The following is a 56,523-nucleotide window of genomic DNA, read 5'->3' as shown; positions in this document are numbered from 1 at the left end:
TGGCCGCGGCACGGGAGTGGGTGGCGTCCCGGTGAGGCTCGTGCTGTTCGACCTCGACGGCACGCTGGTGGACTCCTCGCCCGGCATCCACGCCAGCATCCGGGTCGCCGCCGCCGGACTCGGCCTGCCCGAGCCGACCGCCGACCAGCTCACCGCGATGGTCGGCCCGCCCCTGCAGGACGGCTTCGCCGCCGTCTTCGGGCTCACCGGCACCGACGTCGACCGCGCGGTGGAGGCCTACCGGGCGCACTACACGGCCGGGGCGATGCTCGAGGCCCCGGTCTACCCGGGGATCGCCGAGCTGCTCGGGTCGCTGGGCGACGCCGTCCTCGCCGTCGCCACCAGCAAGCCCGAGGCCTTCGCCCGGCGGATCCTGGACCACGTCGGGCTCGCCGACGCCTTCGCCGGCGTGCACGGGGCGACCATGGACGGCCGGGTCCGGCACAAGCAGCAGGTCGTCGGCCTCGCCCTGGCCGCCCACCCCGAGGGGGAGCGGCCGGTGCTCGTCGGCGACCGCGCGCAGGACGTCGTCGGCGCCCGGGTGCACGGCCTGCCCTGCATCGGCGCCGGCTGGGGACCCGCTCGTCCGGGCGAGCTCGTCCAGGCCGGCGCGGCCGTCGTCTGCGCCACCCCGGCCGACGTCCCGGCGGCGCTGGCCGGGCTCTGACCCCGAGGCTGTGACCCCCCTGGGTGATCACCCGTCCGGCGACTGTTCCCGGCCCCCTCCGACGCCGATGACCTGACCAGCGGGACGACACGTTCCGGAATGGGTCAGGAGGTGTGCGCGTGCTGTCAGGTGCCGACCTGCCGATGCCGGGGACGTCGGTCGACGTCGTCGTCGACGGACGGGTCGTGACCGGCCGGGTGGAGCAGCTGCGTCCCACCGGCCTGGTCGTCGAACTGGCTGCCGACCTGCCCGGCGACGGCTCCGTCGAGCTGTCCTGGCCCGAACCGGCCGGGTTGCGCGTCGTGCGGGCCCGGCGGGGCGTGCGCTGGGCGACCCGCACCGGCGTCCGGTGGCAGCTGGTGCCCGACGGCCCCTCCCGGCCCGTGGAGGGCGGTGACGCCGTCCGCGCGCCCCTGCGGCTGCGGGTCCGGGTCACCGACCGGGACACCGGCGCCGCCACCAGCGGCCGGACGACGGACCTCAGCGAGACCGGCCTGCGCTGCCTGCTCGCCCCGGCCGACCGGGCACCCCGCGCCGGTGCCGCCGTCGACGTGGGGCTCACCCTGCGCGGCACCGTCTTCCCGCTCCCGGGGCGGCTGCACCGGGTGCTGCCCGCCGAGGGCGGGTGGGACGTCGTCGTCGCCTTCGACGAGCTGTGCCCCAGCCTGGCGGAGCTGCTCCGCGCCCAGGTGTCCGCTGCCCTGCGCGAGCAGTGGCGGCTCAGCCTGCCGTGACGCGCTCGGGCACCGGCACGGCCACCGGTGCCGACCGGCTGTGCAGCACCAGCCCGACGACCGCGCTGAGCGCCAGCACGATCACCGCCGCGCCGTAGACCTGCGCCGTCGTCGTCAGGCCGACGTGGGTGGCGGCCACGCCCGCGACGATGGCCGGGATGCTGAAGGCCAGGTAGCTGACCGTGAACACCGCCGACAGGAGGCCGGCGCGCTGGGCCGGGGCGACACCGCGGGTCACGGTGGCCATGGCGCCCAGGAAGGCCGACCCGAAGCCGAACCCGGAGACCACCGCGGCGACGAAGAACGCGGCCAGCGACCCGGTGGCCAGGGCCGCCACCGTGCCGGCGACCCCGACGGCGAAGACCAGCGCCCCCGAGACCATCCCGCGGGTGGGCTCCAGGCGCTGGGTGGCCAGCGACCCCACCAGACCGGTGCCGTTGAGCGCCAGGATCACCAGGCTGCCCACGACGTGGTCCTCCACCCCGTAGACCCCGGCGACCAGCGACGGGCCCAGCGAGGCGTAGAGCCCGCCGAGCGCCCAGGTCGCGGCCAGGCAGGGAAGCACCACGGCGAACGCCCGCCGGTTCTCCCGCGGCACGTGCACGCTGGGGCGCAGCGACGCCCAGGCCCCCGGGGCCCGCGGCGAGGACTCCGGCAGCGCCACCCACACCGCCACCGCGGCCACCAGGAAGAGCACCGCCAGGACGCCGAACACCCACTCGGTGGGCGAGGCCAGGAACTGCACGGCCACCCCGGCCCCGACCGCGCCCGCCGACAACCCGAAGCCCGGGGACGCCGAGTTCACCAGCGGGCCCAGCGGCCGCTCGGGGCGCTGCAGGTCCAGCAGCGCCGCGCCGAACGCGCCGGTCATCGCCCCGGTGGCCAGGCCCTGCACCACCCGGGCGGCCAGCAGCCAGCCCACGCCGTCCGCGGCGAGGAACAGCCCCATCGCCGCCGCCTCCAGCACCAGCGCTGCGGCCAGCACCGGCCGCCGTCCGACGTGGTCGCTGAGCGCGCCCACCGTCAGCAGCGCCACGAGCAGTGCGAACGCGTACACGCCGAACACCACGGTGATCACGCCGGAGGAGAACCCGAACTCCTCGGCGTACACCCGGTAGAGCGGCGAGGGCACCCCGGAGGCCGCGAGCACCAGGACCAGCAGCACCGCCACCGACCAGAACGCCGCAGGGCGGGAGAGCTGCTGGTTGCGCACAGCAAGCACCAAGCGGGGGTGGGGGCGATGTGTTCCCGCCGTCGACGGGTCAGTCGGGGTAGTGGCGGCTGGTGTAGACCTGGCCGCTGGCGGTCACCCTGGTCTGGGTGCTGCCGATCATGACCAGGCAGCGCATGTCGACGGTGCCGGGGTCCAGGGCGCCCAGGGTGGTCACGGTCAGGGACTCCTCGGGGCCGCCGACGTCGCGGCCGACGACGACCACGGTGTCGGGGGAGCGGACCTCCAGCAGGGCCTCGCGGGCGTCGAAGAGCTGCTGCGGGCGGGCCTTGGAGCGCGGGTTGTACAGCGCGATGACCAGGTCGGCCTGGGCCGCGTGGCGCAGCCGGTCCAGCACGACGTCCCAGGGCTTGAGGACGTCGGACAGCGACAGGACGCAGAAGTCGTGCCCGAGCGGGGCGCCCACGCGGGAGGCGACGGCCTGGGCGGCGGTGATGCCGGGCAGCACCCGCACCGGGACGTCGGGGAAGTCCGCGGCGGCCACCTCGAGCACCGCGGCGGCCATCGCGAACACGCCGGGGTCACCGGAGGAGACCACGGCCACCCGGCGGCCGGAGCGCGCCATGGCCAGTGCGGCGGCGGCGCGCTCGGCCTCGACCCGGTTGTCGCTGGGGTGCTTGACCTGCCGCGGGTTGGCCGCCACCCGGTCCAGGTAGGGGCCGTAGCCGACCAGGTCGTCGGCCTCGGCGAGCGCGGCGGCGGCCTCGGGCGTGAGCCAGTACCGGGCCCCGGGGCCGAGCCCGACGACGGTCAGCGCCCCGCCCCCCGCCGGCGGCGACGGGAGCTCGACGTCCCGGTCGGCGACCAGGGGGAGGGCCTCCACCGCGGGGACGGCGTCGTTGCCCGGGCCGAGCAGCTCCGAGGGCAGCAGCGCCAGGGAGAAGTAGGGCACCGTGTCCGGGTCGACGTCGGCCAGCGGCAGCACGCGCTGCCGGTCGGTGGTGGCCCGCTCGACGTAGAAGGCCCGGTCCAGCACGCCGGCGGCCTCGAAGGCCTCCCGGACGGCGGGGAAGGTGCGGCCCAGCTTCATCACCGCGGCGGAGTCGGTGGTGGCCAGCCACTCGGCCAGCTCGTCGGCGGGCAGCGTGCCGGGCAGCACGGTGAGCACCTCGTCACGCTCGACCAGCGGCCGGCCCAGCACCGCGGAGGCGCCGCTGACGCTGGTCACCCCGGGCACCACCTCGGTCGGGTACCGGTGCGCGAGGCGCTTGTGCATGTGCATGTAGGAGCCGTAGAAGAACGGGTCGCCCTCGGCGAGGACGACGACGTCGCGGCCGGCGTCCAGGTGGGCGGCCAGCCGGGCGGCGGCGGTCTCGTAGAACTCGTCGATCGCGCCCTGGTAGCCGCCGGGGTGGTCGGTGGTCTCGGTGGTGACCGGGTAGACCAGCAGCTCCTCGATCTGGCCCTCGCGCAGGTGGGGCTCGGCCAGCCCGCGGGCCACCGAGCGGCCGTGCCGCGCGGAGTGGAAGGCGACGACGTCGGCGGCACCGATCAGCCGGGCCGCCTTGACGGTGACCAGTTCGGGGTCGCCGGGGCCCAGGCCGACGCCGTAGAGGCGGCCGGTCATTCGGCGGTGCTCGCCAGCGCGTTGACCGCGGCGGCGGTCATCGCCGAGCCACCACGCCGGCCGCGGACGACGAGGAAGTCCAGGTCGGAGGCGGCGAGGGCCTCCTTGCTCTCCACGGCGCCGATGAAGCCGACCGGGATGCCGACGACGGCGGCCGGGCGGGGGCCGCCGGCGGCGACCATCTCCAGCAGGTGGAACAGCGCGGTGGGGGCGTTGCCGATGGCGACGACGGCGCCCTCGAGCTTCTCGCCCCACAGGTGCAGGGCCGCGGCGGTCCGGGTGGTGCCCATCTCGCGGGCCAGGTCCGGGGTGCGCGGGTCGTTGAGGGTGCAGACGACCTCGTTGAAGGCCGGCAGCCGTTTGCGGGTCACCCCGGCGGCCACCATCTGGGCGTCGCACAGCACCGGTGCGCCCAGGTCCAGGGCGGCCCGGGCCTTGCCCACGACGCCCTCGGACCAGGCGACGTCGGAGACCAGGTCGACCTGCCCGCAGGCGTGGATCATCCGCACCGTCACCTGGGCGACGTCGGCCGGCAGCGAGGCCAGGTCGGCCTCGGCCCGGATGGTCGCGAAGGACTGCCGGTAGATCTCGGCGCCGTCGTGCTCGTACTCGTACTGCTGGGTCACACCGCTCCGATCGTGTAGCCGTCACCGGTGGCGACCACGTCCAGCGCGCCGGCCGGTCGTCCGCAGCGACGCTCGCAGCCGGCCCAGTGCTGGCGCGCACCGTCTCCCGGCAGTGTGCCCGCAGCGACCGCGGCCGCCGCATCCGCCCGGACGTCGGCCCTCGACTTCGCGCACCCCGGCCGCCCGGCGCAGGCGGTGACCTGCAGCCACGGGCTGTCGGCGTCGAAGACGAAGCCGGTGCGGTACAGGTCGACCGCGGCGTCGTCGACGGCGTCCTCGGCCAGGTCGGGGACGACGACGCTGCGCCACGGGGTCAGCTGGACCTCCTCGGCCAGCCGGGCCAGCAGGTCGGCCTGGCCCGCGCCCATCAGGCCCAGGGGCAGGACGCCGATGAGCGCCGTCCGGCCGTCGGGCTGGGTGGCGGCGCCGACCGGACCGACCAGCGGCGCCCCGGGCACCGCGACCACGGGGCCGGGGGTGCCGACCCGGGCGGCGACCCGGGACGGGCCGTCGGCGAGCTCGGTGATCCGCCAGGCCTGCCCGCCCTGGGCGGCCAGCTCGGCGAGCAGGGCGTGGGCGGCGGCCAGCAGCAGGGCGACGGCGTCGGCGGGGGTGGCGCGCAGGCCGGAGTCGGCGCCGGCCAGGGTGAGGGCGACGTCGTCGGGGGACAGGGCGAGGAGGCCGACGTCCCCACCGAGGCCGACGACGTCGCCGCGGCCGTCGTCCAGGGTGACCAGGAAGCGGCCGGGCAGGTCGGCCAGCGCGGGGGCGCCGAGCAGCCCGGAGTCGAGCTCGCGGACCCACGGCCGGGCGTCGAGGTGGCCCCCGGGGGAGCGGCCGGTGACCGCGCTGGCGAGCACGTTGCGGACCCGCTCGTGCGTGGTGGAGGGCAGCAGCCCGACGGCGGCCAGCCGGTCGCCGAGGTCGGTGTCGACGGCGAGGCCGCGCAGCTGCAGGTTGCCGCGGCTGGTCATCTCCAGGTGACCGTCGCCCAGCTCGCGGGCGGCGGCGGCCAGCGCGCGCAGCTGGGGGGCGGACAGCAGCCCGCCGGGGACCCGGACCCGGGCCAGCTCGCCGTCGGCGGCGGTGTGGGTCTGCAGGGCGCCGGGGCAGGCGTCGGGACGGTCGCGGTGCGGGGTGCTCATGACCCCCGCCAGGCTACGTGCGGGGGCGGCGGGCCAGCAGCACGACCACCGGCACCAGCAGCACCGCGGCCGCCCCGGCGACGGAGACGAAGCCACCGGCGGACAGCACCGGCCCGGCCAGTGCACCGGCACCGGCGCCGGCCAGGCCCATGACCAGGTCCGACGTGCCCTGCACCGACGTCCGCACGTCGGCCGGCACCGACTCCGACAGCAGCGTCGAGCCGGCGACCAGCGCGGCCGACCAGCCCAGCCCCAGCAGCAGCATCGAGACGGTGACCCAGCCGCGGGCGGCGGCGTCGGCCAGCCCGCCGACCAGCAGCGCTGCGGCCAGCAGGCCCACCCCGAGGGAGATGGTCGCGACCCGGCCGGCCCGGTCGGCCAGCCAGCCCATCAGCGGGGAGGCGGCGTACATGCCGGCGATGTGCACGCTGATCACCAGCCCGACGACCTGCAGCGAGGCGCCGCCGTGGCCCAGGTGCACCGGCGTCATCACCATGACGCCGACCATCACCGCGTGCCCGGTGGCGACGGCGGCGAGCCCGAGCCGGGCCCGGGGGACGGCGAGCACCACCCGCAGCGTGGCCAGCACCGACGTCCGGGCCGGTGCGGGTGCGCCGGGTCCCGCGACGACGAGCGGGTCCGGGCGCAGCAGCAGCCACACGACCAGGGCGCCGGCGGCGAAGGACACGGCCGAGAACAGGTAGGGCCCGGCCAGGGCGGGCAGCCCGAGGGTGGTGCCGACCCGGCCGCCCAGCCCGGACAGGTTGGGGCCGAGTACCGCGCCGGCCGTCGTCGCCCAGACCACGACCGACAGCGCGCGGCCACGGGTCTGCGCGGTGGCCGCGTCGGTGGCGGCGTAGCGGGCCTGCAGGCCCGAGGCGGTCGCCCCGCCGAAGAGCAGCAGCCCGGTGACCAGCAGCACGAACGAGCCGATCACCGCGGCCAGCACCACCAGCCCGGCCCCGGCCAGGCCCAGGCCGTAGCCGGCGGCCAGCGCGGGACGCCGGCCGCGGGCGGCCGCGAGCCGAGCCATCGGCACCGCGAGCCCGGCCGCACCCAGGACCGTGGCGGTCTGCGCCAGCCCGGACAGCGCGGTCGACCCGGACACCTGCTCGGCCAGCAGGCCGCCCACGGCGATGCCGCTGGCCACCCCCACGCCGCCCAGCACCTGGCTGCCCACGAGCACCGGCACGGCACGCCGCCGGGCCCGTTCGCGCTCGGTGGGCGGGGTCTCGACGGTGCGGGTCACGAGGGGGATCCTGCTCCTGAGCGGCCGGGAATGCGGCGGGCGTCGTCGTGTTGCACCGACCGCCTGAGAGGAGGCCACCGATGACCACCATCGACCTGCACTCCGAGTACCTCCGCGCCGAGCTGTTCCTGACCAGCGGCCAGCCCACCGAGGCGGTGGCCATCCTGGCCCCGGTCGTGGCCGAGTACCCCGAGGACGTCGCCGTCCTCGAGCTCCTCGGGCGGTCCTGCTTCGAGTCCGCCCAGCTGGCCCGCGCCGAGCAGGCCTTCGGGCAGCTCGTCGAGCTGGCCCCGGCCGACGGCTGGGCCCGCCGCGCGCTGGCCCGCACCCTGGAGCGCCAGCACCGGGGCGCCGAGGCGGCCACCCACCACCGGGTCGCCGACGCCCTGGGCGCCGCGAGCTGAGGTCAGGCCCGGCGTCCCAGCCGGGCCAGCACCCGGGTCTGCCGGTCGGCGTCCGCGTCGGCCGGCAGGGCCGGTGCGCAGATGCCGTCCATGTGCAGGGCCTCGCCGAAGGAGTCCGCGCCGCTCTCGGTGCGGTCCAGCTCGGCCTCGGTGAGCGCGTCGTCCCCACCGGTGGCGCGGGCGACGTCCCAGCGGTGCACGACCATGTCCCACACGTAGAACTGCTCCAGCGTGGCGCCGACCGTGGTGGGGCCGAAGAACCCGTCGTAGCCCCGGCCCACCAGCTCGTCGGTGAGCAGCTCCCGCACGCGGCCGGAGTGGGCGCGGAAGGCCGCGGCCGGGTCGTCGGCAGCAGGTGCCGGCCCCACGTCGGCGCCGTGCGTGGTCAGGAGCTCGCGCTGGGTGTCCACCACGTGGGCGACGACGTCGCGGGCGGTCCAGCCCTCGCACGGTGAGGGCCGCGACCAGGCATCGGCGGGGACGGCGTCCAGGACGGCGGACAGGGCGCGGGCGGTGGCCTCGTAGGAGGCGGCGGTGTCGGTCACGTGACCACCCTGGCCGACTGCGGCAGGCTGGGTCTTGATGGAACCCGACAGGTCGCCCGACGCGATCGAGCGGGCGCACCTGCGCGCGCCCGACGACCGCTCGCACGCGATGTACCGCTACGCCCCCGACGCCGGCCTGGCGCCGCTGGTGCAGCGGTTCTGGGTGCCGGTCTGGTCGGTCCCGGCCGGTGCGGAGTCCGTCCAGCAGGTGCTGCAGTACCCGGTCGGGCTGCTCGTCGTGGCGCCGGACTACGCGCGGTTCTACGGCGTGGTCACCGGCCTGTCGACGACGACGCTCACCGGCGACGGGTGGGCGGTCGGGGTGATGCTGACGCCGGCCGCGGGCGCCCTGGTCGCCGGCGGCCCGATGCACGGGCACACGGATCGACGTGTCGACATGTCGACGGTGCTGGGTGGTGCGGGCACCGAGCTGACCGCGCGGGTCCGGGCCGCGATGGCGCCCGACCCGCACGCCGAGGGCGCGCACCGGACCGCGATGGCGGCCTTCGGCGACGTGCTGCGCCCACTGCTGCCGGTCGACGCCGAGGGGGAGCTGGTCGACCGGGTCGTCGCCCTGGTGGAGAGCCGCCCGGACCTGCTGCGGGTCGCCCAGCTGTGCGAGGAGACGGGGCTGTCCGAGCGGGCCCTGCAGCGGCTGCTGCACCGCCGGCTGGGCCTGACCCCGAAGTGGCTGGTGCAGCGCCGCCGGCTGCAGGAGGCCGCCGAGCGGCTGCGCTCCGGGGACGCCCCGCTGGCCGAGACCGCGGCGGTGCTCGGGTACGCCGACCAGGCCCACTTCGTGCGGGACTTCTCCCGGGTCACCGGCACCACGCCCGGCCGCTTCGCCGCCCGCTACCGCTGACCGCCCCGGCATGGGATCCCCCGCATACGGCGTGAGCCCTCTGCCGTATGCCGGGGATCCCATGCCATCAAGCGGTGAGGCGCACCGGCAGCGACTCCCAGGCGCGCAGCGTGTTGTTCAGGTGCCGCACCGGGGCGCCGGTGAGCTTCAGCCGGGTCACCCGGGCCAGCAGCGCGGTCAGCAGCGACTCGGCCTCCAGCCGGGCCACGTGCTGCCCCACGCACTGGTGGATCCCCATCCCGAAGCCGACGTGCCCGGAGGGGTCCCGGGTGAGGTCGAAGCGGTCCGGGTCGGCCCAGTGCCGGGGGTCCCGGTTGGCCGCGGCGAAGAACACCAGCACCTTCTCCCCGGCCGGGACGACGCCGTCCCCGACCGGCACGTCGCGCACCGCCGTCCGGAAGAACGCCTGCACGGGGGACTCCCAGCGGACCGCCTCGTCGAAGGCGACCCGGACCAGCTCGGGCCGGGCGCGCAGCGCCTCCCAGGCGCCGGGGGTGACGGCCAGGGCGTGCAGCAGCGCCCCGATGCCGTGCACGGTGGTGTCCACGCCGGCCGTCAGCAGCGACCGGACGACGAGCGGGGCCTGGGCGTGGGTGAGGTCGCCGCGGTCCGCGGCGGCCCAGACGTCGGCGCCGAACCCGACCGGGGACAGGTTCTCGCGCAGGCACTGCTGCCCGACCCAGCCGGCGTGCTCGGCCATCCGTTCGTTGCCGGCCAGCACCCGTGGGTTGTCCGTGGGGCCGAAGGCGTTGAAGGCGTGGTCGCCGTAGGGCAGCAGGTGCTCCCGGCCCTCCCGGCCCAGCCCCACGGCGTCGGGGAAGACCCGCAGCGGGAAGGCCTCGGCCAGCGTGGGGACGGCGTCGACCTCGACGCTGCCCCCGGCGAGCAGGTCCTCGACCAGCCGGTCGGCGTCGGCGGCCCAGTCCGCGCGCAGCCGGCGCAGGGCGCGCGGGCCCAGGATCCCGGCCAGGACGGTGCGCGGGGCGTCGTGCGCGGGCGGGTCGGCCTCCAGCAGCAGGGACGGCGGGCGCCACGGCGTCTCCCGCCGGAAGTTGGTCAGCCCCACCCCGGCGGCGGACTCGAAGGACTGCCAGTCCGACAGCAGCGCCCGGACGTCGGCGTACCGGGCCACGGCGAAGGTGTCGTACCGCGGCAGCCGGACCAGCGCCCCGGCGTCCCGGAGTGCGGCGTGCGCCGGCAGCGGGTCGCGCAGCACGTCGTCGGCGAAGGGGTCCAGGTCGAGCTCGGGCGGGGTCGCGACGGCGGTCACGGCGGGTCCTCTCACAGGTCCAGCACCAGGCGGTCCCCGCGGGAGCGGGAGACGCAGACGTACATGCAGTCCCCGGCGGCCCGGTCGGCGTCGTCGAGGAGGGAGTCGCGGTGGTCGGGCTCGCCGGCCAGGACGGCGGTCTCGCAGGTCCCGCAGGTGCCCTCCCGGCAGGAGGACAGCACGTCGACGCCGACCGACCGCACCGCCTCCAGCACGCTCACCCCCGGCGTCACGACGACCTCGGTGCCGGTGCGGTCCAGGACCACGGTGAACGGGGTGTCCCGCACGGGGGCGCCCTGCTCCCGGGCCACGAAGCGCTCGGTGCGCAGCACGTGCGGCGGGAGGCCGCACCCGGCCAGTGCGTCCAGCAGCGGCGGGGGGCCGCAGGCGTAGACCCGGGTGTCGGGGTGGAGCCCGTCGACCAGGTCGCGCAGGGGGAGCAGGCCGACCTCGTCCTGGGGGAGCACCGAGACCCGGTCGCCGTACCGGGCCAGCTCGTCGAGGAACGCCATGGAGGCCCGGGTGCGGCCGCCGTAGACCAGCTGCCAGTCGATGCCCTGTGCTCCGGCGGCCGCGACCATCGTCAGCAGCGGGGTGATGCCGATGCCGCCGGCCACGAAGAGGTAGCGCTGCGCGGGGCGCAGCGGGAAGGCGTTGCGCGGACCGCCGACGCCGACCAGGTCGCCGACGGCCAGCTCGTCGTGCACCCAGGCCGACCCGCCGCGGCCGGCCGGCTCGCGGAGCACGCCCACCCGGTGGTGGTGGGCGTCCCGGCGGTCCCCGCACAGCGAGTACTGCCGGGTGTCCCCGGTGGGCAGCACCAGGTCCACGTGGGATCCCGGCGTCCAGTCCGGGAGCCGGCCGCCGTCGGGGTGCGCCAGGGTCAGCGTCACGACGCCGTCGGCGACGACGGTCTTGTCGGCGACCCGCAGGGCCACCGCGTGCCGGTCGGCGGTGCGGGCGGGGGCGGGGGCGGTCATGGGGGGGAGCATGACCGGGATCACGTGACCGCGGACATGCCGTTCTCGCTCAGCGAGAGGGCAGCTGTCGCCCGATGCCGCGGGCGGCGGCCCGCAGCGCGGGCACCTGGGTCCGCGCCTCGGCGTCGTTGGGCACCACCACCGCGAGGGCGGCCACGACCGCCCCGGACGGCGACCGCACGGGGACGGCGATCCCGCAGGCGTCGCGGTGGATGTGCCCGGGGCAGGACACCACGCCCTCACGGCGCACCTGATCCAGGGTCGCGCGCAGCCGCGCCGCGGTGGTGATCGTCTCCCGGGTGAACGCGCGCAGCGGTCCGGCCAGGGTGCGTTCCTGCAGCTCGGCCGAGGCGTGGGCGAGCAGCACCAGGCCCGAGGAGGAGGCGTGCAGCGGCAGCCGGCCGGCGATCCGGGTGTGGTTGACCACCGCGCCCGGCGCGGACAGCCGCTCCAGGAAGAGCACCTCGGCGCCGTCCAGCACGCCGAGCTGGGTGTGCTGGCCGACGACGGCGTGCAGGTCCTCCATCAGCGGCATGGCCACCTCGCGCAGCGACAGCGCCGGCGAGGCCCGGGCGCCCAGCTCCCACAACCGCAGACCCAGCCCGACCCGCCGGTCGGTGTCCCGGCGCAGCAGCCCCAGCTCGACCAGCTCGGCGACCAGCCGGGACGCCGTGGCCACGTGCAGCCCGGCCCGCCGGGCGATCTCGGAGACCCCCAGCGTCGTCTCCCCGGGCCGGAAGGCGTCCACCACCCGCACCGCGCGGCTGACGACGGACTCGCCGGTCACGAGCTGAGGAGGTCCGCGCCCTCGCGGGACACGGCGCCCAGGGCACCGTCGGCGGCGAACCCGGTCAGCGCCTCGGCGTCGGCGATGACGTAGCCCCAGCCCCGGGTCAGCCCGACGTCGACCGTGGCCCCGCCTGCGGCGGGCGACAGCTGCACGGCGACGCCCGGCGGTGCGGCCACCAGCACGGTGACCCCGAACGTCGACCCGTCGCCGGCGTAGGCCGAGCACCGGGCGGCGACGGTCAGCGTCGCCGGGTCGGTGCCCGGCGGGTGGCCGGTGCTGCCGCAGCGGCCCGTGCTGATCGACCCGGCCCCGAAGGTCGCCCAGGCCGTCGTCGTCACGACGGCACCGCCGGGCAGCACAGCGGCGAGGGTGACCGCGTCGGCCGTCGTGCCGCCGGCCTGCGGGTAGGTGCCGGCGCCGAGCACGGTGACGGCGAGCTCGGTGGGGAGCCAGCCGGTGGCGGCGGTGACCGGGTCCAGGGCCAGGTCGACCTCGACCGCGGAGACCGCGGGGTCCCCGGACCGGGAGTCCGGGCCGTCGGGCGGGGCGGTCTCGGCGCCGTCGACCGCGTTGAGCTCGACGAGCGGCCCGCCGTTCGCGACGGGCGGCGCGGTCCGCAGGACCTCGTTGTCGCGCACCACCCGGACCCGGGCCGCCCGGGCGTCGGACCGGACCGGGACGACGCCGACGCCCTCCTCGTCCAGCTCGACGGGGGTGAACGTGCGCGCCGCGGTCCCGTCGGGGAGCACGTCCAGGCCGGGGGAGACCTCGATCTCGTCGCCGGGGGTGGTGAGCACCAGGACGGTGTCGGCCGGGCCGGTCGGGTCCGCGGTGAGGCCGACGGCGATGACGGCCGGGACGCCGGAGTCCGCCGACGTCGTGGTGGCGAGCTGCTGGACGGGGGTCCCGGCCGGGCCGGTGCGCACGATGACGGCGGCTCCGCCGTCGCCCTGCTGGAGCAGCACGACCGCCCGGACGCCGTCGACGTCCCCGGCGTAGACCACCTCGGGAGGGGCGGGGTCCCGGCCCAGGTCGACCGAGGGCGGACCGGTGTCCTCCAGCGCGGCGGCGAGGAGGTCGGCGTCCCCGGCGAGCGAGCCGCGCACGGTGGTCGTCAGCCCGGCCGCCGGCTCCGGGGCGGGCGCGGGGTCCGGGAGGACGTCGGGCAGCACGACGGTGCCCACCGCCAGGGCCGCGGCGACCGCGACCGCCAGTCCGGCCCGCCGCCACCGCCGGGAGCGCACCCCGGCCACCTCGAGCGCCGCGGTCCCGTCGGTCAGCACCGAGGTGTCGCACTGGCCGGCCAGCACGTCGAGCCGGGCCGGCAGGTCCCCGCCCAGCCCGGCCTCCGCGGCGTCGGGGTCGACGCCCGGGACCAGCGCGGTGACCCGGTCGGCGGGCAGCCCCTCGTGCCGGCGCAGCACGACCGCCGTGCGCTCCGCCGGAGTGAGCCGGTCCAGCGCCGCTGCCGTCGCGCGGGCGGACTCGACGTCGGCGGGTGAGGACCACCAGGGCGTGGCCGACGTGCCGGTGACGGTGCCCTCGCCGCGCACCCTCCGGCGCAGGTGCGCCCGGACGAGCCCGGCCACCGCGCGGGAGCGGTCGTCCTCGCCGGGCCCGGGTCGGGCCAGCCCGCGGGCCAGCAGCTCACGGGCGGCGCCGTCGGACCCGGTCAGCAGGTAGGCGGTCGGGAGGAGGGCGCGCCACTGCTCGACGACGAACCGGTCCGGGCTGGGCACGCGCACAGTGAACCCCCGCCGCGGGGTGCCGGCGAGGCACCGACGCGTGCGAGGGTGCGCGGGTGCCTTCCTCCGAGGCCGGGACGACCGAGGTCGACGCCTGGCTGGCCGCCCTGGACGACCCCTTCCGGGACGCCGTGGTGGCCTTCCGTGCGGAGTTCCTGGCCGCCGTGCCGGGCCTCACCGAGCGGATGGCCTGGAACGCGCCGAGCTTCGCCCGGGACGGCGTGGACCGGGTGACGTTCCGGCTGCACCCCCGCCAGGTCTGCCAGCTCGTGCTGCACTGCGGGGTCCGGCCGCGCGAGCAGGCCCCGCCGGTGGTCGCCGACCCGCTGGGGCTGCTGGTCATGCGCACCCCCGACCGCGGCGTCATCGGCTTCCCGACCCCCGCGGACCTGACCGCGCGGCAGCACGACGTCGTCGCGCTCGCGGCGGCCTGGACGGCGGGGTGAGCGGGGACCACGCGGGGCCGGTCGACGCCGTGGACGAGGCGGTGGACGAGGCGGTGGACGAGGCGGTGGACGCGGCGGTGGTGGCCCGGTTGCGCGCCGCCGGCTGCGTCTTCGCCGAGGACGAGGCGGCGCTGCTGACCGGCGCGGCGCGGGGGCCCGAGCTGGCGGAGCTGGTGGCCCGCCGGGTGGCTGGTGAGCCCCTGGAGCAGCTGCTGGGCTGGGTGGCGTTCTGCGGCCTGCGGGTCCGGCAGGACCCCGGGGTGTTCGTGCCCCGCCAGCGCACCGCCCTGTTGGTGGAGCTGGCGGTGGCCCGCGGCCGGGCCGGGGCGGTCGTGGTGGACCTGTGCTGTGGCTCGGGCGCGGTGGGGTTGGCGGTGGCCGCCGGGCTGCCCGGGGCCCGGCTCACCGCCGCCGACCTGGACCCCGCCGCGGTGGCCTGTGCCCGGCGCAACGTCGAGCCCGCCGGCGGGCGGGTGGTCGCCGGCGACCTGTTCGACGCGTTGCCGGCCGACCTGCGCGGCCGGGTCGACCTGCTCTGCGTCAACGCGCCCTACGTGCCCACGGCCGCCATCGCCGGCATGCCCCCCGAGGCCCGCGACCACGAGCCCCCGGTCGCCCTGGACGGCGGTCCCGACGGCCTGGACCTGCACCGCCGGGTCGCCGCCGGCGCTGCGGCCTGGGTCGCCCCCGGGGGGCGCCTGCTGCTGGAGACCAGCGACCGGCAGGCCGCCGGGACGGCGGCCGCGGTCGCCGCAGGCGGGTTCGCCGTCGAGGTGGTGGCCGACGACGAGCGGGGCGCCACGGTCGTCGTGGGGACCCGACCGCCGGGCTGACGACACCAGGGTCGACGGGTGTGTTTGGCGGCGCGTCCGGCGGTGTACACCTCTCCCATCAGCGCGGCTTACACCGTAGGGCGCGTTGTACGGGATGCGGTGGCGCACGGCCCATCCGTTCGCGGCCGTCGTGTCGAACGTCGTCCGACCCCGGGTGCCCCGTGCCCCCACGACCCCAGGAGCAGCAGTGTCCGTCCGCCCCGAGGAACGCGACCCGGCCCGGCTCACCACCCCGGTGACCGGCGAGACGGTCTTCGGCACCTCGGTGCCGCAGGGGTCCATCACGGTGGAGGACGGCGTCCTGGTGCTGGTCGGGGACGTCGACACCCAGCTGTGCCAGGTGTGGGCCGCCCAGCGCCCGGCCGGCCTCGAGGTGCAGGCCGTGGACGCCCGCCGGGTCACCTTCCTGGGCAGTCCGGGCCTGTCGCTGCTGGCCGGTCTGGCCCAGGGGCGCTCCGAACGGCTCCCGCTGTGGACCACCAGCCGCGTGGTCCTCCGTCCGCTGCAGATCACCGGCCTGCTGGCCCTGTTCGACGTGCACGAGGACGACCCGGCCGGCTGACCGGCCCCGCCCGGCCGCGGGGTCAGGCTCCGGTGGCCACCGCTGCGGCGTCGTTGACCGCACCGCAGGCGACGCACCGGAGCAGGGGGGCGTCGGCGGCCATCGGGCGCCGGGCGTGCGCGAGCTCGGCCCCGCAGGACCCGCACAGCAGCCGGTGGCCCGCGTCGCGGCCGCGGGGGAGCGAGGTCAGCACCGTCCGCGACGGGTCGAGGGCGGTGACGACGGGCAGCCGGTGGTCGGCGGACACGGGGACTCCAGGTCTGGGAGCTGTGGGTCCGGCCGGTCGACCGATCTCCCGCTGATCCTCCCCCGCGGGCGGGCGGGGTGCCCGGTCAGGCGGCCCGCGCCGCCCGCGCGGCCTCGACGGCCAGCCGGGTGTCCTCCCCGATCAGGTCGGCGTTGACCTGGGCGCCGGCCCACAGCCCCGCGGCCATCGAGGTGACCACCTGGGCGTTGACCGCGGTGACGTTGCCGGCCACCCACACGCCGGGGACGGCGGTCGCGCCGGTGTCCGACGCTGGTACGGCCCGGCCCAGCACCTGCCCGGCCATCAGGACGTCCTCGGTGACCAGGCCGAGGGAGACCAGGACGTCGTCCTGCGCGACGACGGGCCCGGCGGCGACCACGACGGCCCGCGGCACCACCTCGCCGCCGACCAGCCGGACGCCGCTCAGCGCGTCGTCGGTCACCTCCAGCGACGCCACGACGCCCTCGACCAGCCGGATCCCGCGGGCGGCGAGCTGCTCGAGCTCGTCGGCGCCGGGGAGCTGCTGCTCGTGCACGAAGAGCACGACGTCGGCGGTCCACTGTCGCCACATCAGGGCCTGGTGCACCGCCAACGGAGAGGTGGCGAGCACGCCGACGGCCTGGTCGCGGACCTCCCAGCCGTGGCAGTACGGGCAGTGCACGACGTCCCGGCCCCAGCGCTCGCGCACCCCGGGCACGGTGGGCAGCTGGTCCACCCCGCCGGTGGCGACGAGCAGGCGGCGGGCGTGCACCTCGGTGCCGTCGGCCAACCGGGCCGCGAACCCGCCGCCGGGCTGCGCCGTGGCGGAGACGACCCGCCCGTCCTGCACCCGGACGCCGACCTCGCCCACCTCGGCGCGGCCGCGCGTCAGGATCTCCCGCGGGGAGCTGCCGTCCTGGCCCAGCACGTTGTGCGCGTGTGCCGCCGGGGCGTTGCGCGGCTGGCCCGCGTCGACGACCAGGACCGACCGCCGGGCGCGGCCCAGCGCCAGCGCCCCCGCCAGCCCCGCCGGGCCACCGCCCACCACCAGCACGTCCACGGTCTCTCTCACGGTCTGCCTCCTCGGGTCCTCGCGACCCCTCCGGCCGCTCCGCCACCGTGCACCAGGGCGAGCCGGGTCAGCACGTTCCTTTGCCGGAACAGCACGTGAAAAGATGTGGGACATGCGTCCCAGCAGATCGGCCTGGCTGCTGCTGGGTGCCGTCGTGACCGAGGTGGCGGGCACCCTGGCACTGCGGGTGTCCGAGGGCTTCACCGCTCCGCTGCCCACGCTGGGGACGCTGGTGGGGTACGGCGTCTCGCTGTGGCTCTTCGCCCGCGCCCTGGACGGCGGTGGCCTCACGTTGGGCGTCGCGTACGCCACGCTGACCGGTCTCGGGCTGGCGGCCGCCACCGCGGCCAGCACCTTCGTCTTCGGCGACCCGCTCACCGCGGTGCAGCTGGTCGGGCTGCTGGTGCTGGGTGCCGGGGTCGTCGTCGTGCAGACCACCGGACCGGCTGCGGCCGGGGAGCCCTCGTGAGCGGCGTCCAGCTGGCCTGGCTGCTCGGCGCCATCGCCGCCCAGGTGGTCGGCATCGGTTCCCTGCGTGCCTCGGCGGGCTTCCGCCGGACCGGCTTCGCCGTGCTCACCCTGCTGGGCATCGGGGCGTCCGTGGCGTTGATGGCCCGGGCGCTGGACGCCGGGCTGCCGCTGGCGGTGGGCTACGGGATCTGGTCCGGGTCGGGCATCGCGCTGGCGGCCCTGGGCGGGGCGGCGGTCTTCGGCGACCGGATGTCCCGCGGGCAGCTGGCCGGGGTCGCGCTGATCGTGGCCGGTGTCCTCGTCGTGCACGCCGGCGCGTGAGCGACACCGACGGCCGGGTCGCCCGCGGCCTGGTCCGCCGCACGGAGCTGCTCACCGCGACCCGCCGGTTGATCGCGCGCGAGGGCGTGGCCGCCGTCTCGCACCGGTCGGTCGCGGCCGAGGCGGGAGTGCCCAAGAGCTCGGTGGCCTACCACTTCACCGACACCGAGGGGCTGCTCGCCGCCGCGCTGGGTGCGCAGACCGAGGCGCTGGTGGCTGCCCTGCCCGCCGTCCCCGGCGGCGCGGACCCCGGTGGGCTGGCCGACCGGCTGGTCGCGCTGTTCACCGCCGACCGGGACCAGGTGCTGGCCGGCTACGAGCTCTACCTGCTGGCCGCCCGCCGTCCCGGGCTGCGCACGGCCGCCGGCCCGTGGCTGGACCTGTTGACCGGGCTGGCCCGGGCGCACACGAGCGACCCCGACCGGGTGGCCGCGGCCGTCGCGCTGGTGGACGGCTGGTTCGTGCAGCACCTGGTCGGCGGCACCACCCCGGTGGCCGCCGACCTGACCCGCCTGCTGTCCCTCGTCCTGGCCGGCTGAGGCCGGTCAGCCGGTGGCGCGGGCCTGCACGTCGGCCCGGCCGCTGAGCTGGACCCTGCCCCCGTGCACGACCACCAGCCCGGCAGCCGCGAGCTCGTCCACCGCGGCCTGGAGCTCCTCGTGCCGGCCCGCCCAGGCAGCCCGGTCGCCCTGCGCGGGCCGGGGGTTCAGTCGGGCCAGCAGCTCGCGCAGCTGCACCGGCCGGCCGATGTCGGCGAGCGCCCGCAGGCACGTGGTGGCCAGCTGCGAGCCACCCAGGGGGTGACCGGCGGACAGGTGGGCCCCGTGAGCGTTCATCCGGTCACCCTGTCGATGACGCACCGTGGTTGTCCAGCTCCTCGGCGTGTTCCGAACCGGCGTGTTCCGGGTGGTCGGGTCAGCGGGTGCGGGCCAGGTAGAGGTCCCGGATCTCGTGCTTGCGCAGCTTCCCGGTCAGCGTGCGGGGCAGGTCCTCCACGAAGAGCACCCCGCGGGGCACCTTGAAGTGCGCGATCCGCTCGCGCAGGTACCCCAGCAGCTCGGCCTCCAGCTCCGGACCCGGCGTCGCGTGCGGCGCGGCCTGGACGACGGCCTGCACGGCCTCGCCCATCTCCTCGTCCGGGACGCCGATCACCGCCAGGTCCGCGACGTCGGGGTGCAGGGTGAGGGCGTCCTCGATCTCCTGCGGGTACACGTTCACCCCGCCGGTGATGACCATGAACGCCTGCCGGTCGGTCAGGTAGAGGAAGCCGTCCTCGTCGAGGCGGCCCAGGTCCCCCGTCGTCCCCCAGTTGGGGTGCTGGGGGTGCTGCGCGCGGGCGGTCTTCTCCGGGTCGTTGTGGTAGCTGAAGGGCAGCACCTCGCGCTCGAAGTACACGAGCCCGACCTCGCCCGGGGGCAGCTCGGTGCCGTCGTCGGCGCACACGTGCAGCACGCCGAGCCCGGCCTTCCCGACCGACCCGGGCTTGCGCAGCCAGGTGGCGGAGTCGATCAGGGTGACCCCGACGGCCTCGGTGGCCGCGTAGTACTCGGCCAGGACCGGCCCCCACCACTCGATCATCGCCGCCTTGACGTCGACCGGCATCGGTGCGGCCGCGTGCACGGCCACCCGGTGCGAGGACAGGTCGTGCCGGGTCCGCTCCGCCTCGTCCAGCTTGAGCATCCGGACGAACATCGTCGGCACCCACTGGCTGTGCGTGACCCGGTACCGCTCGATCGCGGCCAGCGCGGCCGCGGCGTCGAACCTGGGCATGACGACGACGGTGCCGCCGACCATGTGCACCATCCCGCCGAACCTCAGCGGCGCCGCGTGGTACAGCGGGGCGGGGGAGAGGTACACGGTGTCCGCCCCGAAACCGTAGAGCGGCCCGAAGACCCCCAGCAGCGCCTCGCCGCCCTCGCTCACCTGCACCCCGGGCAGCGGGGACTTCACGCCCTTGGGCCGCCCCGTCGTCCCGGAGCTGTAGAGCATGTCCCGCCCGCGGGGCTGGTCGGCGAAGGGCACCGAGGACGCCGCGGCCAGCGCCGCCTCGTAGTCCTGGTGCCCGGGGACCGCGCCCTCGAACGCCAGTCGCAGGCCGATGCCCGGGGTGTCGGCGACGACGGCCTGCGCCAACCCGGACTGGGACGCCGACACCACGATCGCCTTCGCGTCGCAGTCGCCCAGGATGTAGCTGGTCTCCCCGGGCTTGAGGTGCTGGTTGATCGCGGTCAGGTACAGCCCGCTGCGCATCGCCGCCCAGAACACCTCGTAGGTGTGCAGCGAGTTGTCCGCCAGCAGCGCGACGTCGTCCCCCGGGCGCAGGCCGGCGTCCCACAGGACGTGGGCCAGCCGGACCGACCGCTCCTCCAGCTCGCCGTAGGTGAGGGTCGCGCCGCTGTCGCTCATCACGACGGCGGCGTGCCCGGGGTCGTGCGCGCCCGGGTACACCGGGTCAGACCGTGATCGAGGGGACGGGCACGACCGGCGTCCGGCCCAGCTCGGACTTCGCCAGCGAGCGCAGGTGCACCTCGTCCGGGCCGTCGAACAGCCGCATCGCCCGGTGCCAGCCGTACATCGCGGCCAGCGGGGTCACGTCGGTCACGCCGGCCCCGCCGTGCACCTGGATGGCCCGGTCGATGACCCGCCCGGCCGCGCGGGGGACGGCGACCTTGGCGATGGCGATGAGGTCCTTGGCGGCCTTGTTGCCCTGGGTGTCGATGACCTGGCAGGCCTGGTGGCAGATCAGCCGGGCCTGGTCGATGTCGATCCGGGACTCGGCGATCTGCTGCTGGACCACGCCCTGCTCGGCCAGCGGCCGGCCGAAGGCGACCCGCTCCTGGGTGCGGGCGACCATCATCGCCAGCGCCCGCTCGGCGGCACCCAGGGCGCGCATGCAGTGGTGGATGCGTCCGGGGCCCAGCCGGGCCTGGGCGGCGGCGAACCCGCCGCCCTCCTCGCCGATCACGCTGCTGACCGGGACGCGCACCCGGTCGAAGCGGACCACGCCGTGGCCGTGCTGGTCGTGCTGGCCGAACACCGGCAGGTCCCGCTCGACGACGACGCCGGGGGTGTCCCGGGGGACGACGACCATCGTCTGCTGGCGGTGCTTCTGGGCCTGCGGGTCGGTCTTGCCCATGACCACCAGGACGGCGCAGCGCGGGTCCAGCACGCCGGAGGTCCACCACTTGCGCCCGCTGATGACGTAGTCGTCGCCGTCGCGCTCGATGCGGGTCTCGATGTTGGTGGCGTCGCTGCTGGCCACGGCCGGCTCGGTCATCGCGAACGCCGAGCGGATCTCCCCGGCCAGCAGCGGCTCGAGCCACTGCTGCTTCTGCTCGGTGGTGCCCAGCAGGTGCAGCAGCTCCATGTTGCCGGTGTCCGGGGCCGCGCAGTTGATCGCCTCGGGGGCCAGCTCCAGGCTCCAGCCCGACAGCTCCGCGATCGGGGCGTACTCCAGCTGGGTCAGCCCGGACTCGCTCGGCAGGAACAGGTTCCACAGGCCCTGGGCGCGGGCGCTGGCCTTGAGCCGCTCGACGACCGGCGGCGCGTCGTGCCCGTCGGGGCCGGCCAGGCGCCGGGCGGCCTCGTACTCGGGCTCGGCGGGCAGCACCTCGTCGCGGAGGAAGTCCACCATCCGCGCGTAGAGGTCCCCGGCGGTGCGGGAGGGGGGCGCGAGGGTCTGCGTCATGATCAGCCTTCCTGAACACGTGCGCCGTCGCACGATCGCCGCGACGCTAGGGTCCCCGTCCTGGCCCGTCAAGGCGTGGTTGACACCCTGGCACCTGGCGGGCAGGTTCGACGGGCACCGTGCAAACGCACGGTGTCCGGACTGCGAGGGGGCCCACCGTGCAGGACCCGCCCGGCGTCGACGTCGCCGCCCTGCAGCGCTGGCTGGACGCCGCGGTGCCCGGCCTGCTGCAGGGACCGCTGCGGGTCACGCTGCTGGCCGGCGGCCGGTCCAACCTGACCTACGCCCTCACCGACGGCGTCGGCCGGTGGGTGCTGCGCCGGCCGCCGCTGGGCCACGTCCGGGCCACCGCGCACGACGTCGCCCGCGAGCACCGGGTGCTCGGCGCGCTCGCCGGCACCGCCGTGCCGGTGCCCCGCCCGGTCGCCCTCGCCGGGCCCGAGGTGCTCGGCGCGCCCTGCTACGTCATGGAGTTCGCCGACGGCGTGGTGCTGCGCGAGGCCGACCAGCTGCACGCCGTGGACGGCGACGCGGCCGCCGGCGCCCTGGTCGACGTGCTCGTCGCGCTGCACCGGGTGGACCCCGAGGCGGTCGGGCTGGGTGACCTGGGCCGGCCCGCCGGCTACCTGGAGCGGCAGGTCGCCCGGTGGTCGGGGCAGCTGGAGGCCGGGGACCTGCGCGAGGTGCCCGGGCTGGCCGAGCTGGGACGCCGGCTCGGGGCCCGGGTGCCGGTCGGGGGACCCGCGGCGGTCGTGCACGGGGACTACCGGCTGGACAACGTCGTCGTCACCGCGGACCGGCGGCCCGACGTCGTCGCGGTGCTGGACTGGGAGATGGCCACCCTCGGCGACCCGCTCGCCGACCTCGCCTCCACCCTGGTCTGGTGGGACGGCATGGCCGGCCTGGACAGCCCGGTCGCCGCCGTCCCCGGCGACGTGCCCGGCTGGCCGGACGGCGGGTCGCTGGCCGCCGCCTACGGCCGGGCCGCGGGCGCCGACCTGGCCGAGCTGCCCTGGTACCTGGGGCTGGCCTTCTTCAAGATCGCGGTGATCTTCGAGCAGATCCACTCCCGGTCGGTCGCCGGGCTGACCGTGGGGGAGGGCTTCGACCGGCTGGGCGCGGTCGTCCCGGCGCTGGTGGAGCGCGGGCACGCAGCGTCCTGAGCCCCGTCGGGGGTGCGTCGCTGGCTCTGCGTGCGTGCCCGGCCTACGCTCAGGCACGCTGAACGTCCAGTTGAGCTGAACACCGTCCCGAGGTGGTCCCGTGAGCACGCCCGCCGCACCCTCCCCGGGGCTGGGGGAGTCGATCCGCCGGCTGCGGACCGCGCGCGGGCTCAGTCTGCGCCGCCTGGCCGAGCAGCTGCAGGTCAGCCCCGGGACGCTGAGCGCCATCGAGAACGGGCACACCGGGGTCAGTGCCGTCCGGGTGGCCCGGATCGCCGAGCTGCTCGACGTCCCGGTCGAGCGGGTGTTCCGGCCCGGGGGCAGCCGGCTGGCCCCCGGCGTCGTCGACCGGACCGAGGTGACCACCACCCCCGGCACCAGACCGACCGGTCCCGACGGGGTCTTCGTGGCCGGGGACTGGCGGCGGTACGGCCCCCTCCAGCTGGACCCGGCGCTCGCCGCGGCGCTGGCCGCCTTCGTCGAGGTCGGCTACCACGGCTCGACCATCCGGACGATCGCCGCCCGCGCCGGGCTCTCGGTCTCCGGGCTGTACCACTACTACGAGAGCAAGTACGACATGCTCGTCGCGCTGCTGGACCTCACGATGCGCGACCTGGACGCCCGGGTCCGGGCCGCCCGCGCGGAGGGGGTCGACCCCCTGGAGCGGGTCGGGCTGGTCGTGGAGTGCCTGGCCCTCAACCACAGCCACCGGCGGCAGACCGGGTTCCTGGGCGCCAGCGAGATGCGCAGCCTCGCCCCGCCGGACTACGCCCGGCTGGCCGCCGTCCGGCGGGCCCAGCAGCAGGCCCTGGACGACGAGGTGGTCACCGCGGTCGCCGCCGGGCAGCTGACCACCGCCGCCCCCGGGGACGCCGCCCGCGCCGTGGTGACCATGTGCACCGCGATCCCGCAGTGGTACCGGCCCGGCGGGCCGACGTCCCCGGAGCAGCTGGCCGCCCAGTACGTCGGCTTCGCCCTGGACCTGCTGGGACGCCCTTGACCCCCGGGTCGTGTGACCTGCATCATCCGATCGCACACGTCCCGTGCGAGCGTTCGGTCCTGCCGCACGGGTCCAGAGGTCACTCAGCGAGGAGACGACTGTGTCCGACGTTCCTGCCATGCGCGAGGTCCTGGGCGACGACGCCCCGTCCAACTGGGGCAAGTGGGGCCCCGACGACGAGCTCGGCTCGCTGAACTACCTGGACGCCGCCGAGGTCCTGCGCGGCGCCCAGCACATCACGAGCGGTGAGACCTTCACGCTGCAGATCCAGATGGGCCGCGCCGAGTCCCCCGGCGACCCGCTGTGGCCCGGCCGTCGCGGGATCGAGCGCAAGAACGAGCTCGACGAGTCCACCTGGGACACCGACGCCGCCCCGCAGTTCCCCGGCGGCCTGCACTACGCCGACGACACCGCGCTGATGTTCCTGCAGGGCTCCACGCAGTACGACGCACTGGGCCACGTCTGGTACGACGGCAAGCTCTGGAACGGCTACGACGCCCGCTCCACCGTCGATGCGATGCAGAAGGCCTCGGTGCTGCCGATCGCGGAGAAGGGCATCGTCGGGCGCGGCGTGCTCATCGACATGGCCCGCCACCGCGGCAAGGAGTGGCTGGACAAGGGCGAGACCTTCGACCACACCGACCTCGAGGCCGCCGCGGCCGCCCAGGGCGTGGAGATCCTGCCGCACGACATCCTGGTGATCCGGACCGGCTGGATGAAGTACTGGTACGACCTCAACGACCCGGAGAAGTTCTACGACGGCTTCGCCGAGCCCGGCCTGACCTACTCCCGCGAGCTCGTCGAGTGGTTCCAGTCCAACGAGATCCCCAACCTGGTCACCGACACCATCGCCAACGAGGTCACCTACGACCCGGTCAGCGGTGTCGCGCTGCCGCTGCACTGCGCGCTGATGCGCAACCTGGGCGTGACGCTGACCGAGATCGCCTGGCTCGACGACCTGGCCGACGCCTGCGCCGCCGACGGCCGCTGGACCTTCCTCTACGTGGCCGCCCCGCTCAAGGTCGTCAACGGCACCGGCGCCCCGGTCAACCCGGTCGCGATCCGCTGACCGCGGCATGAGCGTCTACACCGACAAGCCGTGGCTGGCCCTCTACGGCGAGGGCCAGCCGGCCTCGATCACCCCGGAGCACGACACCCTGCTCGCGGTCTTCCAGGCGACCGTGGCGGGCACCCCGGACGCGGTGGCGATCCGCTACTTCGACGGCACGCTCACCTACCGCGACCTGGACGCGGCCTCCGACGCCCTGGCCGTGGGGCTGCTGGACGCCGGGTTCGCCGCCGGTGACCGGATGGGCCTCTACGTGCAGAACGACCCGGCGTTCGTCATCGGGCTGCTCGGCGCGTGGAAGGCCGGCGGTGCGGCGGTCGCGATCAACCCCATGAACAAGGCCGGTGAGCTGACCTACCTGCTCGCCGACTCCGGGGCGACCGCGCTGCTGTGCCTGGACGAGCTGTACGAGACGGTGGCGCGCGACGTCATCGCCGCCGGGGAGACCCGGGTGCAGACCGTCGTCACCTGCTCGGGGCTGGACCACCAGACCCGAGCCGACCCGCGGCTGTTCGAGGGCACGGTCAAGAGCCGGCCCGAGGGCACCCTGGACCTGGGTGACCTGCTGGAGACCCACGCCGGGCAGCAGCCGCCGCCGGTCTCGCTGTCCGGGGACGACATCGGCGTGCTGACCTACACCTCGGGGACGACGGGGCGCCCCAAGGGCGCCATGAACACCCACTCCTCGATGACGTTCAACGCCTACACCTACCGCGAGTGGATGCGGCTGGGCCCCGAGGACTCCGTCCTGGGAGTCGCGCCGCTGTTCCACATCACCGGGCTGATCGGCCACGTCGCGATCGCGATGCTGGTCGGCTGCCCGCTGGTGCTGGCCCACCGCTTCCAGCCCGACGTGGTGCTGGAGGCGATCCGGGAGCACCGGCCGACGTTCACCGTCGGGGCGATCGCGGTCTTCATCGCGCTGGGCAACGCCACCGGGGCCTCCCGGGAGGACTTCACCTCCCTGCGGGCGGTCTACTCCGGTGGCGCCCCGATCGCCCCGGCGGTCACCGACCGGCTGGAGGAGGAGCTCGGCGTCTACGTGCACAACATCTACGGGCTGACCGAGACCAACAGCCCGTCGCACGGGGTGCCGATGGGCGTGCGGGCACCGGTCGACGAGAACTCCGGCGCGCTGAGCGTCGGGGTGCCGGTCTACGACACCGTCGTCCGGGTCCTCGGTGAGGACGGCGAGGAGCTGCCGGTCGGCGAGGTCGGGGAGTTCGCCACGTCCGGGCCGCAGGTCGTGCCCGGGTACTGGGAGCGGCCCGACGCCACCGCGGAGCAGATCCCCGGCGGGGAGCTGCGGACCGGCGACGTCGGCTTCATGGACGCCCAGGGCTGGTTCTTCCTGGTCGACCGCAAGAAGGACATGATCAACGCGGCCGGCTACAAGGTCTGGCCCCGCGAGGTGGAGGACGTGCTCTACGGCCACCCCGCGGTGCGTGAGGTCGCGGTCGTCGGCATCCCCGACGAGGTGCGGGGGGAGACGGTGAAGGCCTACGTCTCGCCCAAGCCCGGCGCCACGATCGACCCCGAGGAGGTCATCGCCTGGTCCAGGGAGCGGATGGCGGCCTACAAGTACCCCCGGTACGTGGAGGTCGTGGACGAGCTGCCCAAGACCACCACCGGCAAGATCCTGCGCCGGGAGCTGCGCGCCCGGAACTGAAGTCGACCCCCTCCACCGTGCCGGGCAGGCGGTGGAGGGGGTCCGCCGGTGCGGCCCGGTAGCGTCGGGCCCGATCACGGCAGTGCAGCGAGGAAGTCCGGTGCGACGCCGGCGCGGTCCCGCCACTGTGAGCCCCTCGGGGTGAGCCAGACACTCCGGCTGCCGTGCCCGACGACCGGGGCGCGGATCCCGAGGGAAGGCCTCACCCCATGAGCACCCAGAGCACCCAGAACGCGCAGAGCACCCAGCGCACCTTCACGCTGCTGTCCACCTCCGACACCGACCTGCTGTCGGCCCGGGCCAGCGACTCGGACTGGAAGCTGGGCAACCCCTACCGGGTCGGCACCGGCGACCTCGCCGGGTTCGCCGCCGGCACCGACCTGGTCGTGGTCCGGATCCTGGGGGCGGCCCGCAAGTACGAGGACATGCTGCGGCCACTGCTGGACAGCGGCCTGCCGGTCGTCGTCCTGGGCGGGGAGCAGCTGCCCGACGCCGAGCTGATGGCGCTGTCCACCGTCCCGATGGGCGTGGCCACCGACGCGCACGCCTACCTGGCGCAGGGCGGGCCGGACAACATCGTCGAGCTGCACCGCTTCCTGGCCGACACCGTGCTGCTGGACGGCGAGGGCTTCGAGCGCCCGTCGGTCGCCCCGGACTGGGGCCTGCTGGGCCGGGAGTCCACGGCCACCGGCCCGCGGATCGCCGTCCTCTACTACCGGGCGCACCACCTGGCCGGGAACACCGCCTTCGTGCACACGCTGTGCGAGGCCGTCGAGACCGCCGGCGGCGTGCCGGTGCCGGTCTACTGCGCCTCGCTGCGCTCGGTGGCCCCGGAGATGCTCGACGTGCTGCGCACCGTCGACGCCATGGTCGTCACGGTGCTCGCGGCCGGCGGCTCCCGCCCGGCCACGGCCCAGGCCGGTGGGGACGACGGCGCCTGGGACGTCGGCGAGCTCGCCCGCCTGGACATCCCGGTCATCCAGGGCCTGGTGCTGGGCACCCCCCGGGAGACGTGGGCGGCCAACGACGACGGGCTGTCCCCGCTGGACGTCGGCAACCAGGTCGCCATCCCGGAGTTCGACGGCCGGATCATCACCGTGCCGTTCTCCTTCAAGGAGGTCGACGACGAGGGCCTGACCTCCTACGTGCCCGACCTGGAGCGCTCGGCCCGGGTCGCGGGCATCGCCGTGGCGCACGCCCGGCTGCGGCACACCGCCCCGGCCGACCGCAAGATCGTGGTGATGCTGTCGGCCTACCCGACCAAGCACTCCCGGATCGGCAACGCGGTCGGCCTGGACACCCCGGCGTCGGTGGTCCGGCTGCTGGCCGCGATGGCCGGGCAGGGCTACGACATCGGCCCCTTCGACGGCGAGGGCTCGCTGCCCGGCGTCGCCGAGCTGGACGGCGACCGGCTGGTGCACGCCCTCATCGAGGCCGGCGGCCAGGACCCGGACTGGCTCACCCAGGAGCAGCTGAGCGGCAACCCGGTGCGCATCCCGGCCGCCGCCTACCGCACCTTCTTCGACTCGCTGCCCGCCGAGCTGACCGACCGGATGGTCGAGCACTGGGGCCCGCCGCCCGGCGAGCTCTTCGTGGACCCGACCGACGACTGCATCGTCTTCGCCGCGCTGCGCGCCGGGAACGTCGTGGTCATGGTCCAGCCCCCGCGCGGGTTCGGGGAGAACCCGATCGCGATCTACCACGACCCGGACCTGCCGCCCTCCCACCACTACCTGGCTGCCTACCACTGGCTGCGGTCGTCTTTCGGCGCGCACGCGGTCGTGCACGTGGGCAAGCACGGCAACCTGGAGTGGATGCCCGGCAAGACCGTGGGCCTGTCGGCGGCCTGCGCGCCCGACGCGGCCCTGGGCGACCTGCCGATGGTCTACCCGTTCCTGGTCAACGACCCCGGCGAGGGCAGTCAGGCCAAGCGCCGGGCGCACGCGGTGCTGGTCGACCACATGGTGCCGCCGATGGCCCGCGCGGACACCTACGGCGACATCGCCCGGCTGGAGCAGCTGCTCGACGAGCACGCCAACATCGCCGCGATGGACCCGCCGAAGCTGCCCGCCGTCCGGCAGCAGATCTGGACGCTGATCCAGGCCGCCAAGCTCGACCACGACCTGGGCCTGGACGACCGGCCGCACGACGCCGAGTTCGACGAGATGATCCTCAACGTCGACGGCTGGCTGTGCGCCATCAAGGACAGCCAGATCCGCGACGGGCTGCACGTGTTCGGCTCCCCGCCCGAGGGCGACGCCCGGGTCGGGCTGGTGCTGGCGATCCTGCGGGCCCGGCAGATCTGGGGCGGCTCGGTCGCCATGCCGGGTCTGCGCGAGGCGCTCGGCCTGGTCGAGGACGGTTCCGCCGGCCTGCACGAGACCGACGACGTCGAGGCCCGCGCGCTGGCCCTGGTCACCGGGATGGAGGAGGCCGGCTGGACCGCCGACGCCGTCCCCACCGTGATCGAGGGCGTGCTGGGCGAGCCGCACGCCGACGTCGAGCGGGTGCTGCGCTTCGCCGTCGAGGAGGTCGTGCCGCGGCTGGCCAGGACCACCGACGAGATCGACATGGCCCTGCACGCCCTGGACGGCGGCTACGTGCCGGCCGGGCCCTCGGGCTCCCCGTTGCGCGGGCTGGTCAACGTGCTGCCGACCGGCCGGAACTTCTACTCCGTGGACCCGCGCGCCGTCCCGTCCCGGCTGGCCTGGGAGACCGGGCAGGGCCTGGCAGAGTCCCTGGTGGACCGCTACGTCACCGAGACCGGCGAGCACCCGCGCTCGGTCGGGCTCTCGGTGTGGGGCACCTCGGCCATGCGCACCTCCGGGGACGACGTCGCCCAGGTGCTCGCGCTGCTCGGCGTCCGGCCGGTGTGGGACGAGGCGTCCCGCCGGGTCACGAAGCTGGAGCCGATCCCGCTGCCCGAGCTGGGCCGGCCGCGGATCGACGTCACGGTGCGCATCTCCGGGTTCTTCCGGGACGCCTTCCCGCACGTGGTGACGATGATGGACGACGCCGTCACCCTCGCCGCGGGGCTGGAGGAGACGCCGGAGCAGAACTTCGTCAAGGCCCACGTGGACGCCGACGTCGCCGAGCACGGGGACCGCCGCCGGGCCACCACCCGGGTCTTCGGGTCCAAGCCCGGCGCGTACGGCGCGGGCCTGCTGTCGCTGATCGACAGCCGGGACTGGCGCACCGACGCCGACCTGGCCGAGGTCTACGCGGTGTGGGGCGGCTACGCCTACGGCCGGGACCTCGACGGTGTCGCGGCCCGACCGGACATGGAGACCTCCTACCGGCGGATCGCGGTCGCGGCGAAGAACATCGACACCCGCGAGCACGACATCGCCGACTCCGACGACTACTTCCAGTACCACGGCGGGATGGTCGCCACGGTCCGCGCGCTGACCGGCAGCTCGCCCAAGGCCTACGTCGGGGACTCCACCCGGCCCGAGCACGTGCGCACCCGCTCGCTGGTCGAGGAGACCTCCCGGGTGTTCCGCGCCCGGGTGGTCAACCCCAAGTGGCTGGCCGCGATGCGCCGGCACGGCTACAAGGGCGCCTTCGAGATGGCCGCGACGGTGGACTACCTCTTCGGCTACGACGCGACCACCGGCGTCGTCGCGGACTGGATGTACGAGAAGCTGACCCAGACCTACGTGCTCGACCCGGAGAACCGGGCGTTCATGGAGGAGTCCAACCCCTGGGCGTTGCACGGCATCGCCGAGCGGCTGCTCGAGGCCGCCGACCGCCAGCTGTGGGCCGAGCCGGACCCCGAGCTGCTGGCCCAGCTCAAGCAGGCCTACCTCGACACCGAGGGCGACCTGGAGAACGGCCCCCGCACCCCCGCCGAGAGGACCCCGTGAACCGCCGCACCGCCCTGCTCTCCCTCGCCCTGCCCGTCGCCCTGGTGCTCGGCGCCTGCGGGTCCGACGACGGCGACGCCACCGCCGAGCCCACGGCGACCTGCGAGAGCCTGCCGGCGACGGTCGAGGCGCCGTCCTCGGTGTCCACCGACCTCTCCGAGGCACCGACCGTGCCGGCGTCGGACGCGCTGCCGCCGTGCGGGCTCGTCGTCGCCGACGTGGTCGAGGGCGACGGCGCGGTGGCCGAGGAGGGCTCCGACGTCGAGGTGAGGTACTGGGGCGCGTTCTACGACACCGGGGAGTCCTTCGACTCCTCGTGGAGCCGCGGAGCCGACGAGACGCTGCCCTTCACCGCCGGCGCCCCGGGCGTCATCGAGGGCTTCGGCACCGGGGTCGTGGGCATGGCCGAGGGCGGCCGTCGCTACATCACGATCCCCAGCGACCTGGGCTACGGCGACGCCGGGCAGGGCCCGATCCCGGGCGGGGCGACCCTGGTCTTCGTGGTGGACCTGGTCTCCGTCAGCTGACGGCTCGGCGGGGCCGGCTGACGGCTCGGCGGGGCCGGCTGACGGTTCGGCGGGTCAGGCCAGTGCTGCTCGGCGCCAGCCGCGCAGGGAGTTGACGACGGCGACGTCGTCGGCCGCGCGCAGGTCGGCCGGCGTCAGCACCCGCTCGCGCAGCTCGCCCCGGGCGAGCAGCCGGGTGCGGGCGGTGCCGGGCAGGCAGCCCGAGTCGGTCGGCGGGGTCCACCAGGTGCCGTCGATGCGGACGCACAGCGTGCTGGTCGTGGTCTCGGTGACCTCGCCGCGGGTGTTGACCAGCACCACGTCGGCGGCATCCGGGTGCCGGGCGGCCGCGTCGGTGTAGACGTCGCGGCGGGTGGTCTTGTGCTGCAGCCACGGGTCGGCCGGGTCCACCGGGTGGTCGTCCAGGGCGAGCCGGACCGGGCCGGTCGGCGCCGGTGGTGGGTCGGTGACGGTGACCTCGACGGCGCCGGCCCGGTCCAGCAGCAGCCGCACCCGGCTCGGCGTGGTCCGGCCGGCGACGGCCTCCGCCAGCGCCGCGTGCACGGCCGCCGGGTCGCAGGCGAAGCCGGACCAGGCGGCGGAGTCGGCGAGCCGGGCCAGGTGCTCGGGCAGGTGGGTGAACCCGCCGCCGGGGGAGTGGCCCAGGGTCTCCAGCAGCCGGTGGTCCCCGGCCGGTGCGGTGAGGACGGCGGCCTTGGCCACCAGCTCGCGGCGCTCGGCGGCCGGGTCGGAGTCCCAGGTGATGCCGCCGCCCGAGCCGTAGACGGCCGAGCCGTCCGCGGCCACCACCGCCGTCCGGATCGCGACGGAGAACCGGGCGTGCACCGGCTCCCCGGGCGGGGCCAGCCAGCCGACCGCGCCGCAGTACACCCCGCGCGGGGAGGCCTCCAGGTCTGCGATCGCCCGCATCGAGGCCGTCTTGGGCGCGCCGGTCACCGAGCCGCAGGGGAACAGCGCGCGCAGCACGTCGACCAGGTCGACGTCTGCGCGCAGGTCGGCGGCCACCTCGGAGACCAGCTGCCACACCGTCGGGTACCGCTCGGCGGTGAACAGCTCGGTGACCCGCACGCTGCCGGTGGCCGCGACCCGGCCCAGGTCGTTGCGCAGCAGGTCCACGATCATCAGGTTCTCGGCCCGCTCCTTGGGGCTGGCCCGCAGCGCCGCCACCACGTCGCGGTCCTCGGCCGTCGTCCGGCCGCGGCGGGCGGTGCCCTTCATCGGCCGGGTCCGCACCGTCCGGCCCGACCACTCGAAGAACAGCTCCGGGCTGGCTCCGGCGATCGTGTGCGAGCCGGTCTCCAGCAGCGCGCCGTGGGCGGAGCGCTGGGCCAGCACCAGGTCGGCGTACAGCGCGGCGCCGTCCACGCCGGTCGCCCGCAGCCGGTCGGTGAGGTTGACCTGGTAGGTCTCCCCGGCCGCGATCAACTCCCGGACGGCCTGCACCGCGGCCGCGTGCTCGGCGTCGGTGCGGTCCGGCGTCCACGTGGTCGGCAGGTGCCCCGACGCGGTCAGCGGTGCGACCTCCCGCGGCGGTCCGCCGACCCCGAACCAGACCAGCGGCGGGTCACCGGGATCCGGGGCGCGGACCGGGAGGGCGGGGTCCAGGCCCGGGGCCGCCTCGTAGGACAGGAACCCGGCCGCCCACGCGCCACCGGCCACCGCCGCCGCGACCTCCCGCAGGGCCGGCACGACGTCCTCTGCCCGGCGGGCGACGACGACCCGGTCCGGTTCCGGGAACACCCACGCGGTGCCCGCGACGAGGTCGTCGAACCGGGCGCTCACAGGCCCACGAGCACCAGGGCGGCCAGCAGGGTCGCGGCCGTGGTGACCTCCCCGGCGGCGCCCATGACGTCGCCGTTCACCCCGCCCAGGCGTCCGCGGGCGCGCCGGTGCAGCAGCTCCCCGGCGGCCAGCCCCAGCACCGCGGCCCCGACCAGCCGCGCGGCCAGCGGGAGGTCGCCCAACCAGGCCGCCGTGGCGACCACGCAGCCGGCCGCGACCAGCGCGGCGCCGGCGAACCAGACCCGGGAGACCGTCCCGGCGACGGCTGCGCCCAGCGACGAGCCGGCCGCCGTCGGCACCCCGGGCAGGCCGCAGCGGGCCATCGCCAGCCGGGCCGCCACGACCGCCGTCCACAACGCCAGCCAGCCGCCGTCCACGGTCAGCAGCGCGGCCAGACAGGCCACCTGCAGCAGCAGGGTCAGCACCAGCGTGGCCACGCCGAACGGCCCGACGTCCCCGGCGCGCATGACCTCCAGCGCCCGCTCCCGCCCGCGCAAGGGACCCAGGCCGTCGGCGGTGTCGGCCAGCCCGTCCAGGTGCAGGCCGCGGGTCAGCCAGGCCAGCAACGCCACACCGAGCACCGCCCCGACCAGCGGTGCGGCGTACCGGGCGCCCAGCCAGGCGGTCAGCGCAGCCAGGTCGCCGAGCACCAGCCCGACCAGCGGCGCCCACGGCAGCACGCCCCGTGGGGAGGCGTCACCACCCACCCGGGCGATGGTCAGCCAGGCGAACGCCGCCCTCATCGCAGGCGCTGGGGCAGCCCCGCGACGACGAACCACACCTCGTCGGCGGTCGCCGCCAGCCGCTGGTTCACCGTGCCCAGGGTGTCCCGGAACAGCCGTCCCGAGCGGGTCTCCGGGACCACGCCCAGCCCCACCTCGTCGCTGACCGCGACCACGTGCGCCGGGGTCATCACCCAGGCCTCCAGCAGCTCGTCGACCCGGCGGGACAGCCGGTCGGCGGCGCGCTGACCGCCCTCCCACACCCCGCTGGCGTCCATCATCGCGGTGACCCAGGTGGTGACCGAGTCGACCAGGTACGTGCCCGGGAGCACCAGCTCACCGGGGTTGGTGGTCTCCTTCGTCGTCCACGTCGCCGGCCGGCGGGCCCGGTGCGCGGCGATCCGCTCGGCCCACTCGGCGTCGTCCGGGCGGGGGTCCGACGTCGCCAGGTAGGTGACGTCGTCCCGGCCCTCGAGCAGTGCCTCGGCGTGCGCGGACTTCCCGGACCGGGAACCGCCCAGGACCAGGGTGCGGCTCACAGCTCGAGCCGGGTGACGGTGCCGTTGTGCGGGGTCACGTGCGGCATGGCCTCGGGCCCGTCGCCGGCCAGCACCGCCTGCGCGGCCCGGATGGTGTCCCCGTGGGTGACCAGCGCGACGACGTCGGCCGGCGGCCCGGCCCGCAGCGTCTCCAGGTAGGCCGCCACCCGGGCGTGCAGCTGGGCCAGGGACTCCCCGCCCTCGGCCGACCAGTGCACGTCGGTCCAGTCCACGAGGTCCCACAGCTCCCGCGAGGGCCGGCCCTCCAGCACGCCGTAGCCCTGCTCGCGCAGCGCGGGTGTGGTGGTGAACCGACGTCCGGTGGCCTGCATGCAGTGCTCGGCGGTCTGCACCGCGCGGGTCAGGTCGCTGGAGACCATCGCGCCCGGGCGCAGCGTGGCGAGCTCCGCGGCGGCACTGCGGGCCTGGGTGTGCCCCAGCTCGGTCAACGGGACGTGCGCCGTCTGGCCCTGCATCAGGCCGGCGGCGTTCCAGGTGCTCTGTCCGTGCCGGACGAGCAGGAGCGTGGTCATCGAGGCCGAGCCTAGGTGGCTGCCGGGCGCGGCTACCGTCGTCGTCGTGACGATCCCGATGCGGCCCCCGACGGACGGTCCCGGCGCCGCCGGTCTGGGCGCCCGCCGCGCCGCGCCGCGCCCCACCCGGCCGACCGGCCCGGACCCGCTGGCCCCGCTGCTGGAGCTCCCCGGCGTGCGCGCTGCCTCCGATGCCTCCCGGACGGCCATCGACCGGCTGCTCGGGCACAAGGTGCTGCGCCGGGAGTCGGCCGGGGTGAGCTCGGAGTCCGCGTTGCGCGGCGCCCGCGCCTCCGCCGCGCTGGAGGGTGTCGACGTCCCGTTGGCCCAGGTGCGCACCGGCGACGTCAGCGAGCCCACCCTGCAGGGCGCCCTGCGGGTGTCGGTCGGGTTGGGCTCGATGGTCGACACCTGGGACCGGGCCCCGGGCCAGGTGCTCGCCCGGATGCACGTGCTCGCCGCCGCCGACCTGGTCCCGGCTGCCGAACTGGGCCGGCCCGCCCCGTCCTCCGGCGGCCGCCTCGGCGGCGTCTTCGGCCTGGTCACCGGGGCGACGACGGCGCCCGCGGTGCTCATCGCCGCGGTCGTGCACGGCGAGCTGGCCGCCGTCGAGCCCTTCGCCGTCGGCAACGGCGTGGTGGCCCGCGCCGCCGGCCGGCTCACCGGCATCGCCCGCGGCCTGGACCCCAAGGCCGTCTCGGTGCCCGAGGTCGGCTTCGCCGAGCTCGGCGCGCAGGCGTACGCCGACGCCCTGGCCGGCTACCGCAGCGGCACCGCCGACGGCGTCGCCGGCTGGCTGGTGCACTGCGCTCGCGCGACGGAGCTCGGCGCGGCCGAGGGCCTGGCCATCTGCGAGTCCCTCCTCCGCGGCTGACCCCTCCGCCCCTCCCCGCCGCCTCCCCGCCGAGTGCGGAGCCAGGCCGGTCATCCAGGGCAGGACACCGGTCTCACTCCGCACTCGATGCCGCCGAGACGCAGTCGGCGAGGGCTGCCGCGACGGCGCGGAGCAGGCGGGGCGGGTCGGCCAGGTCTGCAGCGGTCACGAAGAGGACCCGCCAGCCGGCTGCCGCGAGCCGGTTCATCCGATGGCGGTCGGGGCCCAGGCGGGTCAGGTGGACCTGGCCGTCGTACTCGACGGCCAGCCGGTGCTCCGGCCACCCGAAGTCGACGCGGGCGCACTCCCGGCCGGTCGCGTCCCGCACCCGGTGCTGGGCGAACGGGCGCGGGAGGGGCGGCCGGTGCAGCAACAGGCGCAGCCGGGTCTCCTGCGGTGACTCGGCCAGGCCGTCGGCCCCCTCCACGGCGCTGCGACCCCGGCGACAGCCCCGACCGGTGCGTTCGGCGGCCAGCGCGGTCAGGACGTCGACCGAGGTGAGCCGTCGTCCCGATGCGTTCCGTGCGCAGAACTGGTCCAGGACGACGACGGCCTCGTCGTGGTCGAGGCGGCACGCCAGCTCCAGCGCCGTCACCGCCGGCGACGTGACCCGGAGGTCCCCGACCCGGCCCAGCTCGGCGGCGAAGAGCGCACGGCGCCGCACCCGGAGGCCGGACACCCGCTGCTGACCCGCGGCCGACCGGGTCCCGTCGGGACCGACCGGGCGGGGCACCACCACCTCCACGACCGTGGCGTCGCGGTCCACGTCGGGTCCGTCGACGTCGATGCCCCAGAGCCTGGCGGCTCAGACCGCAGGCGACGGCGCCGGGGAGCAGGACGCGGGCAGCCCGCACCCGGACCTCGTGGGTGAGCGGCACGTCGGCGGACACGTACACGTCGGGGAAGACCCGCACCCACCGCGGGTGTGCCAGCTGGTGCCGGGTCAGGAGCCCCTGCGCCACCGTGGTCGACCCCCGGAACGGCCTGGATCCGAGTCCGGGGACAGGACGAGGCGGCCGCGACACGGCCCAGACCCTGCCCCACCGACGGCCCTCGCGATGATCTTGTCCACACCCCCGACTGTGCTCCCGTCGAGTGCGGAGCCAGGCCGGTCACCACGCTCGGATGACCGGTCAGGCTCCGCACTCGGCGGGGTGCGCGGCGCTGGGGGACGCTGGGGGCATGCGTTTTCTCGAGGTCGACGGGTTGGGGCAGGTCAGCAGGATCGGGTTGGGGACCTGGCAGTTCGGGTCCCGCGAGTGGGGCTACGGCTCGGACTACGCCGGTGGGGGAGCGGGTGCGATCGTCCGGCGGGCGCTGGAGCTGGGCGTGACGCTCTTCGACACCGCCGAGGTCTACGGCTTCGGGAAGAGCGAGCGGATCCTCACCGAGGCGCTGGGCGAGCGGCGGGGCGAGGTCGTCGTGGCCAGCAAGGTGTTCCCGATCGCGCCGTTCCCGCCGTTGGTCAGGCGCAGCTTCGAGGGGTCGGCCGGGCGGCTGCAGCTGGACACGATCCCGCTGTACCAGGTGCACCAGGCCAACCCGGTCGTGCCGGACTCGGTGACGATGCGCGGCATGGGCGAGCTGCTGGACGCCGGGAAGATCGGCGCGGCCGGGGTGTCCAACTACTCGCTGCAGCGGTGGCGGCAGGCCGACCTGGCGCTGGGGCGTCCCGTCGTCAGCAACCAGGTGCAGTTCTCCCTGGCCACCGCCGGCCCGCTGGAGGACCTCGTCCCCTTCGCCGAGCGCGAGGACCGGATGGTGATGGCCTACAGCCCGCTGGCCCAGGGGCTGCTGGGCGGGAAGTACACCGTGGACCACCGGCCCGGCGGGGTGCGGGCGATGAACCCGCTCTTCGGCACGGAGAACCTGCGGCGCGTCGAGCCGCTGCTGGCCACCCTGCGCGAGGTCGCCGACGCCCACGACGTGGAGCCGGCGCAGGTCGCGCTGGCGTGGCTGCTCGCGCTGCCCCGCGTCGTCGCCATCCCGGGCGCCTCCAGCGTCGAGCAGCTGGAGTTCAACGTGGCCGCCGCCGACCTGGACCTCGCCGCCGACGAGCTGGCCGCCCTCACCGCCGCCGCCCGGGCCTTCACCGCGGTCGGTGCGCTGCCCACGCTGGTCGAGCGGGTGCGGGAGCGCCTGGGCGTCTAGTCCGAGGACGCCCGGCCCCCTCGCAGGTCCCGCCCCGGGCCTGCGAGGGGGCTTCCCTCAGTCGGCGCCGGACTCCATGGCGGCCCGGTCCAGCATCTCCTCGTCGGCGGAGACCTCGCCGCGGGAGGCGATGGTCTCGGCTCCGCCGATCTCCATCGGCCCGATGAGCGCGGCGTGGGTGCCGCCCATCATGCCCAGGCCGGCGTACTGCTCGAGCTTGGCCCGGGAGTCGGCGATGTCCAGGTTCCGCATGGTCAGCTGGCCGATCCGGTCGACCGGGCCGAACGCGGAGTCCTGGGTGCGCTCCATGGACAGCTTGTCCGGGTGGTAGCTGAACGCCGGGCCGGAGGTGTCCAGGATCGAGAGGTCCTCGCCGCGGCGCAGCCGCAGGGTGACCTGGCCGGTGACGGCGTTGCCGACCCAGCGCTGCAGGGACTCCCGGATCATCAGCGCCTGCGGGTCCAGCCAGCGGCCCTCGTACATCAGCCGGCCCAGTCGGCGGCCCTCGGCGTGGTACGTCGCGACGGTGTCCTCGTTGTGGACGGCGTTGACCAGCCGCTCGTAGGCCACGTGCAGCAGGGCCATGCCCGGCGCCTCGTAGATCCCGCGGCTCTTGGCCTCGATGATCCGGTTCTCGATCTGGTCGCTCATGCCCAGCCCGTGCCGGCCGCCGATCGCGTTGGCCTCCAGGACCAGGTCGACCGGGGTGTCGAAGCGGGCGCCGTTGATGGTGACCGGGCGACCCTGCTCGAAGCCGACCGTCACGTCCTCGGTGGCGATCTCGACGGCGGGGTCCCAGAACCGGACGCCCATGATCGGGTCGACGGTCTCGATGCTGACGTCGAGGTGCTCGAGGGACTTGGCCTCGTGGGTGGCGCCCCAGATGTTGGCGTCGGTGGAGTACGCCTTCTCCGTGCTGTCCCGGTAGGGCAGGTCGTGGGCGACGAGCCACTCGCTCATCTCCTTGCGCCCACCGAGCTCGGTGACGAAGTCGGCGTCCAGCCAGGGCTTGTAGATGCGCAGCGCCGGGTTGGCGAGCAGGCCGTAGCGGTAGAACCGCTCGATGTCGTTGCCCTTGAAGGTCGAGCCGTCGCCCCAGATCTGGACGTCGTCCTCGAGCATGGCGCGGACCAGCAGCGTGCCGGTGACGGCGCGGCCCAGCGGCGTGGTGTTGAAGTAGCTGCGTCCGCCGGAGCGGATGTGGAAGGCGCCGCAGGTCAGGGCGGCGAGGCCCTCCTCGACCAGCGCGGCGCGGCAGTCGACCAGCCGGGCGACCTCGGCGCCGTAGGCGGTGGCGCGGCCGGGCACCGAGTCGATGTCCGGCTCGTCGGCCTGGCCGATGTCGGCGGTGTAGGTGCAGGGCACCGCGCCCTTCTCGCGCATCCACGCGACCGCCACGGAGGTGTCGAGACCCCCGGAGAAGGCGATGCCGACGCGCTCGCCGACGGGCAGGGACGTGAGGACCTTGGACACGTCGAAGATTATGCACGGCGCTGCATGACCATGCACACGCGGGGTTCAGTCGTCGGTGAGGCCGTGCTCGATCGCGTAGCGGGTCAGCTCGACCCGGTTGTGCAGCTGGAGCTTGCGCAGGGTGTTCTGCACGTGGTTCTCCACGGTGCGGTGCGAGATGGCCAGCCGGTCGGCGATCTGCTTGGCCGACAGCCCCCGGCTGACCAGCTTGAGCACCTCGGTCTCCCGGTCGGTCAGCTCCGGTGCGCCGGGGTCGGGGCCCGACCCGAGCCGCCGGTACTCACCCAGCAGCAGGCCGGCCAGCCCCGCGGAGAACACCGCGTCACCGGCGGCGGTGCGCGCGACGGCCTCGGCCAGCTCGTCGGCCGAGGCGGACTTCACCAGGTAGCCCGAGGCGCCGGCCTTCACCGCCTCCAGGACGTCGGTCTGCTCCGCGCTGGCCGACAGCACCAGCACCCGGGTCCCCGGGAGGGTGGCGACGACGTCCCGGGTGGCGTCGACCCCGGAGTCCGCGCCCAGCTGCAGGTCCATCACCACCACGTCGGGCCGGACGGCGAGGGCCCGGCGGACCGCGGCCCCGGCGTCCCCGGCGGTGGCCGAGACCGTGAACCCCCGCGCGACCAGGTCCCGCTCGACCGCCTCGCGCCACATCGGGTGGTCGTCGACCACCATCACCGTCGTCATCGTCGGTCCCTCTCCCGTGGCACGGTCAGTTCCCACTCGGTGCCCTGTCCCGGGCCGGTGTGCAGGACGGCGGTGCCGCCCAGGTCGGTCAGCCTGCCGCAGATCGACGAGCTGACCCCGCGGTGGCCCGCCGCGCCGGCCTCGGCCAGGCGCCCGGCGGGGATGCCGGGGCCCTCGTCGCGGACCACCACGACGACCTCGTCGTCACCGGGCTCCAGGCTGACCCAGGCCCGGGCCGCCGGGCCGGCGTGCTCGGCGGTGTTGGCCAGCGCCTCCCGGACGGCGGCGGCGAGCTCGGTGGCGACGCGGCCGGGCAGCAGCACCGGGTCGGCGGGGGAGGAGACCTGCACGTCGGGGGTGGCCAGCAGCCGGAGCGTCGAGCCCAGGTCGGCGTCGCCGCCGTGGCCGCCGTCGTCCACGGGTGGGCCGGCCGACAGCAGCCCGCGCAGTGCGACCTCCTGCTCGGCGGCCAGCCGGGCCAGGTCCGCGGCGTCCTCGCCCAGGGCCTCGCCCCGGCGGCGGACGGCGGCCAGCACCTGCAGCACCCCGTCGTGCACGGCCCGGCCCAGCCGTTCGCGCTCCGCGGCGGCCGCTGCGGTGGCCGCGGCCTGCTGGACGGCGAGCGTGGCGGCCCGGGTGGTGGTGGCGGCGTAGCCCAGCAGCACCGCGGACAGGCCGAAGAGCACCAGGTTGAACAGCTCCTGGTCCCCGACCCGCTGGCGCAGTGCGGTGACCGCACCCCACACGACCAGGCCGCCGAGCAGCCCGCCGTCCCGGCCGCGGGCGACGGCGAGGGCGTAGGCGGGCCCGGCCACCCACAGCGAGGTCAGGATCGGGGCACCGGCGGAGAAGGCCGTGGCCGTCTGGGTCGTGGTGACCCCGCCGACCACCGCCACGGTGACGACGAGGTCGGCCAGGGCGGTGCGGGTGCGACGTCCCTCGGGCCGTGCGTAGAGCACGCTGACGACGGCGGTCCACGCGGTCATCGCGACCAGCACCAGCACGGGCGCGGTCATCGAGGGGAACCGGTCGGCGTTGCGCCAGAACCCGACGACGGCCACCACCAGGGCCAGCAGCCGGAAGACCACGACCGCCCGCCACAGCGGCGCGAGCAGGTCGCGGCTGCGGGGGCCGGCGGGACTGCTCGTCGCCGTGTCCCCGGTCAGGCGCCGCGGCGCCGGCGACGCAGGGCGGGCGGGGCCGGTGCCGGGGCGGCTGCGAGCAGGCGCAGCGCCCGCCGGCGGGCGTACCAGGCCAGCCCCGCGACGGCGGCCCCGACGCCGACCGCGGCACCGGTGACGATCGGCGTCCGCGGGGAGTACGCGCGGGCGCTGAGGGCGACCGGGCGGTCGAACGTCAGCACCGGCCAGCCCCGCTCCGCGGCGGCCCGGCGCAGGCCGCGGTCGGGGTTCACCGCGGTGGGGTGGCCGACCGCGGTGAGCATCGGCAGGTCGGTGACCGAGTCGGAGTAGGCCCAGCAGTCGGCCAGGTCGTAGCCCATCTCCGCGGCCACCGCCCGCATCGAGGCGGCCTTGTTCTCCCCGTAGGCGTAGTACTCGATCTCCCCGGTGTAGCGGCCCTCGGCCACCACCATCCGGGTGGCCACGACGCGGTCGACCCCCAGCATCTCCCCGATCGGCTCGACCATCTCGGCGCCGCTGCTGGAGACGATCACGATCTCCCGGCCGGCGGCCCGGTGCTCCTCGATCAGGTCCGCGGCCTCGGCGTAGACCAGCGGGTCGACGATCGTGTGCAGCGTCTCCCGGACGATGTCGTGCACGACCTCGACGTCCCAGCCGGTGCACATCGCGGTGATCTGGGCGCGCATCCGCTCCATCTGCACCTCGTCGGCGCCGGCGAGGGAGAACACGAACTGCGCGTAGGCGCCCTTGAGCACCGCACGCCGGTTGATCAGCCCACCCTGGAAGAACGGGCGGCCGAAGGCCAGGGTGCTGGACTTGGCGATGACCGTCTTGTCCAGGTCGAAGAACGCCGCTGAGCGGGTCACGAGGCACGAGGCTAGGCGTAGCAGGCCCCCGCGGCGGGGGGCTCGCCGTCGTCCACACCCTTCCGGGTCGTCCACAGATCTGCCGGCACCCGCCCGCGACGGCCCCCGGTCGTGCCCACTGGCCCCGTGGACGCCTCACCCCCCGACCTGCCCCGGCCCCTGGTGGTCAGCTCCGACGACCTGCTGGTCGACGACCTGCTGCGGCTGCTGGCCGCCGCCGGCACCACCCCGGAACTGACCCACGGCAGCACCGCGATGCGCCGGGCGCACCGTGCCGCCCCGCTGGTGGTGCTGGGCCGGGACGTGCTCGGCGCGGCGGGCGTCCGGGCCCTGCCCCGTCGGGCCGGCGTCGTCGTCGCCACCCGGGAGGAGCCGGCCGCCGAGGACTTCGAGGCCGCCTTCGCCGTGGGCGCGGAGCGACTGGTCGTGCTGCCCCGGGACGAGGGCTGGCTGGTGGAACGGGCCGCCACCGCGGTGCGCGAACCGGTGGAACCGGGCTCGCTCACCGTGGTCGGGGGGTGCACCGGCGGCGCGGGCGCCAGCACGCTGGCCACCGCCCTGGCCCTCACCGCCGAGCGGTCGCTGCTGGTGGACGCCGACGGTGCCGGCGGCGGACTGGACCTGCTGCTGGGCGCCGAGTGGGCCGACGGGCTGCGCTGGCCCGACCTCGCCGGGCTCCGCGGCCGGGTCGACGGGGCGGCGGTGCTGGCCTCGCTGCCCGTGGCGCACGGGGTGCACGTGCTGGCCCCGCAGCGGGACGCCCCCGCCGAGGTGCCCGCCGAGGCGCTGCTCGCGGTCGTGTCGGCTGCCCGGGCGCAGGGCCACCCGGTGGTGGTCGACCTGCCGCACCGGGCTCCGCTGCTGGCCGACGCCGTCCTCGCCGACGCCGACCTGGCCGTGCTGGTGGTGCCGGCCCGGGTGCGGGCACTGGCTGCGGCCGGACCGCTGCTGGAGGGCGGTGCCTGGAGCCGGGCCGTCGTCGTGGCCCGGACGGCGCCCGGCGGGCTCAGCCCCGCCGAGGTCGGTGCGGCCCTGGGCCGCCCGGTGGTCGCCGAGCTGGGACACGACCGGTCCGCGCTGGTGCGCGGTGAGCGGGGTGAGCCCCCACAGGTCGGGGCCCGCAGCCCCTTCGGCCAGGTGGCGCGGACGCTGCAGGCCCGCACCGCCCGCCGTCCGGTCCACGCCGGTGCGTGAGCTGCCGCCTCTGGTGGACCGGGTCCGGGCCCGGCTGGCCGCCGACGCAGGGGCCCCGTCGCAGGCGGCGGTGGCCACGCTGGTCCGTGAGGAGGCCGGCGGCCTGCTCGGGGACGGCGACGTGCTGCACGCCGTCCGAGAGGCGGTCGACGAGCTGTCCGGTGCCGGGGTGCTGGAGCCGCTGCTGCGGCTGCCGGGGGTCACCGACGTGCTGGTGAACGGCCCGGCAGAGGTCTGGGTGGACCGCGGCGGCGGACTGGAGCGGACCCCGGTCCGGTTCGCCGACGACGAGGCGGTCCGCCGGCTCGCCGTCCGGCTGGCGGCCTCGGCCGGTCGCCGGCTCGACGACGCCGCCCCCTGGGTCGACGTCGGCCTGCCCGACGGCACCCGGCTGCACGCGGTGCTGCCCCCGGTGTCGGGCTCGGGCACGTGCCTGTCGCTGCGGGTGCTGCGCCGGGTCCGGCTGTCGCTGGACGACCTGGACGCCGCCGGCGCGCTGCCCGGTGGGGTGGCGCCGCTGCTGCGCGCGCTGGTGGCCCGGCGGTTGGCCTTCCTGGTCACCGGCGGGACCGGGACGGGCAAGACGACGCTGCTGTCGGCCCTGCTGGGCTGCGCCCCGCCCGCCGAACGGCTGCTGCTGTGCGAGGACGCCGCCGAGCTGGACCCGGTGCACCCGCACGTGGTGCGGCTGCTGACCCGACCGCCGAACGTGGAGGCCGCCGGGTCGGTGACGTTGCGCGACCTGGTGCGGCAGGCCCTGCGGATGCGGCCGGACCGGCTGGTGGTCGGTGAGGTGCGCGGGGCTGAGGTCGTGGACCTGCTGGCTGCGCTCAACACCGGGCACGACGGGGGCTGCGGCACCCTGCACGTCAACCGGGCCGCTGACCTGCCGGCCCGGCTGGAGGCGCTCGGGGTGGCCGCCGGGCTGGACCGCCTGGCGGTGCACAGTCAGGCCGCCGCGGCGCTGGCGGTGGTGGTGCACCTGCGCCGGGGGCCCGCCGGGCGTCGGGTGGACGAGCTCGGCGTCGTCCGCCGGGTGGGCGAGCTGGTCGAGGTGGTGCCGGGCTGGCGGGCCGACGGCGGCGCGGTGCCGGGGCGCCCGGAGCTGGTCCGGCTGCTGGGTGCACCGTGAGCGCCGGCCTGCTGTGCCTGGCCGCCGCCCTGGTGTGCTGGCCGCGGCCGACGGCACGTGTGGTGCGCCGGCTGGGCCGCCGCGGCCGCCCGGCGCGGGCCGTGCTGCCCGGCGGGTGGACGCTGGCCCCGCTGGGGGGCCTGGCGGCGGCGCTGCTGGCCACCCCCGTCGTCGGGCTGCTGGTCGCCGGCTGCCTCGCGGTCGCCCTGCGTGCCTGGCGACGGCGGGCCGGGGACCGCGACCTCGACAGGCAGGTGCGGGCGCTGGCCGAGGCGCTGGGTGTGCTGGCGGCCGAGCTGCGGGCCGGGCGGCCGGCCGAGGAGGCCACCCGCACGGCGGTGGCGGCCTGCCCGCACCCGGTGGTCGCCGGGGCGCTGGCCCCCGCGCTGCGCAGCGGGACCGTCGACGACGTGGTCCCCGAGGCATCGCGCGCGGTGCTGGCCCGGGTCGCGGCCGCCGCGGTGGTCAGTGCCCGGACCGGGTGCTCGCTCGCCGCCGTCGTGGGGGCGGCCGAGGACGACCTGCGGGCCCGGCTGGCGACCGCGGCCGAGCTCCGTTCGGCCGTGGCCGGGCCCCGGGCGTCGGGTGTCGTGCTGGCCGGGCTGCCGGTGCTGGGCCTGCTGATGGGCGCCGGGGTGGGAGCCGACCCGTGGCGGGTGCTGACCACCACCGGCACGGGCACGCTGCTGCTCGTCGCGGGGGTGGGTCTGGAGGTGGCCGGGCTGGCCTGGACCGGCCGGCTGGTCCGTCGGGCGGCGCGCGCATGATGCCGGCGGTGCTGCTGTGCCTCGCCGCGGCGCTGCTGCTCTGGGCGCCCGCCCGGCACGCCGGGGCCGACCGGCTGCGGCGCCCTCCCGCCCCGGGCGCGACCCTGCCCACCCCGCCGGCCGGGCCCCGGCGGCGCTGGGTGGTGGCCGGGGTGGCGGCCGCCGCCGTGCTGGCCCTGGGCGGCATCGGTCCGGGCACGGTCGTCGTGGCCGGCGCGGCCGCGGTCGGCCTCGAGAGGTGGCAGCGGCGGGCCGCTGAGGGCCCGGGGGGCGACGCGGACGCCCGGCGGGTGCGCGCCGACCTCCCGGTGGCCGCCGACCTGCTGGCCGTCTGCCTGTCCGGGGGCACCCCGGTGACCGGGGCGGTGGCGGCGGTCGGTGTCGCGGTCGGGGGCCCGTTGGGTGGTGCGCTGGACGACGTCGCCGGCCGGCTGCGGCTGGGCGCGTCGGCCCGCGCCGCCTGGGCCGACGTGCCCGAGGGGGCGGCGGCGCTGGCCCGGGTGGTGGTGCGCGCGGGGGAGTCCGGGTCCGCCGTCGTCCCGGCGCTGCAGCGGCTGGCCGCCGACAGCCGGGTGGCCGAGCGGGCGGCCACCTCGGTCGCGGTGCAGCGGGCGGGGGTGTGGGTGCTGGCCCCGCTGGGGCTGTGCTTCCTGCCGGCGTTCCTGTGCCTGGGCGTGGCGCCGTTGGTGCTGGGCATCGCCGCGGACGTCTTCGGGTGAGCACGGACCACGCGGGGGCGCTGGCCGTCGTCCCCAACGCAGGGCGTCGTCCACAGGACCTGCGGGGAGGCCCCGGCCGGACCCGCCGGCACCCAGGCTCGGACCGTGCCCCGAGAGCCGGGACGCAGGGAGGACGAGACGGTGGACGAGCAGCAGACGGTGGACGGGTACGACAGCTCGGGGACGGCGACCGCGGGGCCGCTCCGGCGGGGGTGGGCCCGGCTGACCGCCGACCCCGAGGAGGGCATGAGCACCGCGGAGTACGCCGTCGGCACGGTGGCGGCCTGCGCGTTCGCAGCGGTGCTCTACCAGGTGGTCACCGGCGGGTCCGTGGTCACCGCGCTGACCGGCCTGGTGGCCGACGCCCTCGCGACGCTGGGCTGAGGGCGTGGCCGGCCGGCGGCGGGCCCGCCGCGCACGGGACGAGCGGGGGATGGTCACCGCCGAGACCGCCGTCGTGCTCCCGGTGCTGCTCCTGGTGCTGGCCGGTGCGGTGGCCGCGGTCGTGGTGGTCGGCGCCCAGCTGCGCTGCGTGGACGCGGCCCGGGAGGGTGCGCGGGCCGCGGCGCGTGGGGAGAGCAGCGCCCTCGTCACGTCGCTGGCCGGCCGGGCGGGTCCCGACGGCGCCGTGGTCACCTCGACGGTGACCGGGGACCAGGTCACCGTGACCGTCTCGGCACGGGTCCAGCCGCTGGGACCGCTGCCGGTGGCGGTGACCGTGTCCGCCACGGCGACCGGGTTGGTCGAGCCCGGCGCCGGGGGAGCACCCCCGTGAGGGACGACGACGAACGCGGCTCGGCCACCGTCTGGGTGGTCGCGCTGGCGGGCCTGCTGGCGGCGCTCGGTGCGGTGACCGTGCTGGTCGGTGCTGCGGTGGTGGCCCGGCACCGGGCGACGACGGCCGCCGACCTGTCCGCGCTGGCCGCGGCCGGGCGGGCGGTGCTCGGCGACCCGGCGGCCTGCGTCACCGCGGGGGAGGTCGCCGCGGCCAACGGGGCGGCACTGACCTCGTGCGTGGTGGCCGCCGACGCGGTCGCCTCGGTGGAGGTGTCGGTCCCGGTCCGGCTGGGGCCGCTGGGGGTGACCGCCGCCGAGGCCCGCGCCCGGGCGGGCCCGGTCCCGCCGGGCACCGACACAGCGACCGCGGCCGGCCGGGAGCCGGGTCAGAAGACCAGGTCGTCCTCGTCGGGCCGGGTGTACCGGTCCTCCGCGGCGTCGGCGTCCTCGGGCCCGGACTCCGGCGCGGCGTCCTCGGGGTCGGCCGGCGCCTCCTCGGGCCACGGCACGGCCTCGTCCGGGCGCACCGCGCGCGGCCGGCGGACCGTGGTCACCGGCGGTGCGGCGCCGAGGGAGCCGCTGAGCCGCTGCCTGCGCCGCAGTGCCCGGGAGTGCGCCGAGGAGGTCGCCGCGCGGGCCAGCGCGTGCGGCCCGCCCAGGCCCCGGGTGTCGGCAGCCGCCGGGTCCCCGGCGTCGTCGCTGTCCTCGTCGCCGGTGTCCCCGGCGGCGGCCAGCTCGTCGAGCACCACGTCGAGCACCCGGACCGCGCCGGCCTTGTCCAGCGGGTCGTTGCCGTTGCCGCACTTGGGGGACTGCACGCACGAGGGGCAGCCGGACTCGCACTCGCAGCTGGCCACGGTCGCCCGGGTCGCGGTCAGCCAGCGGCGCAGCACCGCGTGCCCGCGCTCGGCGAAACCGGCGCCGCCGGGGTGACCGTCGTAGACCACGATCGTCGCGGCGCCGGTGTCCGGGTGCAGCGCCGTCGAGACCCCGCCCAGGTCCCACCGGTCGCAGGTCGCCAGCAGCGGCAGGATGCCGATCGCAGCGTGCTCGGCGGCGTGCAGCGAGCCGGGCAGCTCCAGGTCGTCGAGCTCCGCGCGCGCGATGGCCCGCTCGTCGAGGGTCAGCCACACCGCGCGGGTGCGCAGCTGCCGGGCCGGCAGGTCCAACGGGAACTCCGCCAGCACCTCGCCGGTGCCCAGCCGCCGCCGCTGGTAGGCCACCACCTGGTTGGTGACGTCGACGGTGCCGGTGTGGGCGGTGACCGTCCCCAGCCGCCGGGTGGTGTCGATGTCGACGATGGACAGGTCGGTGACGTCGCGGGCCACCGTCGTCCACTCGGGGCTCTCGGGGTGCACGGCCGCGCAGGCGTCCTCGACGTCGAGCTCGTCGACCACGTAGGTCTCGCCGCGGTGCACGTACAGCGCGCCCTCGTGGACCGCGGAGTGCGCGGCATCGCCGTCGACGGTGCCCAGCAGCCGACCGGTGGAGCCCTCGATGATCGACACCGGCTCGGCCCCGGAGCCGCGGATGTCCACGTCGGGCCGGCCCCGACCGGCCCAGTACCAGCCGGTGGGTCGCTCGCGCAGCTGACCGGAGGCCACCAGCTGGTCCAGCGCGGCGCGCGCGGCGTCGCCACCGAAGTCGGCCAGCTCGTCGGCGGTCAGCGGCAGCTCCGCGGCCGCGCAGCACAGCTGTGGCCCCAGCACGTAGGGGTTGGTGGGGTCGGTGACGCTGGCCTCGACGGGCCGGCCGAACACCGCGCGCGGATGGTGGGCCAGGTAGTGGTCCAGCGGGTCGTCGCGGGCGACGAAGACGACCAGCGACTCCCGCTGCGCGCGCCCGGCCCGCCCGGCCTGCTGCCACAGCGAGGCCAGCGTGCCCGGGTAGCCGGCCAGCACGACCGCGTCCAGGCCGGCGATGTCGATGCCCAGCTCGAGGGCGTTCGTCGTCGCCACCCCGAGCAGGTCCCCGGCCGACAGCGCACGCTCCAGCTCGCGGCGCTCCTCGGGCAGGTAGCCGCCGCGGTAGGACTCCACCCGGCGCACCAGGTCGGTGCGGCCGCGGTCGGTGAGGATCCGGCGGGCCTGGTCGGCGACGGACTCCGCCGACCGCCGGGAGCGGACGAAGGCCAGCGTGCGGGCGCCCTGCTCGACCAGGTCGGCCAGCAGTCCGGCGGCGTCGGCGGCGGCCGAGCGACGCAGCGGTGCCCCGTGCTCACCGGTCTTCTCCGTCAGCGGCGGCTCCCAGAGCGCGAACGTCGCGCCCGGGCGGGGCGAGCCGTCCTCGGTGACGGCGGCGACGGGCGCCCCGACCAGCCGGGTCGCCGCCGTCGCCGGGTCGGCCACGGTCGCCGAGGCGAGCACGAAGACCGGGTCCGCGCCGTACCGGCGGCAGATCCGTCGCAGCCGGCGCAGCACGTGCCCGACGTGGGAGCCGAAGACCCCCCGGTAGGCGTGGCACTCGTCGACGACGACGTAGGCGACCCGCCGCAGCGTGGAGGACCAGCGCTGGTGCCCGGGCAGGATCCCGCGGTGGACCATGTCCGGGTTGGTCACGATCCAGCGGGAGTGCCGCCGGACCCAGTCGCGCTCCTCCTGCGGGGTGTCCCCGTCGTAGGCCGCCGGGCGGACCGAGGGGTCGGCCAGCGCGGACACCGCCGCGAGCTGGTCCCGGGCCAGCGCCTTGGTCGGGGCCAGGTAGAGCACGCACGCGCGGTCGTCCTCGGCCAGTGTCGACAACGCCGGCAGCTGGTAGGCCAGCGACTTGCCCGACGCCGTCCCGGTGGCGACGACGACGTGCTGCCCGGCGTGCGCCAGCTCGGCGGCAGCGACCTGGTGGGCGTAGGGCTCGCGGACGCCGCGGGAGACCAGCCGGTCGCGCAGGTCCGCCGGCACCCAGGTCGGCCAGGCACCGGTGCTGGCCTCGCGGACCGGGAGCCGGTGCACGTGGGTGACCGGGGAGTCCTCCTCGGGCGTGCCGGTCAGCAGCGCCTCGAGCAGCTCGTCCCCGGGGAGCCCGTCCACGGCAGCCGGACGGGAGGCGGACGACGTCACCCCTCCACTCTCACACCTGTCGGCAACCAGGCGGTGACGGGGCGGATCTGTGGACGCCGTTCCCGCCTGTGGACGACGGCCGACGGGGCGCGCTCCCGGCGGACACCGTCTGTCCTGCCGGGCCCGACCGGGGCCCCACCGAGCAGGAGACACCCGTGCCCGACCTCGTGACCGTGCAACTGGACGACGCCGACGCCCTCGCCGGCCAGCTGGGTGGCCTGGGCGCCGAGCTCGCGGCCGAGGGGTCGGCCACCCGGGGGGAGGGGGCCCGTCTCGGGCAGGCGCTCAGCGGGCCGGCCGGCGAGCACCTGGCCGCAACGGGGCTGGGCTGGGGCGGGCTCGTCGAGTCCCTGGCGGCCCGCACCCAGGACCTCGCGACCGTGCTGACCGGTGCGGTGGCCTCCTACCGCGCCGTCGACGCGCTGGTGTCCGAGCGGGTCGGGGCCGGGCCGCACGCTGCGATCGCCCGATGAGCGGTCCGGTCGGGCTGGCCGCGATCGAGTCCTGGGACCTGCCCGCGCTGCAGACCGCCGTCGGTGGGCTGTCCGGGGTGCCCGAGTCACTGGGCGCCTGGCGGGTGCGGGTGGACTCGCTGGCCGAGCTGCTGCGCTCCACGCCGCTGTGGTCCGGCCCGGCCGCCGACGTCGCGGCCACCGCACTGGTCGAGCTGTCCACCACCGCCGGCCGGGTGCAGGCGGCGCTGGCCGGCAGCGCCGACTCGCTGGGCGTCGTGGTGACCCAGGCCGGCGCCGCGCAGGAGGCGGCCGCGTCGGCACGCGGCTGGGCCGCGTCCGGGCCGGTCGCCCTGTCCGACGACGGCCTCGTGCCGCCGATCGCGACCGCCGCGATGGCCGAGGACCAGCTGACCGCCGTGGCCGACCGCGAGCACGCCGCCAGCCGGGCCGAGGGCCACGCTCGCGAGGCGTTCACCGCGGCCGCCGCCGTGCTGGCCGCCGCGGGGGCGTCGGCGGAGACGCTGGTCGTGGCCGGTGTCGGAGGAGCAGGGCCGGTCGGTTTCGGCGACGTGGCCGCCGCCGCGGCCGCGGCGGTGTCCGCGCCCCCGGTGCCGCACGTCGACCCGACCGGCGCGGCCACCTGGTGGTCCGGGCTGAGCACCGCCGAGCAGCAGGCCGCGATCGTCGCCGACCCCGCCGGGGTGGGCCGGCTGGAGGGCCTGCCCGCCTGGGCGCGGGACGAGGCCAACCGCAGTGTGCTGGCCGCGACCCTGGCCGACCCCACGGCACCCGGCCTGGCCGAGGCCCGGGCGACCGCCGCGCAGCTCGCCGTGGTCGAGGCGGCGGGCCAGACGGCCCAGCTGCTGCTCTTCGACCCGGTGCGCGGGCTGACCGCCCTGTCCGCCGGGGACCTGGACACCGCGCAGGCCGTAGGCGTGCTGGTGCCGGGGATGCTGACCTCGGTCACCGGGGACCTGGACGGCATGACCGGGGACGCGCTGAGCGTGCAGTCCCTGGCCCAGGCCGCCGCCCCGGGCCTCGCCGTCGCCACGGTGGCGTGGCTGGGCTACGAGACCCCGCACCTGGGCAACGTGCTGTCCCCGCGGCGCGCGGTCGTCGGCGGCCCTGACCTGGACCGGGCCCTGGACGGCCTGGCCGCCTCTCGCGCCGCGGGCGCGCTGGCGTCGGGCCCCGCCCTCCCGCGGACGACCCTGGTCGCCCACAGCTACGGCACCCTGGTCGCGGGGGAGGCGGCCCGTGCCGACGGCGAGCTGGCCGCCGACGCGTTGATCCTGCTGGGCAGCCCGGGTGTCGGGGCGCACGAGGCGGGTGACCTGGAGGCCGACGAGGTCTTCGGCGCCTGGACCCCCTTCGACCCGGTCTCGACGTCGGACTGGTACCAGGGCAGTCCCTTCGACGCGGGCTTCGGGGACACCGCGCTGCCCACCACCCCGGTGCAGCTGCACACCGAGTACTACAGCCCCTGGTTCCCGACCGTGGAGGCGATCGCCGAGGTCGTCGCCGGGACGCGGCGGCCGGACTGAGGGGTCCATCGACGGGTCCACCGACGGGCCGGGCCGGGAGGGCGGCGCGCCCGGGTCCGCTCGTCTCCGGCGGTCCCGTCGGCACCGTGGCCTACCGTGGCGCACGCCGAGCGGGCCGGAGCCACCGCCCTCCCGGTGCCCGGGTCGGTCCCGGCGCCTGCACACAGCAGCACCCGACAGGAGTCCCGTTGCCCACCAAGACCGCGAAGACCACCCCCGAGTCCGCCGAGGGCGGCAAGGCCACCCCGCCGCGCAAGCGGACCGCGGCGGCCTCCGGGGGCAAGCCGCTGGTCATCGTGGAGTCGCCGTCCAAGGCCAAGACGATCGCGGGCTACCTGGGCAGCGGCTACGTCGTGGAGGCCAGCGTCGGCCACATCCGGGACCTGCCGCGCAACGCCGCCGACGTCCCCGCCGCGCACAAGGGCGAGTCCTGGGCCCGCCTGGGCGTCGACGTGGACAACGGCTTCCACCCGCTCTACGTGGTGAGCCCGGACCGCAAGCAGCAGGTGGCCAGGCTCAAGTCGCTGGTCAAGGACGCCTCCGAGGTCTTCCTGGCCACCGATGAGGACCGCGAGGGCGAGGCCATCGCCTGGCACCTGGTCGACACCCTGCAGCCCAAGGTCCCGACCCGGCGGATGGTCTTCCACGAGATCACCCCGGAGGCGATCGCCCGTGCCCTGGCCAACCCCCGCGAGCTGGACACCGCGATGGTCGACGCCCAGGAGACCCGGCGGATCCTGGACCGGCTCTACGGCTACGAGGTCTCCCCGGTGCTGTGGAAGAAGGTGCTGCCCAAGCTGTCCGCCGGACGCGTGCAGTCCGTCGCCACGCGCATCGTGGTCGAGCGCGAGCGGGCCCGGATGCGCTTCACCGCCGCGGACTACTGGAGCCTGTCCGGCGTCTTCGACGTCCAGGACGCCGCCGCGGTCACCGACGAGGGCGAACCGACCAGCCTGACCGCCAAGCTGGCCAGCGTCGACGACCGCCGGGTCGCCACCGGCCGGGACTTCGAGCCCGACACCGGCACCGTGGCCAGCGACGTCGTGCACCTGGACGAGGCCGGCGCCCGCGGGCTGGCCGCCCGGCTGGAGGGCCGCCCGGTCGAGGTCGTGCGGGTGGACCAGAAGGACTACCGCCGCCGTCCCTACGCCCCGTTCACCACGTCCTCGCTGCAGCAGGAGGCCGGCCGCAAGTTCGGCTGGTCCTCCCAGCAGGTCATGCGCACCGCGCAGCGGCTGTACGAGAACGGCTTCATCACCTACATGCGCACCGACTCGACGAACCTGTCCGAGACGGCGCTGCGGGCCGCCCGCACCCAGGCCCGCGAGCTGTACGGCGACGCCTACGTGCCGGCCGAGCCCCGCCGCTACTCCAAGAAGGCCAAGGGCGCCCAGGAGGCGCACGAGGCGATCCGCCCCGCCGGTGACTCCTTCCGCACCCCCGGTCAGCTGGCCAGCCAGCTGGCCCGCGAGGAGTTCCGGCTCTACGAGCTGATCTGGCAGCGCACCGTCGCCTCCCAGATGTCCGACGCCGTCGGCAACACCGTCAGCATCCGGCTGGCCGGCACCTCGACCACCGACGAGGCCGTCACCTTCACCGCCAGCGGCCGCACGATCACCTTCCCCGGCTTCCTGCGGGCCTACGTGGAGAGCCGCGAGGAGCACGAGGTCGGCGACGCCGACGACGCCGAGAGCCGGCTGCCCCGGGTCACCCGCGGTCAGCTGCTGGACACCCGGTCGCTGGACGCCAAGGGCCACACCACCTCACCGCCCGCCCGGTACACGGAGCCCTCGCTGACCAAGGCGCTGGAGGAGTTCGGCATCGGCCGGCCCTCCACCTACGCCTCGATCATGCAGACCATCCAGGACCGCGGGTACGTCTGGAAGAAGGGCTCCGCCCTGGTCCCGACGTTCATCGCCTTCGCGGTGGTCAACCTGCTCGAGCAGCACTTCGCGGCTCTGGTGGACTACGAGTTCACCGCCTCCCTGGAGGGCGAGCTCGACGAGATCGCCGGCGGCACGCTGCGCCGGGTCGACTGGCTGACCGAGTTCTACTTCGGTGGCGAGGGCGGGCACGCCGGCGGCATCGCGGCCTCGGGCGGGCTCAAGTCCGTCGTCGGCCAGCGGCTGGAGGAGATCGACGCCCGCGGGGTCAACTCGATCCCGCTGCGCGCCACCACCTCCGACGGCAAGCCGGTCATGGTCCGGGTCGGGCGCTACGGCCCCTACCTGCAGGCTGGCGGCGAGGACGGCGCCCGCGTCTCCATCGCCGACGACATCGCCCCCGACGAGCTCACCCCCGAGAAGGTCGAGGAGCTGCTCAACGCGCCCTCCAGCGACCGCGAGCTCGGCAAGGACCCGGAGACGGGTCAGACCGTGCTGGTCAAGGCCGGCCGGTACGGCCCCTACGTCACCACCGTGGTCCCCGAGGACAGCAAGGAGTCCCCGCGCACGGGGAGCCTGTTCGCCTCGATGTCCCCGGAGACGATCACCCTCGAGGACGCGCTCAAGCTGCTGACCCTGCCCCGCACGGTCGGCGTCGCGCCCGACGGCGAGGAGATCCAGGCGCTCAACGGCCGCTACGGGCCCTACCTGAAGAAGGGCACCGACTCCCGCTCCATCGAGGGCGAGGAGAAGCTGTTCACCACCACGCTCGAGGAGGCGCTGGCGGTCTTCGCCCAGCCCAAGCAGCGCGGTCGGGCCGCGGCCAAGCCGCCGCTGCAGGAGCTGGGCCCCGACCCGGTCACCAACGGCCTGGTCACCGTGCGCGAGGGCCGGTTCGGGCCCTACGTCACCGACGGTGAGTCCAACGCCAGCCTGCGCAAGGGCGACGACCCGCTGACCATCACCCTGGAGCGGGCCGCCGAGCTGCTCGCCGACCGGCGCGAGCGGGCCCCGGTGAAGAAGAAGGCGGTCCGCAAGACGACCGCGAAGAAGACGACGGCCAAGAAGACGACCGCGAAGAAGACGACGGCAGCCAAGACCACGGCAGCCAAGACGACGGCAGCCAAGACCACAGCGGCCACGGCGAAGAAGACGACCACGGCCAAGAAGACGACCACCGCGAAGAAGGCCGCCCCGCGGACGACCACCGGCACCGGCGTCGTCCCCGCGGGCGGCAGCTGACCGGACAGGACGACGGGGGAGCGGCAGGCGTGACCGACGGCGAGTTCGACCAGGCCGGCTGGGACGCCCGCCGCACCTCCTTCGGCTCGGTGGCCGCGGACTACGCGGCCCTGCGCCCGGGCTACCCGGCCGACGCGGTGACCGCGCTGCTGGGCGAGCGCCCGCTGCGGGTGCTCGACCTCGGTGCCGGCACCGGGCTGCTCACCGACCAGCTGCTGGCAGCCGGGCACGAGGTGATCGCCGTCGAACCGTCCGCCCCGATGCTCGCCCAGCTCGGCGCCCGGCTGCCGCAGGTCACCGCCCACGTGGGTGGGGCGGAGGCGCTGCCGGTGCCCGACGCGAGCGTGGACGCCGTCGTCGCCGGGCAGGCCGCGCACTGGTTCGACCCCGCGCCGACCGCCGCGGAGCTGCGCCGGGTGCTGCGGCCCGGCGGGGTGGTCGGCTGGGTCTGGAACACCCGCGACCTCACCGTCCCCTGGGTCCACGCCCTGGAGGGCGACCTGGGCGACGAGCTCCGCGGCCAGGAGGCCGACCAGGCCGTCGTGGACGCCTTCGCAGCCGCCCTGCCCGCCGACGTGACGATGCACCAGTCCGGCGTCGTGCAGCGGCAGACCCCCGAGCAGGTGGTGCTGGGCATCGGCACCCGCAGCCACGTGGCCACCATGTCCCCGGCCGAACGGGAGCGGTTCCTGGACGGTCTGCGCGACCTGCTGGCCCGGCACCCGGACACCGCCGGCCGTGAGGTGCTGGAGCTGTCGTACGTGACGCGGGCCTACCGGCTCGTCCCGCGCTGACCCACCGCGAACACCCGCCGGAAGGGCAGCAGCGTGGTGCCGTCCGGCCGCGGCGGGTAGGCCGTGCGCAGGGCGTCGGCGTACTCGGCCTCGAACCCCGGGGCGTCGTCCCCGAGGGCGGCCAGGACCGGGCGCAGCACGGACCCGCGCACCCAGCCCAGCACCGCGTCGGGTCCGGTGAGCACGTGCAGGTAGGTGGTCTCCCAGGTCCGGGTGGCCAGGCCGGCGGACTCCAGCACGCCCAGGCAGCCCGCCGGGTCGAGCACGCTGTCGGTGGTGGGCGCCAGGGCGCCGGCCCGGTCGGACCACCGCGGGTCCCGGCACAGGTCGGCCAGCAGCGCGTGGGTGGGGGCGGCGTGGTTGCCGGGGACCTGGAACGCCAGCCAGCCGCCGGGGGCCAGCGCCCCGGCCCACTCCACGACGAGCCGCGGGTGGTCGGGCACCCACTGCAGAGCGGCGTTGCTGACCAGCACGTCGACCGGGCCGGCCGGTGTCCACGTGGTCAGGTCGGCGGCCTCGAACGTCACCTGCCCGGGGACGGCGTGCTCGGCCGTGGCGGCCAGCATGGCGGCCGAGGAGTCCACCCCGGTGACCCGGGCGCCGGGCCACCGGGCAGCCAGCGACGCCGTCAGCTCCCCGGTGCCACAACCCAGGTCGACCACCACGGCCGGGTCGACCTCGCCGATGCCGGAGACCAGGTCCCGGAACGGCTGGGCCCGCTCGTCGGCGAAGCGGAGGTACTGCGGCGGGGACCAGTCGGCGGGCACGCACCCCACCCTGCTGCACCAGGGCTGTCGGCACCCGCCGGTAGCGTGGGGACCACCCCGTCCCACCCCGAGGAGACCGCATCCCCGCCGTCCCGTCCCCGCCCGCCCGGACCGCCGTCCGTGGTGTCTTCCTGGCGTTCGAGGGTGGTGAGGGCGCCGGGAAGTCCACCCAGGTGCGGCACCTGCTGAGCTGGTTGTCCGGGCAGGGCCGGGCCGCCCGCGGCACCCGTGAGCCCGGGGCCACCGCCATCGGCGGGACGATCCGGCAGCTCGTGCTGGACCCGGGCAACACCGCGCTGTCCTCCCGTGCGGAGGCGCTGCTCTACGCCGCCGACCGCGCCCAGCACGTGCACGAGCTGCTCGACCCGGCGCTGGCCGCCGGCGAGGTCGTGGTCACCGACCGGTACGTGGACAGCTCGCTGGCCTACCAGGGCGCCGGGCGCACCATCCCCCTGGAGGAGGTCCTGGCCCTGTCCCGCTGGGCCACCGGGGGTCTGGTGCCCGACCTGACCGTGCTGCTGGACCTGCCGCCGGAGGTGGGGCTGGCCCGCGCGCGGGGTCGCTCGACCGCGGACCGGCTGGAGGCCGAGTCGCTGGCCTTCCACGAGCGGGTGCGGGCGACGTTCCTGGACCTGGCCGCCGCGGAGCCGCGCCGCTACCTGGTGCTGGACGCCCAGCAGACCCCCGACGAGCTGTCCG

The 56,523-nt window shown here is 76.2% G+C and carries 56 protein-coding genes, 1 pseudogene and 1 riboswitch (2 of these 58 only partly in view); of the genes and pseudogenes, 31 read left to right on the top strand and 26 right to left on the bottom strand.

Translation table 11 applies throughout. The features are described from left to right. The 3 genes from ASG41_RS10790 to ASG41_RS10780 form a co-directional block, all read left to right on the top strand. Positions 1-35 carry the final stretch of a cobalt-precorrin-6A reductase gene (locus tag ASG41_RS10790; RefSeq protein ID WP_200938826.1) on the top strand. Its footprint begins 685 nt before the window's first position, so only the last 35 of its 720 coding nucleotides appear in the window; the start codon falls outside the window, past its left edge; it ends in the stop codon at positions 33-35. Further along, a complete protein-coding gene (locus ASG41_RS10785) occupies positions 32-667 on the top strand; it encodes an HAD hydrolase-like protein (protein ID WP_235564718.1) in 636 nt (211 codons plus the stop codon). Before ASG41_RS10790 ends, ASG41_RS10785 begins: the two co-directional genes overlap by 4 nt. 119 nt (positions 668-786) lie before the next feature. Continuing rightward, positions 787-1,401, top strand: a complete 615-nt coding sequence (locus tag ASG41_RS10780) for a PilZ domain-containing protein (protein WP_157519264.1) — start codon at positions 787-789, stop codon at positions 1,399-1,401. Here the strand turns inward: ASG41_RS10780 and ASG41_RS10775 are convergent. From ASG41_RS10775 to ASG41_RS10755, 5 genes are read right to left on the bottom strand one after another with little or no spacing between them, the layout of a single operon-like run. Beyond that, entirely contained in the window at positions 1,388-2,614 is a 1,227-nt protein-coding gene (locus ASG41_RS10775; protein ID WP_082556777.1) for an MFS transporter, read from the bottom strand. The genes ASG41_RS10780 and ASG41_RS10775 overlap by 14 nt on opposite strands. Positions 2,615-2,663: 49 nt before the next feature. Further along, positions 2,664-4,199: a precorrin-2 C(20)-methyltransferase gene (locus ASG41_RS10770; protein WP_056293755.1), complete on the bottom strand. Its 1,536-nt coding sequence runs from the start codon at positions 4,197-4,199 to the stop codon at positions 2,664-2,666. Then, positions 4,196-4,825, bottom strand: coding sequence for a precorrin-8X methylmutase (locus tag ASG41_RS10765; protein ID WP_056293751.1), 630 nt, complete (start codon positions 4,823-4,825; stop codon positions 4,196-4,198). The genes ASG41_RS10770 and ASG41_RS10765 overlap by 4 nt, the downstream gene beginning before the upstream one ends. Then, on the bottom strand, positions 4,822-5,970 hold the full coding sequence (cobG, locus tag ASG41_RS10760) for a precorrin-3B synthase (RefSeq protein ID WP_056293748.1): 1,149 nt from the start codon (positions 5,968-5,970) through the stop codon (positions 4,822-4,824). The genes ASG41_RS10765 and cobG overlap by 4 nt, the downstream gene beginning before the upstream one ends. A gap of 13 nt (positions 5,971-5,983) precedes the next feature. Beyond that, positions 5,984-7,219 carry an MFS transporter gene (locus ASG41_RS10755; RefSeq protein WP_056293745.1) on the bottom strand — a complete coding sequence of 412 codons (1,236 nt, stop codon included), beginning with the start codon at positions 7,217-7,219 and terminating at the stop codon, positions 5,984-5,986. An 80-nt stretch (positions 7,220-7,299) separates the two neighbouring features. On the opposite strand from ASG41_RS10755, the gene ASG41_RS10750 reads away from it, so the two are divergent. Then, the gene (locus tag ASG41_RS10750) at positions 7,300-7,623 is read left to right on the top strand and encodes a tetratricopeptide repeat protein (RefSeq protein WP_056293743.1); all 324 of its coding nucleotides are present in this window, start codon (positions 7,300-7,302) and stop codon (positions 7,621-7,623) included. 2 nt (positions 7,624-7,625) lie between these two features. Here the strand turns inward: ASG41_RS10750 and ASG41_RS10745 are convergent, their stop codons facing one another. Further along, the gene (locus tag ASG41_RS10745; RefSeq protein ID WP_056293740.1) at positions 7,626-8,168 is read right to left on the bottom strand and encodes a TIGR03086 family metal-binding protein; all 543 of its coding nucleotides are present in this window, start codon (positions 8,166-8,168) and stop codon (positions 7,626-7,628) included. Positions 8,169-8,205: 37 nt separating this feature from the next. Between ASG41_RS10745 and ASG41_RS10740 the strand changes: the two genes are divergently transcribed. After that, positions 8,206-9,030, top strand: a complete 825-nt coding sequence (locus tag ASG41_RS10740; protein WP_056293738.1) for an AraC family transcriptional regulator — start codon at positions 8,206-8,208, stop codon at positions 9,028-9,030. Between the two features lie 67 nt (positions 9,031-9,097). Here the strand turns inward: ASG41_RS10740 and ASG41_RS10735 are convergent, their stop codons facing one another. The 4 genes from ASG41_RS10735 to ASG41_RS10720 are packed head-to-tail and all read right to left on the bottom strand — an operon-like array spanning position 9,098 to position 13,809. Next, positions 9,098-10,300 carry a cytochrome P450 gene (locus ASG41_RS10735; protein ID WP_056293735.1) on the bottom strand — a complete coding sequence of 401 codons (1,203 nt, stop codon included), beginning with the start codon at positions 10,298-10,300 and terminating at the stop codon, positions 9,098-9,100. Positions 10,301-10,311: 11 nt separating this feature from the next. Then, a complete protein-coding gene (locus ASG41_RS10730) occupies positions 10,312-11,280 on the bottom strand; it encodes a PDR/VanB family oxidoreductase (RefSeq protein WP_157519262.1) in 969 nt (322 codons plus the stop codon). A gap of 49 nt (positions 11,281-11,329) precedes the next feature. Next, a complete protein-coding gene (locus ASG41_RS10725; RefSeq protein ID WP_056293733.1) occupies positions 11,330-12,067 on the bottom strand; it encodes an IclR family transcriptional regulator in 738 nt (245 codons plus the stop codon). Next, a complete protein-coding gene (locus ASG41_RS10720; protein WP_056293726.1) occupies positions 12,064-13,809 on the bottom strand; it encodes an RNA polymerase sigma factor in 1,746 nt (581 codons plus the stop codon). Before ASG41_RS10720 ends, ASG41_RS10725 begins: the two co-directional genes overlap by 4 nt. A gap of 62 nt (positions 13,810-13,871) precedes the next feature. On the opposite strand from ASG41_RS10720, the gene ASG41_RS10715 reads away from it, so the two are divergent. From ASG41_RS10715 to ASG41_RS10705, 3 genes are all read left to right on the top strand, one after another. Next, positions 13,872-14,261 (top strand): DUF1801 domain-containing protein, encoded by a 390-nt coding sequence (locus ASG41_RS10715; protein WP_056293723.1) that lies wholly within the window; start codon positions 13,872-13,874, stop codon positions 14,259-14,261. Beyond that, a complete protein-coding gene (locus ASG41_RS10710) occupies positions 14,258-15,094 on the top strand; it encodes a putative protein N(5)-glutamine methyltransferase (protein ID WP_235564717.1) in 837 nt (278 codons plus the stop codon). Before ASG41_RS10715 ends, ASG41_RS10710 begins: the two co-directional genes overlap by 4 nt. Before the next feature lie 187 nt (positions 15,095-15,281). After that, entirely contained in the window at positions 15,282-15,656 is a 375-nt protein-coding gene (locus ASG41_RS10705; protein ID WP_056293720.1) for a hypothetical protein, read from the top strand. Positions 15,657-15,678: 22 nt separating this feature from the next. Here ASG41_RS10705 and ASG41_RS10700 read toward each other — a convergent pair whose 3' ends face one another. Beyond that, positions 15,679-15,903: a hypothetical protein gene (locus tag ASG41_RS10700; protein WP_056293716.1), complete on the bottom strand. Its 225-nt coding sequence runs from the start codon at positions 15,901-15,903 to the stop codon at positions 15,679-15,681. Positions 15,904-15,988: 85 nt separating this feature from the next. Beyond that, complete coding sequence (locus ASG41_RS10695; RefSeq protein ID WP_056293713.1) at positions 15,989-16,954, bottom strand: NAD(P)/FAD-dependent oxidoreductase; 966 nt, start codon at positions 16,952-16,954, stop codon at positions 15,989-15,991. A 112-nt stretch (positions 16,955-17,066) separates the two neighbouring features. Between ASG41_RS10695 and ASG41_RS10690 the strand changes: the two genes are divergently transcribed. Genes ASG41_RS10690 through ASG41_RS10680 form a run of 3 tightly spaced genes read left to right on the top strand, consistent with a single transcriptional unit; the run spans position 17,067 to position 18,285 of the window. Beyond that, on the top strand, positions 17,067-17,423 hold the full coding sequence (locus tag ASG41_RS10690; protein WP_162245551.1) for a multidrug efflux SMR transporter: 357 nt from the start codon (positions 17,067-17,069) through the stop codon (positions 17,421-17,423). Next, positions 17,420-17,746 (top strand): multidrug efflux SMR transporter, encoded by a 327-nt coding sequence (locus tag ASG41_RS10685; RefSeq protein ID WP_082556776.1) that lies wholly within the window; start codon positions 17,420-17,422, stop codon positions 17,744-17,746. The genes ASG41_RS10690 and ASG41_RS10685 overlap by 4 nt, the downstream gene beginning before the upstream one ends. Then, positions 17,743-18,285 (top strand): TetR/AcrR family transcriptional regulator, encoded by a 543-nt coding sequence (locus ASG41_RS10680; protein ID WP_056293708.1) that lies wholly within the window; start codon positions 17,743-17,745, stop codon positions 18,283-18,285. The genes ASG41_RS10685 and ASG41_RS10680 overlap by 4 nt, the downstream gene beginning before the upstream one ends. A gap of 6 nt (positions 18,286-18,291) precedes the next feature. Here ASG41_RS10680 and ASG41_RS10675 read toward each other — a convergent pair whose 3' ends face one another. The 3 genes from ASG41_RS10675 to ASG41_RS10665 form a co-directional block, all read right to left on the bottom strand. Continuing rightward, complete coding sequence (locus ASG41_RS10675) at positions 18,292-18,582, bottom strand: hypothetical protein (RefSeq protein ID WP_056293706.1); 291 nt, start codon at positions 18,580-18,582, stop codon at positions 18,292-18,294. A 79-nt stretch (positions 18,583-18,661) separates the two neighbouring features. Then, positions 18,662-20,194, bottom strand: coding sequence for an acyl-CoA synthetase (locus ASG41_RS10670; protein ID WP_056293703.1), 1,533 nt, complete (start codon positions 20,192-20,194; stop codon positions 18,662-18,664). A 4-nt stretch (positions 20,195-20,198) separates the two neighbouring features. Further along, a complete protein-coding gene (locus ASG41_RS10665; protein ID WP_056293701.1) occupies positions 20,199-21,434 on the bottom strand; it encodes an acyl-CoA dehydrogenase family protein in 1,236 nt (411 codons plus the stop codon). A 158-nt stretch (positions 21,435-21,592) separates the two neighbouring features. On the opposite strand from ASG41_RS10665, the gene ASG41_RS10660 reads away from it, so the two are divergent. From ASG41_RS10660 to ASG41_RS10635, 6 genes are all read left to right on the top strand, one after another. Beyond that, positions 21,593-22,597: a phosphotransferase family protein gene (locus tag ASG41_RS10660; RefSeq protein WP_056293697.1), complete on the top strand. Its 1,005-nt coding sequence runs from the start codon at positions 21,593-21,595 to the stop codon at positions 22,595-22,597. Positions 22,598-22,697: 100 nt separating this feature from the next. Continuing rightward, a complete protein-coding gene (locus ASG41_RS10655) occupies positions 22,698-23,597 on the top strand; it encodes a TetR family transcriptional regulator (protein WP_056293694.1) in 900 nt (299 codons plus the stop codon). A gap of 100 nt (positions 23,598-23,697) precedes the next feature. Next, positions 23,698-24,666 (top strand): cyclase family protein, encoded by a 969-nt coding sequence (locus tag ASG41_RS10650; protein ID WP_200938824.1) that lies wholly within the window; start codon positions 23,698-23,700, stop codon positions 24,664-24,666. Between the two features lie 7 nt (positions 24,667-24,673). Then, on the top strand, positions 24,674-26,335 hold the full coding sequence (locus ASG41_RS10645) for a class I adenylate-forming enzyme family protein (RefSeq protein ID WP_056293683.1): 1,662 nt from the start codon (positions 24,674-24,676) through the stop codon (positions 26,333-26,335). Positions 26,336-26,424: 89 nt separating this feature from the next. Further along, a riboswitch (cobalamin riboswitch) is annotated at positions 26,425-26,491 on the top strand. A 53-nt stretch (positions 26,492-26,544) separates the two neighbouring features. Continuing rightward, on the top strand, positions 26,545-30,201 hold the full coding sequence (gene cobN, locus ASG41_RS10640) for a cobaltochelatase subunit CobN (RefSeq protein ID WP_056293680.1): 3,657 nt from the start codon (positions 26,545-26,547) through the stop codon (positions 30,199-30,201). Next, entirely contained in the window at positions 30,198-30,728 is a 531-nt protein-coding gene (locus tag ASG41_RS10635) for an FKBP-type peptidyl-prolyl cis-trans isomerase (protein ID WP_056293678.1), read from the top strand. The genes cobN and ASG41_RS10635 overlap by 4 nt, the downstream gene beginning before the upstream one ends. Before the next feature lie 54 nt (positions 30,729-30,782). On the opposite strand, the gene pabB is transcribed toward ASG41_RS10635, so the two are convergent. Genes pabB through ASG41_RS10615 form a run of 4 tightly spaced genes read right to left on the bottom strand, consistent with a single transcriptional unit; the run spans position 30,783 to position 34,304 of the window. Then, positions 30,783-32,510 (bottom strand): aminodeoxychorismate synthase component I, encoded by a 1,728-nt coding sequence (gene pabB, locus ASG41_RS10630; RefSeq protein ID WP_056293674.1) that lies wholly within the window; start codon positions 32,508-32,510, stop codon positions 30,783-30,785. After that, positions 32,507-33,253: an adenosylcobinamide-GDP ribazoletransferase gene (locus ASG41_RS10625; protein ID WP_056293672.1), complete on the bottom strand. Its 747-nt coding sequence runs from the start codon at positions 33,251-33,253 to the stop codon at positions 32,507-32,509. Before ASG41_RS10625 ends, pabB begins: the two co-directional genes overlap by 4 nt. After that, positions 33,250-33,771 (bottom strand): bifunctional adenosylcobinamide kinase/adenosylcobinamide-phosphate guanylyltransferase, encoded by a 522-nt coding sequence (cobU, locus tag ASG41_RS10620; RefSeq protein WP_056293670.1) that lies wholly within the window; start codon positions 33,769-33,771, stop codon positions 33,250-33,252. The genes ASG41_RS10625 and cobU overlap by 4 nt, the downstream gene beginning before the upstream one ends. Then, positions 33,768-34,304: a histidine phosphatase family protein gene (locus ASG41_RS10615; protein WP_056293666.1), complete on the bottom strand. Its 537-nt coding sequence runs from the start codon at positions 34,302-34,304 to the stop codon at positions 33,768-33,770. The genes cobU and ASG41_RS10615 overlap by 4 nt, the downstream gene beginning before the upstream one ends. 46 nt (positions 34,305-34,350) lie before the next feature. Between ASG41_RS10615 and ASG41_RS10610 the strand changes: the two genes are divergently transcribed. After that, a complete protein-coding gene (locus tag ASG41_RS10610; protein WP_235564715.1) occupies positions 34,351-35,178 on the top strand; it encodes an oxidoreductase in 828 nt (275 codons plus the stop codon). Positions 35,179-35,251: 73 nt separating this feature from the next. Here ASG41_RS10610 and ASG41_RS25265 read toward each other — a convergent pair whose 3' ends face one another. After that, the gene (locus ASG41_RS25265) at positions 35,252-35,944 is read right to left on the bottom strand and encodes a DUF559 domain-containing protein (RefSeq protein ID WP_056293651.1); all 693 of its coding nucleotides are present in this window, start codon (positions 35,942-35,944) and stop codon (positions 35,252-35,254) included. A 416-nt stretch (positions 35,945-36,360) separates the two neighbouring features. On the opposite strand from ASG41_RS25265, the gene ASG41_RS10600 reads away from it, so the two are divergent. After that, on the top strand, positions 36,361-37,329 hold the full coding sequence (locus tag ASG41_RS10600) for an aldo/keto reductase (RefSeq protein ID WP_056293648.1): 969 nt from the start codon (positions 36,361-36,363) through the stop codon (positions 37,327-37,329). A gap of 57 nt (positions 37,330-37,386) precedes the next feature. Here ASG41_RS10600 and argG read toward each other — a convergent pair whose 3' ends face one another. From argG to ASG41_RS10580, 4 genes are read right to left on the bottom strand one after another with little or no spacing between them, the layout of a single operon-like run. After that, positions 37,387-38,802, bottom strand: coding sequence for an argininosuccinate synthase (argG, locus tag ASG41_RS10595; RefSeq protein ID WP_056293646.1), 1,416 nt, complete (start codon positions 38,800-38,802; stop codon positions 37,387-37,389). Between the two features lie 45 nt (positions 38,803-38,847). Then, positions 38,848-39,486 carry a response regulator transcription factor gene (locus ASG41_RS10590; protein ID WP_056293644.1) on the bottom strand — a complete coding sequence of 213 codons (639 nt, stop codon included), beginning with the start codon at positions 39,484-39,486 and terminating at the stop codon, positions 38,848-38,850. Further along, positions 39,483-40,589: a MacS family sensor histidine kinase gene (gene macS / locus ASG41_RS10585; RefSeq protein WP_304438023.1), complete on the bottom strand. Its 1,107-nt coding sequence runs from the start codon at positions 40,587-40,589 to the stop codon at positions 39,483-39,485. The genes ASG41_RS10590 and macS overlap by 4 nt, the downstream gene beginning before the upstream one ends. A 59-nt stretch (positions 40,590-40,648) precedes the next feature. Next, complete coding sequence (locus ASG41_RS10580) at positions 40,649-41,494, bottom strand: HAD family phosphatase (protein WP_082556774.1); 846 nt, start codon at positions 41,492-41,494, stop codon at positions 40,649-40,651. Positions 41,495-41,620: 126 nt separating this feature from the next. Between ASG41_RS10580 and ssd the strand changes: the two genes are divergently transcribed. From ssd to ASG41_RS25260, 7 genes and pseudogenes are all read left to right on the top strand, one after another. After that, the gene (gene ssd / locus ASG41_RS10575; RefSeq protein ID WP_056293641.1) at positions 41,621-42,688 is read left to right on the top strand and encodes a septum site-determining protein Ssd; all 1,068 of its coding nucleotides are present in this window, start codon (positions 41,621-41,623) and stop codon (positions 42,686-42,688) included. After that, the gene (locus ASG41_RS10570) at positions 42,681-43,820 is read left to right on the top strand and encodes a TadA family conjugal transfer-associated ATPase (protein ID WP_056293636.1); all 1,140 of its coding nucleotides are present in this window, start codon (positions 42,681-42,683) and stop codon (positions 43,818-43,820) included. Before ssd ends, ASG41_RS10570 begins: the two co-directional genes overlap by 8 nt. After that, the gene (locus tag ASG41_RS10565) at positions 43,817-44,587 is read left to right on the top strand and encodes a type II secretion system F family protein (RefSeq protein WP_056293633.1); all 771 of its coding nucleotides are present in this window, start codon (positions 43,817-43,819) and stop codon (positions 44,585-44,587) included. The genes ASG41_RS10570 and ASG41_RS10565 overlap by 4 nt, the downstream gene beginning before the upstream one ends. Beyond that, on the top strand, positions 44,587-45,306 hold the full coding sequence (locus tag ASG41_RS10560; RefSeq protein ID WP_235564755.1) for a type II secretion system F family protein: 720 nt from the start codon (positions 44,587-44,589) through the stop codon (positions 45,304-45,306). Before ASG41_RS10565 ends, ASG41_RS10560 begins: the two co-directional genes overlap by 1 nt. 141 nt (positions 45,307-45,447) lie before the next feature. Next, the gene (locus ASG41_RS24750) at positions 45,448-45,690 is read left to right on the top strand and encodes a DUF4244 domain-containing protein (RefSeq protein WP_235564714.1); all 243 of its coding nucleotides are present in this window, start codon (positions 45,448-45,450) and stop codon (positions 45,688-45,690) included. Positions 45,691-45,739: 49 nt separating this feature from the next. Then, positions 45,740-46,081 carry a TadE family type IV pilus minor pilin gene (locus ASG41_RS10550; RefSeq protein ID WP_056293630.1) on the top strand — a complete coding sequence of 114 codons (342 nt, stop codon included), beginning with the start codon at positions 45,740-45,742 and terminating at the stop codon, positions 46,079-46,081. Beyond that, positions 46,078-46,410, top strand: a pseudogene (locus ASG41_RS25260) (Rv3654c family TadE-like protein); the annotation flags it as partial. The gene ASG41_RS10550 and the pseudogene ASG41_RS25260, both read left to right, overlap by 4 nt. Before the next feature lie 59 nt (positions 46,411-46,469). On the opposite strand, the gene ASG41_RS10545 reads toward ASG41_RS25260, so the two are convergent. After that, positions 46,470-49,139, bottom strand: coding sequence for a DEAD/DEAH box helicase (locus ASG41_RS10545; protein ID WP_235564712.1), 2,670 nt, complete (start codon positions 49,137-49,139; stop codon positions 46,470-46,472). Positions 49,140-49,294: 155 nt separating this feature from the next. Between ASG41_RS10545 and ASG41_RS10540 the strand changes: the two genes are divergently transcribed. From ASG41_RS10540 to ASG41_RS10525, 4 genes are all read left to right on the top strand, one after another. After that, the gene (locus ASG41_RS10540; RefSeq protein ID WP_082556772.1) at positions 49,295-49,612 is read left to right on the top strand and encodes a hypothetical protein; all 318 of its coding nucleotides are present in this window, start codon (positions 49,295-49,297) and stop codon (positions 49,610-49,612) included. Continuing rightward, complete coding sequence (locus ASG41_RS10535) at positions 49,609-51,138, top strand: alpha/beta hydrolase (RefSeq protein ID WP_056293625.1); 1,530 nt, start codon at positions 49,609-49,611, stop codon at positions 51,136-51,138. The genes ASG41_RS10540 and ASG41_RS10535 overlap by 4 nt, the downstream gene beginning before the upstream one ends. Positions 51,139-51,326: 188 nt before the next feature. Further along, positions 51,327-54,263, top strand: coding sequence for a type I DNA topoisomerase (gene topA, locus ASG41_RS10530; RefSeq protein ID WP_056293620.1), 2,937 nt, complete (start codon positions 51,327-51,329; stop codon positions 54,261-54,263). A 29-nt stretch (positions 54,264-54,292) separates the two neighbouring features. After that, entirely contained in the window at positions 54,293-55,057 is a 765-nt protein-coding gene (locus ASG41_RS10525; RefSeq protein ID WP_056293610.1) for a class I SAM-dependent methyltransferase, read from the top strand. Here the strand turns inward: ASG41_RS10525 and ASG41_RS10520 are convergent. Further along, on the bottom strand, positions 55,036-55,824 hold the full coding sequence (locus ASG41_RS10520) for a methyltransferase domain-containing protein (RefSeq protein ID WP_056294847.1): 789 nt from the start codon (positions 55,822-55,824) through the stop codon (positions 55,036-55,038). The genes ASG41_RS10525 and ASG41_RS10520 overlap by 22 nt on opposite strands. 80 nt (positions 55,825-55,904) lie before the next feature. On the opposite strand from ASG41_RS10520, the gene tmk reads away from it, so the two are divergent. After that, on the top strand, positions 55,905-56,523 hold the 5' portion of the coding sequence (gene tmk / locus ASG41_RS10515; RefSeq protein ID WP_056293605.1) for a dTMP kinase. Its footprint extends 47 nt past the window's final position; only the first 619 of its 666 coding nucleotides appear in the window; the start codon lies at positions 55,905-55,907; its stop codon lies beyond the right edge, outside the window.

The organism is Modestobacter sp. Leaf380 (assembly GCF_001424485.1).
Lineage (GTDB): Bacteria > Actinomycetota > Actinomycetes > Mycobacteriales > Geodermatophilaceae > Klenkia.
The sequence above is the reverse complement of the archived record's forward strand: the minus strand, read 5'-3'. Positions and strand labels throughout refer to the sequence as shown.

Coding starts and splice junctions, on each gene's coding strand:
- ASG41_RS10770 (WP_056293755.1), bottom strand. CDS start 4,199: ATGACCGGCCGCCTCTACGGCGTCGGCCTGGGCCCCGGCGACCCCGAA.
- cobG (WP_056293748.1), bottom strand. CDS start 5,970: ATGAGCACCCCGCACCGCGACCGTCCCGACGCCTGCCCCGGCGCCCTG.
- ASG41_RS10750 (WP_056293743.1), top strand. CDS start 7,300: ATGACCACCATCGACCTGCACTCCGAGTACCTCCGCGCCGAGCTGTTC.
- ASG41_RS10740 (WP_056293738.1), top strand. CDS start 8,206: ATGGAACCCGACAGGTCGCCCGACGCGATCGAGCGGGCGCACCTGCGC.
- ASG41_RS10730 (WP_157519262.1), bottom strand. CDS start 11,280: ATGACCGCCCCCGCCCCCGCCCGCACCGCCGACCGGCACGCGGTGGCC.
- ASG41_RS10690 (WP_162245551.1), top strand. CDS start 17,067: ATGCGTCCCAGCAGATCGGCCTGGCTGCTGCTGGGTGCCGTCGTGACC.
- ASG41_RS10675 (WP_056293706.1), bottom strand. CDS start 18,582: ATGAACGCTCACGGGGCCCACCTGTCCGCCGGTCACCCCCTGGGTGGC.
- ASG41_RS10665 (WP_056293701.1), bottom strand. CDS start 21,434: ATGACGCAGACCCTCGCGCCCCCCTCCCGCACCGCCGGGGACCTCTAC.
- ASG41_RS10645 (WP_056293683.1), top strand. CDS start 24,674: ATGAGCGTCTACACCGACAAGCCGTGGCTGGCCCTCTACGGCGAGGGC.
- cobN (WP_056293680.1), top strand. CDS start 26,545: ATGAGCACCCAGAGCACCCAGAACGCGCAGAGCACCCAGCGCACCTTC.
- ASG41_RS10625 (WP_056293672.1), bottom strand. CDS start 33,253: ATGAGGGCGGCGTTCGCCTGGCTGACCATCGCCCGGGTGGGTGGTGAC.
- ASG41_RS10615 (WP_056293666.1), bottom strand. CDS start 34,304: ATGACCACGCTCCTGCTCGTCCGGCACGGACAGAGCACCTGGAACGCC.
- ASG41_RS10600 (WP_056293648.1), top strand. CDS start 36,361: ATGCGTTTTCTCGAGGTCGACGGGTTGGGGCAGGTCAGCAGGATCGGG.
- ASG41_RS10590 (WP_056293644.1), bottom strand. CDS start 39,486: ATGACGACGGTGATGGTGGTCGACGACCACCCGATGTGGCGCGAGGCG.
- ASG41_RS10560 (WP_235564755.1), top strand. CDS start 44,587: ATGCCGGCGGTGCTGCTGTGCCTCGCCGCGGCGCTGCTGCTCTGGGCG.
- ASG41_RS10550 (WP_056293630.1), top strand. CDS start 45,740: ATGGTCACCGCCGAGACCGCCGTCGTGCTCCCGGTGCTGCTCCTGGTG.
- ASG41_RS10535 (WP_056293625.1), top strand. CDS start 49,609: ATGAGCGGTCCGGTCGGGCTGGCCGCGATCGAGTCCTGGGACCTGCCC.